The 56,487-nt window shown below is 71.2% G+C and carries 50 protein-coding genes and 2 pseudogenes (1 of these 52 cut by a window edge); 32 read left to right on the forward strand and 20 right to left on the reverse strand.

Features of this window, described 5'->3' with window-relative positions; genetic code table 11:
- Nucleotides 1-639: 639 nt before the first annotated feature.
- The 3 genes from ACZ6S4_RS18005 to ACZ6S4_RS18015 form a co-directional block, all read right to left on the reverse strand.
- Nucleotides 640-1,077, reverse strand: coding sequence for a hypothetical protein (locus ACZ6S4_RS18005; protein WP_465476019.1), 438 nt, complete (start codon nucleotides 1,075-1,077; stop codon nucleotides 640-642).
- Between the two features lie 106 nt (nucleotides 1,078-1,183).
- Nucleotides 1,184-2,128 (reverse strand): pirin family protein, encoded by a 945-nt coding sequence (locus tag ACZ6S4_RS18010; RefSeq protein WP_465476020.1) that lies wholly within the window; start codon nucleotides 2,126-2,128, stop codon nucleotides 1,184-1,186.
- Nucleotides 2,115-3,479 (reverse strand): acyltransferase family protein, encoded by a 1,365-nt coding sequence (locus ACZ6S4_RS18015; RefSeq protein WP_465476021.1) that lies wholly within the window; start codon nucleotides 3,477-3,479, stop codon nucleotides 2,115-2,117. The genes ACZ6S4_RS18010 and ACZ6S4_RS18015 overlap by 14 nt, the downstream gene beginning before the upstream one ends.
- A gap of 130 nt (nucleotides 3,480-3,609) precedes the next feature.
- Between ACZ6S4_RS18015 and ACZ6S4_RS18020 the strand changes: the two genes are divergently transcribed.
- On the forward strand, nucleotides 3,610-4,527 hold the full coding sequence (locus tag ACZ6S4_RS18020; protein WP_465476022.1) for a hypothetical protein: 918 nt from the start codon (nucleotides 3,610-3,612) through the stop codon (nucleotides 4,525-4,527).
- On the opposite strand, the gene ACZ6S4_RS18025 is transcribed toward ACZ6S4_RS18020, so the two are convergent.
- Nucleotides 4,493-4,927, reverse strand: a complete 435-nt coding sequence (locus tag ACZ6S4_RS18025; protein WP_465476023.1) for a pyridoxamine 5'-phosphate oxidase family protein — start codon at nucleotides 4,925-4,927, stop codon at nucleotides 4,493-4,495. The genes ACZ6S4_RS18020 and ACZ6S4_RS18025 overlap by 35 nt on opposite strands.
- Nucleotides 4,924-6,354 carry a DUF2252 domain-containing protein gene (locus ACZ6S4_RS18030; RefSeq protein WP_465476024.1) on the reverse strand — a complete coding sequence of 477 codons (1,431 nt, stop codon included), beginning with the start codon at nucleotides 6,352-6,354 and terminating at the stop codon, nucleotides 4,924-4,926. Before ACZ6S4_RS18030 ends, ACZ6S4_RS18025 begins: the two co-directional genes overlap by 4 nt.
- Nucleotides 6,355-6,485: 131 nt before the next feature.
- Between ACZ6S4_RS18030 and ACZ6S4_RS18035 the strand changes: the two genes are divergently transcribed.
- The 9 genes and pseudogenes from ACZ6S4_RS18035 to ACZ6S4_RS18075 all read left to right on the forward strand — a co-directional run bounded on the left by ACZ6S4_RS18035 (nucleotide 6,486) and on the right by ACZ6S4_RS18075 (nucleotide 17,262).
- Nucleotides 6,486-7,499, forward strand: coding sequence for a LacI family DNA-binding transcriptional regulator (locus tag ACZ6S4_RS18035; RefSeq protein WP_360824521.1), 1,014 nt, complete (start codon nucleotides 6,486-6,488; stop codon nucleotides 7,497-7,499).
- 146 nt (nucleotides 7,500-7,645) lie between these two features.
- The gene (araB, locus tag ACZ6S4_RS18040; RefSeq protein ID WP_465476025.1) at nucleotides 7,646-9,280 is read left to right on the forward strand and encodes a ribulokinase; all 1,635 of its coding nucleotides are present in this window, start codon (nucleotides 7,646-7,648) and stop codon (nucleotides 9,278-9,280) included.
- 46 nt (nucleotides 9,281-9,326) lie between these two features.
- Nucleotides 9,327-10,817 (forward strand): L-arabinose isomerase, encoded by a 1,491-nt coding sequence (gene araA, locus ACZ6S4_RS18045; RefSeq protein WP_465476026.1) that lies wholly within the window; start codon nucleotides 9,327-9,329, stop codon nucleotides 10,815-10,817.
- Nucleotides 10,818-10,920: 103 nt separating this feature from the next.
- Nucleotides 10,921-12,054 (forward strand): multiple monosaccharide ABC transporter substrate-binding protein, encoded by a 1,134-nt coding sequence (gene chvE, locus ACZ6S4_RS18050; protein WP_465476027.1) that lies wholly within the window; start codon nucleotides 10,921-10,923, stop codon nucleotides 12,052-12,054.
- 75 nt (nucleotides 12,055-12,129) lie between these two features.
- On the forward strand, nucleotides 12,130-13,659 hold the full coding sequence (gene mmsA, locus ACZ6S4_RS18055) for a multiple monosaccharide ABC transporter ATP-binding protein (RefSeq protein WP_465476028.1): 1,530 nt from the start codon (nucleotides 12,130-12,132) through the stop codon (nucleotides 13,657-13,659).
- Nucleotides 13,660-13,664: 5 nt separating this feature from the next.
- On the forward strand, nucleotides 13,665-14,921 hold the full coding sequence (gene mmsB, locus ACZ6S4_RS18060; RefSeq protein ID WP_360822256.1) for a multiple monosaccharide ABC transporter permease: 1,257 nt from the start codon (nucleotides 13,665-13,667) through the stop codon (nucleotides 14,919-14,921).
- A gap of 79 nt (nucleotides 14,922-15,000) precedes the next feature.
- Nucleotides 15,001-16,175, forward strand: a pseudogene (locus ACZ6S4_RS18065) (endo-1,4-beta-xylanase).
- An 89-nt stretch (nucleotides 16,176-16,264) separates the two neighbouring features.
- The gene (locus ACZ6S4_RS18070; RefSeq protein WP_465476029.1) at nucleotides 16,265-16,525 is read left to right on the forward strand and encodes a hypothetical protein; all 261 of its coding nucleotides are present in this window, start codon (nucleotides 16,265-16,267) and stop codon (nucleotides 16,523-16,525) included.
- Nucleotides 16,526-16,677: 152 nt separating this feature from the next.
- Complete coding sequence (locus ACZ6S4_RS18075; protein ID WP_465476096.1) at nucleotides 16,678-17,262, forward strand: DUF6082 family protein; 585 nt, start codon at nucleotides 16,678-16,680, stop codon at nucleotides 17,260-17,262.
- A 34-nt stretch (nucleotides 17,263-17,296) separates the two neighbouring features.
- Here ACZ6S4_RS18075 and ACZ6S4_RS18080 read toward each other — a convergent pair whose 3' ends face one another.
- The 3 genes from ACZ6S4_RS18080 to ACZ6S4_RS18090 all read right to left on the reverse strand — a co-directional run bounded on the left by ACZ6S4_RS18080 (nucleotide 17,297) and on the right by ACZ6S4_RS18090 (nucleotide 20,398).
- Complete coding sequence (locus tag ACZ6S4_RS18080) at nucleotides 17,297-17,452, reverse strand: DUF397 domain-containing protein (protein ID WP_465476030.1); 156 nt, start codon at nucleotides 17,450-17,452, stop codon at nucleotides 17,297-17,299.
- 145 nt (nucleotides 17,453-17,597) lie between these two features.
- Nucleotides 17,598-18,854, reverse strand: a complete 1,257-nt coding sequence (locus tag ACZ6S4_RS18085; RefSeq protein WP_465476031.1) for a DUF1501 domain-containing protein — start codon at nucleotides 18,852-18,854, stop codon at nucleotides 17,598-17,600.
- Between the two features lie 5 nt (nucleotides 18,855-18,859).
- Nucleotides 18,860-20,398 carry a DUF1800 domain-containing protein gene (locus ACZ6S4_RS18090; protein WP_465476032.1) on the reverse strand — a complete coding sequence of 513 codons (1,539 nt, stop codon included), beginning with the start codon at nucleotides 20,396-20,398 and terminating at the stop codon, nucleotides 18,860-18,862.
- 115 nt (nucleotides 20,399-20,513) lie between these two features.
- Here ACZ6S4_RS18090 and ACZ6S4_RS18095 point away from each other — a divergent pair, with 115 nt between their 5' ends.
- Nucleotides 20,514-21,560, forward strand: a complete 1,047-nt coding sequence (locus ACZ6S4_RS18095) for an ROK family protein (RefSeq protein ID WP_465476033.1) — start codon at nucleotides 20,514-20,516, stop codon at nucleotides 21,558-21,560.
- A 177-nt stretch (nucleotides 21,561-21,737) separates the two neighbouring features.
- A complete protein-coding gene (locus ACZ6S4_RS18100) occupies nucleotides 21,738-23,696 on the forward strand; it encodes a PPC domain-containing protein (protein ID WP_465476034.1) in 1,959 nt (652 codons plus the stop codon).
- A gap of 58 nt (nucleotides 23,697-23,754) precedes the next feature.
- On the opposite strand, the gene ACZ6S4_RS18105 is transcribed toward ACZ6S4_RS18100, so the two are convergent.
- Entirely contained in the window at nucleotides 23,755-24,087 is a 333-nt protein-coding gene (locus tag ACZ6S4_RS18105) for an STAS domain-containing protein (RefSeq protein WP_465476035.1), read from the reverse strand.
- A gap of 137 nt (nucleotides 24,088-24,224) precedes the next feature.
- Between ACZ6S4_RS18105 and ACZ6S4_RS18110 the strand changes: the two genes are divergently transcribed.
- On the forward strand, nucleotides 24,225-24,695 hold the full coding sequence (locus ACZ6S4_RS18110; RefSeq protein WP_465476036.1) for a peroxiredoxin: 471 nt from the start codon (nucleotides 24,225-24,227) through the stop codon (nucleotides 24,693-24,695).
- A 14-nt stretch (nucleotides 24,696-24,709) separates the two neighbouring features.
- Here the strand turns inward: ACZ6S4_RS18110 and zwf are convergent, their stop codons facing one another.
- Entirely contained in the window at nucleotides 24,710-26,206 is a 1,497-nt protein-coding gene (zwf, locus tag ACZ6S4_RS18115) for a glucose-6-phosphate dehydrogenase (protein WP_360828015.1), read from the reverse strand.
- A 159-nt stretch (nucleotides 26,207-26,365) separates the two neighbouring features.
- Between zwf and ACZ6S4_RS18120 the strand changes: the two genes are divergently transcribed.
- Nucleotides 26,366-27,304, forward strand: a complete 939-nt coding sequence (locus tag ACZ6S4_RS18120) for an exopolyphosphatase (protein ID WP_465476037.1) — start codon at nucleotides 26,366-26,368, stop codon at nucleotides 27,302-27,304.
- Nucleotides 27,305-27,498: 194 nt separating this feature from the next.
- Here ACZ6S4_RS18120 and ACZ6S4_RS18125 read toward each other — a convergent pair whose 3' ends face one another.
- Entirely contained in the window at nucleotides 27,499-28,356 is an 858-nt protein-coding gene (locus ACZ6S4_RS18125; RefSeq protein ID WP_465476038.1) for a DUF1775 domain-containing protein, read from the reverse strand.
- A 38-nt stretch (nucleotides 28,357-28,394) separates the two neighbouring features.
- Here ACZ6S4_RS18125 and ACZ6S4_RS18130 point away from each other — a divergent pair, with 38 nt between their 5' ends.
- From ACZ6S4_RS18130 to ACZ6S4_RS18150, 5 genes are all read left to right on the forward strand, one after another.
- A complete protein-coding gene (locus ACZ6S4_RS18130) occupies nucleotides 28,395-28,643 on the forward strand; it encodes an RNA-binding S4 domain-containing protein (RefSeq protein WP_433718324.1) in 249 nt (82 codons plus the stop codon).
- Between the two features lie 143 nt (nucleotides 28,644-28,786).
- Entirely contained in the window at nucleotides 28,787-30,160 is a 1,374-nt protein-coding gene (locus tag ACZ6S4_RS18135; protein WP_465476039.1) for an ABC transporter substrate-binding protein, read from the forward strand.
- 14 nt (nucleotides 30,161-30,174) lie between these two features.
- Nucleotides 30,175-31,137: a carbohydrate ABC transporter permease gene (locus ACZ6S4_RS18140; RefSeq protein WP_465476040.1), complete on the forward strand. Its 963-nt coding sequence runs from the start codon at nucleotides 30,175-30,177 to the stop codon at nucleotides 31,135-31,137.
- The gene (locus ACZ6S4_RS18145) at nucleotides 31,134-32,003 is read left to right on the forward strand and encodes a carbohydrate ABC transporter permease (protein ID WP_360543556.1); all 870 of its coding nucleotides are present in this window, start codon (nucleotides 31,134-31,136) and stop codon (nucleotides 32,001-32,003) included. The genes ACZ6S4_RS18140 and ACZ6S4_RS18145 overlap by 4 nt, the downstream gene beginning before the upstream one ends.
- 153 nt (nucleotides 32,004-32,156) lie before the next feature.
- Entirely contained in the window at nucleotides 32,157-33,035 is an 879-nt protein-coding gene (locus ACZ6S4_RS18150; protein ID WP_465476041.1) for a hypothetical protein, read from the forward strand.
- A gap of 120 nt (nucleotides 33,036-33,155) precedes the next feature.
- On the opposite strand, the gene ACZ6S4_RS18155 is transcribed toward ACZ6S4_RS18150, so the two are convergent.
- A complete protein-coding gene (locus ACZ6S4_RS18155) occupies nucleotides 33,156-33,524 on the reverse strand; it encodes an FKBP-type peptidyl-prolyl cis-trans isomerase (RefSeq protein ID WP_465476042.1) in 369 nt (122 codons plus the stop codon).
- Nucleotides 33,525-33,681: 157 nt separating this feature from the next.
- Here ACZ6S4_RS18155 and ACZ6S4_RS18160 point away from each other — a divergent pair, with 157 nt between their 5' ends.
- Both ACZ6S4_RS18160 and ACZ6S4_RS18165 read left to right on the forward strand, forming a co-directional pair.
- A complete protein-coding gene (locus ACZ6S4_RS18160; protein WP_465476043.1) occupies nucleotides 33,682-34,599 on the forward strand; it encodes a lytic polysaccharide monooxygenase in 918 nt (305 codons plus the stop codon).
- A 51-nt stretch (nucleotides 34,600-34,650) separates the two neighbouring features.
- Entirely contained in the window at nucleotides 34,651-35,883 is a 1,233-nt protein-coding gene (locus ACZ6S4_RS18165) for a glycoside hydrolase family 3 N-terminal domain-containing protein (protein WP_465476044.1), read from the forward strand.
- Between the two features lie 4 nt (nucleotides 35,884-35,887).
- On the opposite strand, the gene ACZ6S4_RS18170 is transcribed toward ACZ6S4_RS18165, so the two are convergent.
- Together ACZ6S4_RS18170 and ACZ6S4_RS18175 are read right to left on the reverse strand one after the other, a co-directional pair.
- Entirely contained in the window at nucleotides 35,888-36,031 is a 144-nt protein-coding gene (locus tag ACZ6S4_RS18170; protein WP_465476045.1) for a hypothetical protein, read from the reverse strand.
- Entirely contained in the window at nucleotides 36,031-36,270 is a 240-nt protein-coding gene (locus ACZ6S4_RS18175) for a Clp protease N-terminal domain-containing protein (RefSeq protein ID WP_465476046.1), read from the reverse strand. The genes ACZ6S4_RS18170 and ACZ6S4_RS18175 overlap by 1 nt, the downstream gene beginning before the upstream one ends.
- 72 nt (nucleotides 36,271-36,342) lie before the next feature.
- On the opposite strand from ACZ6S4_RS18175, the gene ACZ6S4_RS18180 reads away from it, so the two are divergent.
- The gene (locus ACZ6S4_RS18180; RefSeq protein ID WP_465476047.1) at nucleotides 36,343-37,353 is read left to right on the forward strand and encodes an aldo/keto reductase; all 1,011 of its coding nucleotides are present in this window, start codon (nucleotides 36,343-36,345) and stop codon (nucleotides 37,351-37,353) included.
- An 11-nt stretch (nucleotides 37,354-37,364) separates the two neighbouring features.
- On the opposite strand, the gene ACZ6S4_RS18185 is transcribed toward ACZ6S4_RS18180, so the two are convergent.
- The gene (locus tag ACZ6S4_RS18185) at nucleotides 37,365-39,599 is read right to left on the reverse strand and encodes a serine/threonine-protein kinase (protein WP_465476048.1); all 2,235 of its coding nucleotides are present in this window, start codon (nucleotides 39,597-39,599) and stop codon (nucleotides 37,365-37,367) included.
- Between the two features lie 60 nt (nucleotides 39,600-39,659).
- Between ACZ6S4_RS18185 and ACZ6S4_RS18190 the strand changes: the two genes are divergently transcribed.
- The 5 genes and pseudogenes from ACZ6S4_RS18190 to ACZ6S4_RS18210 all read left to right on the forward strand — a co-directional run.
- Entirely contained in the window at nucleotides 39,660-40,541 is an 882-nt protein-coding gene (locus ACZ6S4_RS18190) for a helix-turn-helix domain-containing protein (protein WP_465476049.1), read from the forward strand.
- A 75-nt stretch (nucleotides 40,542-40,616) separates the two neighbouring features.
- Nucleotides 40,617-42,506 (forward strand): maleylacetate reductase and hydroxyquinol 1,2-dioxygenase domain-containing protein, encoded by a 1,890-nt coding sequence (locus ACZ6S4_RS18195; protein WP_465476050.1) that lies wholly within the window; start codon nucleotides 40,617-40,619, stop codon nucleotides 42,504-42,506.
- A complete protein-coding gene (locus ACZ6S4_RS18200; protein ID WP_465476051.1) occupies nucleotides 42,503-44,272 on the forward strand; it encodes an FAD-dependent oxidoreductase in 1,770 nt (589 codons plus the stop codon). Before ACZ6S4_RS18195 ends, ACZ6S4_RS18200 begins: the two co-directional genes overlap by 4 nt.
- 117 nt (nucleotides 44,273-44,389) lie before the next feature.
- Nucleotides 44,390-44,785: a CBS domain-containing protein gene (locus ACZ6S4_RS18205; RefSeq protein ID WP_465476052.1), complete on the forward strand. Its 396-nt coding sequence runs from the start codon at nucleotides 44,390-44,392 to the stop codon at nucleotides 44,783-44,785.
- Nucleotides 44,786-44,838: 53 nt separating this feature from the next.
- A pseudogene (locus tag ACZ6S4_RS18210) lies at nucleotides 44,839-45,168 on the forward strand (nitrilase-related carbon-nitrogen hydrolase); the annotation flags it as partial.
- A gap of 198 nt (nucleotides 45,169-45,366) precedes the next feature.
- Here the strand turns inward: ACZ6S4_RS18210 and ACZ6S4_RS18215 are convergent.
- Genes ACZ6S4_RS18215 through ACZ6S4_RS18235 form a run of 5 tightly spaced genes read right to left on the reverse strand, consistent with a single transcriptional unit; the run spans nucleotide 45,367 to nucleotide 50,168 of the window.
- Nucleotides 45,367-45,951, reverse strand: a complete 585-nt coding sequence (locus ACZ6S4_RS18215; protein WP_465476053.1) for a hypothetical protein — start codon at nucleotides 45,949-45,951, stop codon at nucleotides 45,367-45,369.
- Nucleotides 45,948-46,778, reverse strand: a complete 831-nt coding sequence (locus tag ACZ6S4_RS18220; RefSeq protein ID WP_465476054.1) for a carbohydrate ABC transporter permease — start codon at nucleotides 46,776-46,778, stop codon at nucleotides 45,948-45,950. Before ACZ6S4_RS18220 ends, ACZ6S4_RS18215 begins: the two co-directional genes overlap by 4 nt.
- Entirely contained in the window at nucleotides 46,778-47,734 is a 957-nt protein-coding gene (locus ACZ6S4_RS18225; protein ID WP_465476097.1) for a carbohydrate ABC transporter permease, read from the reverse strand. The genes ACZ6S4_RS18220 and ACZ6S4_RS18225 overlap by 1 nt, the downstream gene beginning before the upstream one ends.
- Before the next feature lie 38 nt (nucleotides 47,735-47,772).
- Complete coding sequence (locus tag ACZ6S4_RS18230) at nucleotides 47,773-49,110, reverse strand: ABC transporter substrate-binding protein (protein ID WP_465476055.1); 1,338 nt, start codon at nucleotides 49,108-49,110, stop codon at nucleotides 47,773-47,775.
- A 5-nt stretch (nucleotides 49,111-49,115) separates the two neighbouring features.
- Nucleotides 49,116-50,168 (reverse strand): LacI family DNA-binding transcriptional regulator, encoded by a 1,053-nt coding sequence (locus ACZ6S4_RS18235; RefSeq protein ID WP_465476056.1) that lies wholly within the window; start codon nucleotides 50,166-50,168, stop codon nucleotides 49,116-49,118.
- 239 nt (nucleotides 50,169-50,407) lie between these two features.
- Between ACZ6S4_RS18235 and ACZ6S4_RS18240 the strand changes: the two genes are divergently transcribed.
- The 5 genes from ACZ6S4_RS18240 to ACZ6S4_RS18260 all read left to right on the forward strand — a co-directional run.
- The gene (locus ACZ6S4_RS18240) at nucleotides 50,408-51,727 is read left to right on the forward strand and encodes a Gfo/Idh/MocA family protein (protein ID WP_465476057.1); all 1,320 of its coding nucleotides are present in this window, start codon (nucleotides 50,408-50,410) and stop codon (nucleotides 51,725-51,727) included.
- A gap of 69 nt (nucleotides 51,728-51,796) precedes the next feature.
- Nucleotides 51,797-53,200, forward strand: coding sequence for a glucuronate isomerase (gene uxaC / locus ACZ6S4_RS18245; protein WP_465476058.1), 1,404 nt, complete (start codon nucleotides 51,797-51,799; stop codon nucleotides 53,198-53,200).
- Nucleotides 53,197-54,498 carry an enolase C-terminal domain-like protein gene (locus ACZ6S4_RS18250; RefSeq protein WP_465476059.1) on the forward strand — a complete coding sequence of 434 codons (1,302 nt, stop codon included), beginning with the start codon at nucleotides 53,197-53,199 and terminating at the stop codon, nucleotides 54,496-54,498. Before uxaC ends, ACZ6S4_RS18250 begins: the two co-directional genes overlap by 4 nt.
- Nucleotides 54,489-55,979: a mannitol dehydrogenase family protein gene (locus ACZ6S4_RS18255; protein WP_465476060.1), complete on the forward strand. Its 1,491-nt coding sequence runs from the start codon at nucleotides 54,489-54,491 to the stop codon at nucleotides 55,977-55,979. The genes ACZ6S4_RS18250 and ACZ6S4_RS18255 overlap by 10 nt, the downstream gene beginning before the upstream one ends.
- A 43-nt stretch (nucleotides 55,980-56,022) precedes the next feature.
- A protein-coding gene (locus tag ACZ6S4_RS18260; RefSeq protein ID WP_465476061.1) for a Gfo/Idh/MocA family protein crosses the window boundary here: on the forward strand, nucleotides 56,023-56,487 show its beginning. 690 nt of this gene lie beyond the right edge of the window; only the first 465 of its 1,155 coding nucleotides appear in the window; its start codon is at nucleotides 56,023-56,025; its stop codon lies beyond the right edge, outside the window.

Raw genomic sequence — 56,487 nt, forward strand, 5'->3', positions numbered from 1 at the left:
TCTCATTGTTTCGGCGACGTGGCCGGCCACGGAATTTAAGCCATTCTTAATGGCCGGCTGAGGAAAGCGACGAAGAATGGCGCGACGCCGGTCGATCTTGCCCTCACTTGTTGTGACCGTGGCGAGGGACACGTCGCGTATCCACGGATCATGGCCACCCCGGATGTCACGGTGGGAAGCACGGCCGGCCCGGCGCTGTGCCGGCCCGCGATCACGCCGTCCATCCCCGATGGCGCGAGCGCGATGTGACAGAAACACGACACCGAACGGAAGGGAGCGGATCATGCCGCGCCTCGACCTCGGCGCCGTACGCGCCACCTACCGGGCGGCGCTGCGCCGCCTGGACTCCTGGACCCTGTCCACGATGAACTCCCCGGCCGGCGGCCGACGCCCCCGTTAAGCCGCCACCTGCCGGGGCCCAGAAACGGCGGCGGGTGCACCCGCCGCCGTTTCGATCCCCAAGCCGGCCCGCCGCGAGCCGGCTGCCGAAGCTGGCCCGCCACGAGCCGGCTGCCGAAGCTGGCCCGCCACGAGCCGGATGCCGAAGCTGGCCCGCCACGAGCCGGATGCCGAAGCTGGCCCGCCACGAGCCGGCTGCCGAAGCTGGCCCGCCACGAGCCGGCTGCCGAAGCCGGCCGCTCAGAAGCGGCCGTCCTTGTTGAACGGTGCCGTGAGTGCCGGCAGCGCCAACCCCGCCCGGCACAGATCGTGCAGCAGCCGCGAAAGCTCAGCCCGAGTCAGAATTTCCAACTGCTCCGGCTCCCGATGCGGCACGTCCAGAGCCCGCGCCGCCTCCACAGCCCGCGCCCCGATCGCCGCCTCCACCGCCCACAACCGCTGGGCCAGCATCGCGATGTGCGCGGACCGGGTCAGTTCCTCGTGCAGCCGCAGCAACCGGCGCAGGTCGGCGGCCAGCTGTTCGATCGGCGGCCCGAGCGGCCGCGGCGGCTCCGCCCGGCGGCCGGCCCAGGATTGCGACACGGCAGCCCACCAGCGCGGCGAGTAGAGGACGACCGCGCCGATCAGAGTGGGCGTTACGGTGATGAGGGCGAGTTTCCCCACGTCGAGCAGGCTCACGGTGCGCTCCTTCAGCCCGCGTGCATGGATACCTCTCTGACGATCCGCCCGCCCGCAACCACCGTCAAGCTGGATTTGTGCGACGCCCGAAGTGGATCTCCGCAGGTCAGCGGGTGCGGCCGCGGCTCACCAGGCGGGTGATCGGCATCGGCGGCGCCGGAATGTCGGGACCGTCGTAGCCGCGGACCACGCCGAACGGTCCTCCTGTGGCGCGGTCCTCCCAGGCCTGGCGGGCCGTCACGATCTCGTCGTGGTCGCGGCCCACGAAGTTCCACCACATCACGAGCCGTTCGGTGAACGGTTCGCCGCCCAGCAGCATCAGCCTGGTCGCCGGTCCCGCGGTCAGGCGCAGCTCGGTGCGTCCCTCGCCGAGGTACAGCAGCGGCCCGGGCTCGACCGGCACGTCCGCCACGGTCGCCGCGCCGTCGATGACCAGCACCGCGTACTCGAAATCGGGTCTCAGGGGCAGTGCGGCCGTGCTCCCGGCAGTCAGGGTGATCTCCGCTCCCAGCAGGGGAGTGTCGCAGCGGGCGGGAGAAACCGCCCCGGCCAGGTCGCCCATCAGCACGGTCGCGGAGAGGCCGCCGTCGGTGAGCACCGGCAGCTCCGCGTGCTGGGTGAAGGCCGGCGGTCCGCCGCGGGTCGCGTCCGGCAGGGCCACCCAGAGCTGAACCCCCTGGAGTACGCCGCTGTTGTCGGCCGGGGTCTCCTCCGAGTGGGAGATGCCGCGCCCGGCGGTCATCAGGTTGAGCTGGCCCGGTTTGATCTCCTGCAGGCTGCCGAGGCTGTCGCGGTGCACGATCTCCCCGGCGACCAGCCAGCTCACCGTCTGCAGGCCGATGTGCGGGTGCGGGCCGACGCGCATCCCGGCCGAACCCGCGAGCCGGTGCGGCCCGTACGCGTCCAGGAAACACCACGCCCCGACCATCCGCCGGTGCTTGCTGGGCAGCGTCCGGGTCACCTCCAGCCCGCGCGGCCCGCCGAGGGCGACCGGGGTGCCTTCGAGGATCTCCACCCCGGCCGGGTACGTCGTCGCGTCAGGAATGCTCACCGTTGAAAGCTACCGCCGTTCCCGCGCTCAGCGGAGCGGCTCGCAGCAGGCTTGCGCCCAGCGCCACCAGTGCCAGGGCGAGCGGCGCGGTGACCGGCACGACCAGCAGCGTCGCCGTGCGGCCCTCCAGCAGCCCGCCGAAGCCGACGATCGAGACGCCGAGGACGCCCAGCGTGCACATCGTCGCTCCGATCGCGGCCCGCGCGGCCGACTCCGTGGTGATCACCGTGGGCCGGGGTGTGTCGAAGCGGCGGAAGATCAGCACCAGGACGGCGGTGACCAGCGCGGCAGCGGCCAGCCAGAGCGGCCGGGTCGCCCACCAGCCGGCCGACCCGGGTGCTCCGGTGGTCAGGCCGCGGGCCGCGACCAGGACGACGAACGCGGCGGTCAGGTGCCAGAGGAACGCCGTCATGGCCAGCCCGTTCGCCGCCACCACGGCCTGCCACACCCGGGCCCGGTTCAGCAGCCGGGTGGCGGGCACGCGTACCAGCAGGACGAGACCGATCAGCCAGACCGCGTGCGCGGCCAGTGCCACCGTCGGCGGCGACATGTTGGACACCGTCCCGCCCGGCACGCCGACCATCGACACCGGGTACGGGCCCACCGTCGTCAGCAGCAGCACCGCGCCGAGCCCGCCACCGGCCAGCAGCAGGGCGAGCCGACGGCCCCCGCGTTGCAGTGTCCCGTCGGCGTAGAAGAAGCCGAGCTGGTGCACACCGGCCCAGACCACCAGCAGGTTCAGGACGGCGATCCGCGGGTGCCCGGCGAAGCGCAGCACGTCCACGCCGACCGCCACGGCCAGCAGCAGCACCGGCACCTTGGCGCCGAAGCGCTCGTGCAGCCGCCACATCACCGGCGCCAGCGCGACGAGTCCCAGGTAGACGGCGAGGAACCACAGTGGCTGCACGGCCGTCCGCAGCGCCACCCGGACCAGGCCCTGGTCCTGGCCGGCCAGTGCCACGCCGAGGGCCAGGGTCAGCCAGACGGCGAGGAAGACCGCGGTCGGGCGCAGCAGCCGGGCCGTACGGGACCGGGTGAAGTCCGCGTAGCCGCCGCCGCGGCGCCGGATGGAGGCCAGGGCAGTCGCGTGCGCGAAGCCGCCGACCAGGAAGAACACCGGCATGACCTGCAGCAGCCAGGTGATCGGCTGCAACCGGGGAACCAGGGCCAGCACGTTGGTCACGCGGGTGCCGCCGTCGGCGCCGGTCACCGGTACGGCCATCAGCCAGTGCCCGGCGATCACCACGCCGAGCGAGGCGACGCGGAGCAGGTCGACGTAGCGGTCACGGCCGGGCGGGGTCGCGGCCGCCAGGGACGCGGCGGAGGCGCCGGGCACGGTGGTGGAGGTCATGCCGGATACCCTGCCGGGCCGGTGACCTGGGCGGATGGGTGCGCGTACTCAACTCGGCCCGGGTACCGGCGCTGACATCGCGCGCTGCCGGCAGTACGGTGGCCGCTGCTTGGAGGACCAGGAGGTCGACGTGCGTCCCGTACTCGCTGCCCTGCTCGTCGCGGCTCTCGCCGGTTGCAGCGCCGACCAGCCGAAGCCCGTGAATAGCCCGCCCAGCGCCGCCGCACCGAGTGCCGTACCGACACCCTCGGCCCGGCCCGTGGCGCCCGCGCAGCTGCCGCAGGGCGGTACCAAGATCTTCCCGGCGTACCGGGTCGTCGCCTACTACGGCACCGCGGGCAACAGCGCTCTCGGGGTGCTGGGCGAGGGCAGCCCGGACAAGATGCTGCCGAAGCTGCGGGCCGCCGCGAAACCGTTCGCCGGTGGCCGCAAGGTGCAGCCCGCGTACGAGTTGATCGCCAGCGTCGCCCAGGCCGGCCCGGGCGCCGACGGCAACTACAGCCGGATGATCCCGCTGAGCCGCATCCAGCAGTACGTCGACCACGCCCGCCGGCACAAAATCCTGCTCATCCTGGACCTGCAACCGGGCCGCGGCGACTTCCTGCCGCAGGCCCGCCGGCTGGAACGCTTCCTGGTGCAGCCGCACGTCGGGCTGGCCCTGGACCCGGAATGGCGGATGCCCGAGGGCAAGGTGCCCGGCAAGACCATCGGCCGGGTCGGTGCCGCCGAGGTCAACCGCGTCTCCGCCTACCTGTCCGGCCTGGTCCGGGCGCACCGGCTGCCGGAGAAGCTGTTCGTGCTGCACCAGTTCCGGGCGTCGATGCTGCCGGACATCACCCGGATCTCCAAGCAGCCCGGGCTGGCCCTGGTGCAGCACGTCGACGGCTTCGGCACCCGCTCGGAGAAGGACGCCACCTGGAACAGGCTGCGCCGCCCGAAGCAGTTCCACCTCGGCTACAAGCTGTTCTACGACGAGGACGTCAAGCGCTACCGGGCGGCCGACGTGCTCAAGTTCAAGCCCGTTCCCGAACTGGTGAGCTTCCAGTAGCGCCCAGGCTGGCCGAGCCCAGCACCCGGGTGATGGTCACCTCGATGACCACCCGCTGCGGGTTGGGCCGGGGCTGGCGGTAGCGCTCGGCGTAGCGGCGCTCAGCCTCGGCCACCGACTCCGGGTCGTCGCGGACCACGGCCCGGCCCTCGATCGTGCTCCAGCGTGGACCGTCGACCTGGCAGATCGCCACCCGGTCGCCACCCGCACGCACCTGCCGGACCTTGGCCGAGCCGCCGGAGGCGATCACCCGCAGCAGGCCCGCCGCCGGGTCGACGGTGGCACCGACCGGCACCACGTGCGGCGAGCCGTCGGCGCGCAGCGTGGTCAGGGTGCAGAGGTGCCGTTCGGTCCAGAACTCCAGGACTGCCGGGGCTGACAGGGACAGACGACCACTCATGCTGGCTCCGCCGGTAGGTGACCCTGGCGCACCGCGGCGACCAGGCGTTGGTGGTCGCTCTCGACCTGGTCCGCGTACGCGCGGGCGAACTTGCACAGCATGTCGTCGAGCTTGTCGCTGCTGCCGATGTAGCCCGCGATCATGGACGCGCCGCTGGTCCGGGCGTGGCTCTTGGCGAGCAGGTAGCCGCAGATGCCGGCGTAGTCGGCCAGCGCGCCCGCGTTGATGTCCTCGACCAGGATCGCGCCCTTCATGTCGCGGAACTGCCGCACGTAGAACTGCAGCTCACCGACGGTGGCCCAGCCCAGCAGCGGGTCGCTGACGGTCTGCAGAGCCTGCTGGTACTCCACCACGCGCTGGCCCTGGTGCCGGTGCCAGGCCACCGAGCCGTGCTGGTGTTTCGCGATCACCGACCGGCGGGCCTGCTTGAGCTGGAGGAACACCACGTCGTCGGGGCTGCTGCCCTCGCACAGCGCGACGTACGCCCGCAGCCCCACCGACCCGACGCCGACCACCTTGTGCGCGATGTCGACGATCCGGTAGCCGGCCAGAATGCGCGCCCAGTGCGGTGGCAACGTGTTCAGATAGCCGTCCAGCGCCGCGGCGAGGTGGTCGAGCTCCTTGTCACTGGGCCGGGTGATCAGCGGCGGCTCCTGGACCAGCCGTACGGTGCCGTCGCGGTGCTCGGTGAAGCGCGGCAGCGCCCGGTCGCTGGTGCGCCGGCGGGCCCGGCGGGCGGCCCGTTCGATCTCGTCGCGGAAGCCGGGCTTGGTGGCCGCCTTGCGCAGGTCGTCCACGTCCAGGGCGGCGAACGAGCGGGCGAGCAGCGGCAGCTCGGCCAGGTGGCCGATCTGCTCGCGGTACTCCTCGACGCAGTGCTTCACCGCGTCGGCGCAGGCGTGCTCGCGGAAGCCGTTCTGCCGGCCGGCCACCCAGACGCTGGTGACCAGCCGGCGCAGGTCCCATTCCCAGGCGCCGGGGTGGGCCTCGTCGAAGTCGTTGAGGTCGAAGACCAGCTCGCGTTCGGGCGAGGCGTAGAAGCCGAAGTTGCCCAGGTGGGCGTCGCCGCAGATGACCGGGGTGATGCCGGTGTGCGGCAGGGGAGCGAAGTCGTCGGCCATGATGTTGGCCGAGCCGCGCAGGAACGCGTACGGCGAGGCGATCATCCGGCCCACCCGGACCGGGACCAGCCAGGGCAGCCGCCCCTCGTGCGCGTCGACGATCTGCTGGACCGGGTCGACACGGTCCGGCGCCGGGGTCCAGTGGGCGAGGTCGGAGCGCGGCGAACGCTCGCGCAGGGAACGGCCGAGTTCGTACCGCTCGGTGCGCGACGGGGCGGACTTGCGCAGCGACGCGAAGCCGTGGTCACGACGGGTGTCGAGCACGACGTGGCCGGCCGGCGGCGGGGAAACCGGTGCTGCGTCCATCACCGCCGAGCGTACGGGTCCGCACCGGTCCGGCTGTTGACGAGGGTCTTGTTATCGCTAACAATGACCGTCGGGTCCACCCTCCGGGACACCCACGCCCATGGTGGTGCGCGACGGGACGAGGTGCGGCGATGGATGTGCACGCGGCGCGCAGCCCCGCCATGACCGATGTCGCCCGGCTGGCCGGAGTCTCGCACCAGACCGTCTCCCGGGTCCTCAACGACCATCCGAATGTGCGCGAACAGACCCGCCTGCGGGTACGCGCGGCCATCGCCGAGCTGGGTTACCGGCCCAACCGGGCGGCCCGGGCGCTGGTCACCGGCCGCTCCCAGCTGATCGGCATCGTCGCGCAGAACAGCACCCTCTACGGCCCGGCCTCGCTGCTGGCGGCCTTCGAGCAGGCCGCGGCCGAGGCGGGTTTCGCGGTCAGCGTGGGCAGCGTCGGACGCCTCGACCGGGAGTCGATCGCGGGGGCCGTCGAGCGGCACCTGGACCAGCGGGTCGCCGGCCTGGTCGTGATCGCGCCGGTGAAGTCCGCGGACGACGCCCTCGAGGGCATGCCCGCCGGGGTGCCGCTGGTGACCATCGACGGTGATCCGCAACGGTCGCACACTCTGGTGACCGTGGATCAGGCCGCCGGGGCGCGCGCCGCCACCCGGCACCTGCTCGCCGCCGGCCACCGTACGGTCTGGCACATCTCCGGCCCGCCGGAGTGGTACGACGCGGCCTGGCGCATCGAAGGCTGGCGGGCGGCCCTGCACGAGGCCGGCGCCGAGGTGCCGCCGCTGGTGAACGCCGACTGGTCGGCGGCCTCCGGCTACGACGCGGGCCGGATGCTGGCGCGGATGCCCGAGGTGACCGCGGTCTTCGCGGCCAACGACCACCAGGCGCTCGGTCTGCTGCGGGCGTTCAGTGAGCACGGCCGCCGGGTGCCGCACGACGTGAGCGTGGTCGGCTTCGACGACGTGCCGGAGGCGGCCTTCTTCATCCCGCCGCTGACGACCGTGCGGCCGTCCTTCGACGCGGTCGCCCAGGCCGGCCTGGACCTGCTGCTGGCCCAGATCACCGACCCCGCCACGCCGCCGAACCGCGTGGTCATCGCCCCGTCGCTGGTGGAGCGGGCCAGTGTGGCCCCACCTGCCTGAACGGTTTCATCAAGGTTGCCGCGTTGTAACCACAGAGCCGTTGACATCGGAAATGTTAGCGCTCACACTCGATCCCACGCCGCCTGTCGTGTGGTCTGTGACACGCCGGCGCAACGCCGGATTCCCCTTCCCGGAGGTACTCAGTCATGCCCGTCGCTCCGTCCGAGACCTATGTGATCGGCGTCGACTTCGGCACCCTCTCCGGGCGGGCCGTCGTCGTCCGGGTGTCCGACGGCACCGAGCTCGGCTCGGCCGTCCACGAATATCCGCACGCCGTGCTCACCGAGGCCCTGCCCGACGGCACCCCGCTCGGCCACGACTGGGCACTGCAGGTGCCCGGCGACTACGTCGAGGTGCTCCAGCAGGCGGTGCCCGCCGCGGTGCGCGCTGCCGGCATCGACCCGGCGCAGGTCGTGGGCATCGGCACCGACTTCACCGCGTGCACCATGGTGCCGACGCTGGCCGACGGCACGCCGCTGAGCGAGCTCGAGGGCCTGGCGAGCCGGCCGCACGCGTACGTCAAGCTCTGGAAGCACCACGCCGCGCAGTCGCACGCCGACCGGATCAACCAGCTCGCCGCCAAGCGCGGCGAGGCCTGGCTGCCGCGCTACGGCGGCCTGATCTCCTCGGAGTGGGAGTTCGCCAAGGCGCTGCAGCTGCTCGAGGAGGACCCCGAGCTGTACGCGCGGATGGACCGCTGGGTCGAGGCCGCCGACTGGATCATCTGGCAGCTCACCGGCTCCTACGTCCGCAACGCCTGTACGGCCGGTTACAAGGGCATCCGCCAGGACGAGCACTACCCGTCGCCGGAGTTCCTGAGCGAGCTCAACCCGGACTTCGCGAGTTTCGTCGCCGACAAGCTGGACCAGCCGATCGGCCAGCTCGGTGCCGCCGCCGGCACGCTGAGCGCCGAGGCCGCCGGCTGGACCGGCCTGCCCGAAGGCATCGCGGTGGCGGTCGGCAACGTCGACGCGCACGTCACCTCGGCCGCCGCCCAGGCCCTCGAGCCCGGCCAGATGGTCGCCATCATGGGCACCTCGACCTGTCACGTGATGAACGGCGCCGAGGTCGCCGAGGTGCCCGGCATGTGCGGCGTGGTGCACGGCGGCATCGTCGAGGGCCTGTACGGCTACGAGGCCGGGCAGAGCGGCGTCGGCGACATCTTCGCCCACTACCTGCGCTACCTCGCCCCCGAGTTCACCCATGAGCACCTGACCGAGCTGGCCTCGCGGCAGAAGCCGGGCGAGCACGGCCTGATCGCGCTGGACTGGCACAGCGGCAACCGCTCGGTGCTGGTCGACCACGAGCTGTCCGGCCTGCTGGTCGGCGAGACGCTGGCCACGCGGCCCGAGGACGTCTACCGGGCGCTCATCGAGGCGACCGCGTTCGGCACCCGGACCATCGTCGAGACGTTCAACGCCGCCGGCGTGCCGGTGCGCGAGTTCGTCGCGGCCGGCGGGCTCGTCAAGAACCCGCTGCTCATGCAGATCTACGCCGACGTGCTGCGGATGCCGCTGTCGGTGATCGGCTCCGACCAGGGTCCGGCGCTGGGCTCGGCGATCCACGCGGCGGCCGCCGCGGGCGCGTACCCGGACGTCCGTGCGGCCGCGGCGGCGATGGGCCGCAAGCAGACCGCGGTGTACCAGCCCGACCCGGCCGCGGCCGAGGTCTACGACGAGCTGTTCGCCGAGTACACCAAGCTGCACGACTACTTCGGCCGCGGCGCCAACAAGGTCATGCGCAACCTGCGGGCCGTTCAGCGCCGGGTGGCCGCCCGGTGAACCCTCTCGACCGCCATCAGCACGCCTACGGACAGGAGTCCACCCGATGAAGCCGCAGATCTGGTTCCTCACCGGCAGCCAGCACCTCTACGGGCCCGAGACCCTGGACCAGGTCGCCTCCCAGTCGCAGCAGATCCAGCAGCTCCTGACGACCTCCGGGGGCATCTCGGCGGAGATCGTCAGCAAGCCGGTGCTCACCGACAGCGCGGCGATCCGGACGGTCATGCTGGAGGCCAACGCCGACCCGGCCTGCCTCGGCGTGATCGCCTGGATGCACACGTTCTCCCCGGCCAAGATGTGGATCACCGGGCTGGACGCGCTGCGCAAGCCGCTGCTGCACCTGCACACCCAGCTCAACCAGGCGCTGCCGTGGGCGTCCATCGACATGGACTTCATGAACCTCAACCAGGCCGCGCACGGCGACCGGGAGTTCGGCTACATCCAGACCCGGATCGGCGTGGCCCGCAAGACCGTCGCCGGGCACGCGGCCGACCCGTCCGTGGTGACCCGGATCGACGGCTGGGTGCGGGCCGCGGCGGGCGTGCAGCGCCTGCGCAGCCTGCGGCTGGCCCGCTTCGGCGACAACATGCGCGACGTGGCCGTCACCGAGGGCGACAAGGTCGAGGCCGAGCTGCGCTTCGGCGTCTCGGTCAACACGTACGGCGTGAACGACCTGGTCGCGGTGGTCGACGCGGTCCCGGACAGCGAGGTCGACGCGCTGGCGGCGGAGTACGCGGACGCGTACACGCTGGACCCGCAGCTGGTCCGCGGCGGTGACCGGCACGAGTCCCTGCGCTACGCGGCGCGGATCGAGGCCGGCCTGCGGCAGTTCCTCACCGAGGGCGGCTTCGGCGCCTTCACCACCAACTTCGAGGACCTGGGCGGGCTGCGCCAGCTGCCCGGCCTGGCCGTGCAGCGGCTGATGGCCGACGGCTACGGCTTCGGCGGCGAGGGCGACTGGAAGACCTCGGCGCTGCTCGCGGCGGTCAAGGCGATGGGTACGGGCACCGGCCGCGGCACCTCGTTCATGGAGGACTACACCTACCACTTCGGCCCGGGCGAGCAGAAGATCCTCGGCGCGCACATGCTCGAGGTCTGCCCGAGCATCGCCGCCGACCGGCCGTCCTGCGAGATCCACCCGCTGGGCATCGGCGGCCGGGAGGACCCGGTGCGGCTGGTCTTCGACGCCGCGCCCGGCCCCGGCGTGGTGATCGGCATGGCCGACCTCGGCGACCGGTTCCGGCTGGTGGCCAACACCATCGAGGTCACCGCGCCGGACGAGCCGCTGCCCAAGCTGCCGGTGGCCCGCGCGGTCTGGAAGCCGGCCCCGTCGCTGGCCACGTCGGCCGAGTCCTGGCTGACCGCCGGCGGGCCGCACCACACCGTGCTCACCCAGGCCGTCGGGGCAGAGCCGCTGCGCGACTTCGCCACGATGCTCAACACTGAACTTCTGCTGATCGACGAGAACACGACCACGCACGACTTCGCCGATCGGGTGCGTTGGAACCAGGCGTACTACCGGCAATACGCGCGGTAAGTACGTATCGCCTGCGTAACAACAGTGTCGAGAAATGTTTACTTATGATCGCACGTGCGGGAAAGTTGCCCGGTCGTGCGCCCACCATCGCAAGGAGAGAACGATGAAGTTGACCCGGCTCGCGTCAGTGGCCACGGCCATGACGCTTTCGGTGGCCCTGGCCGCCTGTGGCTCGAGTGAGAAGACGGCCGACTCGCAGGCCTCCGGTGCTGCCGACAACAGCGGCGCGCTGATCGGCGTGACCATGCCGACGCGTTCCTCCGAGCGGTGGATCGGTGACGGTGACAACCTCAAGAAGCAGCTCGAGTCCAAGGGCTACAAGGTCGACCTGCAGTACGCCGAGGACGACATCCCGACCCAGGTGAACCAGCTCGACAACCAGATCACCCGGGGCGCCAAGCTGCTCATCATCGCCTCGATCGACGGCACGGCGATCACCACGCAGCTGCAGAGCGCCAAGGAGAACAACATCCCGGTCATCGCCTACGACCGGCTGATCCGCAACAGCCCGAACGTGGACTACTACGCCACCTTCGACAACTTCAAGGTCGGCGTCCAGCAGGCGACCTCGCTGCTGGTCGGCCTGAAGCTGCTCAAGGAGGACGGCACCACCAAGGGCGACGCGAAGGGCCCGTTCAACATCGAGCTGTTCGCCGGCTCCCCGGACGACAACAACGCGACCTTCTTCTTCAACGGCGCGATGTCGGTCCTGAAGCCGTACATCGACAACAAGACGCTGGTGGTCAAGAGCGGCCAGACCGACTTCAAGACCGTCGCCATCCTGCGCTGGAAGCCGGCCGTCGCCCAGGACCGCATGGAGAACCTGCTGACCTCGACGTACAAGGGCGGCACCAAGGTCGACGGCGTGCTGTCGCCGTACGACGGCCTGAGCATCGGCATCCTCTCCGCGCTCAAGAGCAACGGCTACGGCACCGCCGGCCAGCCGTACCCGGTCGTCACCGGCCAGGACGCCGAGCAGGCGTCGGTCAAGTCGATCATCGCCGGTGAGCAGTTCGCCACCATCTACAAGGACACCCGCAAGCTGGCCGACACCACCGTGCAGATGGCCGACGCTGTTCTCAAGGGCCAGAAGCCCACGACGAACAACGACAAGGACTACGACAACGGTGTCAAGGTCGTCCCGGCCCAGCTGCTGGACTCGGTGATCATCTACAAGAGCAACTACAAGAAGGAGCTCGTCGACTCGGGCTACTACAAGGAGTCGGACCTCAAGTAATCCGTACCGGTGCCCGCCGCCCCACCCGGCGGCGGGCACCGCCTCCTTCGCGCGCGTGCGACCCTGGGGAGTTCCATGAGCGACACCATCCTGCGGATGCAGGACATCACCAAGACGTTTCCCGGGGTCAAAGCGCTCCAGGACGTCAATCTGACCGTACGTCGCGGCGAGATCCACGCGATCTGCGGCGAGAACGGCGCCGGCAAGTCCACCCTGATGAAGGTGCTGTCCGGGGTCTATCCGCACGGCTCCTACGACGGTGAGATCACCTTCGAGGGCGAGGAGTGCCGGTTCTCCGGCATCCGCGACAGCGAGCACCGCGGCATCGTCATCATCCACCAGGAGCTGGCGCTGGCCCCGCAGCTGTCCATCGCCGAGAACATCTTCCTCGGCAACGAGCAGGCCACCCGCGGCCTGATCGACTGGAACCGCACCAACCACGCCGCCGACCAGCTGCTGCGGCGGGTGGGCCTGCACGAGAGCCCGGTGACCCCGATCCTGGAGCTGGGCGTCGGCAAGCAGCAGCTCGTCGAGATCGCCAAGGCCCTGTCGAAGGAGGTCCGGCTGCTCATCCTCGACGAGCCGACCGCGGCGCTCAACGACGAGGACTCGGCGCACCTGCTCGGCCTGCTGCGCGGGCTGCGCGACGAGGGCATCACCTGCGTGATCATCTCGCACAAGCTCAACGAGGTCATGGCCATCGCCGACCGGGTGACCATCCTGCGCGACGGCCGCACGATCTCCACCCTGGACCTGGCGACCGACGAGGTCACCGAGGACAAGATCATCTCCGGCATGGTGGGCCGCGACCTCGACCACCGCTACCCGCCGCACGAGTCGCACGTGGGCGAGGAGGTGCTGCGGATCGAGGACTGGACCGTGCACAGCCCCACCCAGCACGGCCGGGTGGTGGTCAGCAACGCCAACCTGAGCCTGCGCCGCGGCGAGATCGTCGGGCTGGCCGGGCTGATGGGCGCCGGGCGCACCGAGCTGGCGATGAGCGTCTTCGGCCGCTCCTACGGCATCGGGATCTCCGGGCGGATCATCAAGGACGGCAAGGAGATCCACCTGCGCTCGGTGCGCGACGCGATCAACCACGGCATCGCGTACGCGACCGAGGACCGCAAGCGGTACGGCCTGAACCTCATCGAGGACATCAAGCGCAACATCTCCGCGGCCGCCCTGGGCAAGCTGGCCAAGCGCGGCTGGGTGGACGAGAACGAGGAGTTCAAGACCGCCGGCGCCTTCCGCAAGAGCATGAACATCAAGGCGCCGAGCGTGCTGAGCATCACCGGCAAGCTGTCCGGGGGCAACCAGCAGAAGGTCGTGCTGTCCAAGTGGATCTTCACGAACCCGGACGTGCTGATCCTCGACGAGCCCACCCGCGGCATCGACGTCGGCGCCAAGTACGAGATCTACACGATCATCAACCGGCTCGCCGACGAGGGCAAGGCGGTGCTGGTCATCTCCTCCGAGCTGCCCGAGCTGCTCGGCATCTGCGACCGGATCTACACGCTGTCGGCCGGCCGGATCACCGGTGAGGTGCCGCGGGCCGAGGCCACCCAGGAGAACCTGATGACGCTGATGACCAAGGGAACGGAGTAACCGCGATGTCTGTCGCACCCACCAACGCCGACTACGCGGTGGCCGAGTCACCGGCGGCGCCGGCCGGCCCGACGGGGGACTCACCCCGCCGGTACAACCTGAACCTGCGCCAGAGCGGCATCTACATCGCGTTCGCGCTGATCGTCGTGCTGTTCACCGTGCTCACCGGCGGCGACCTGCTGGCGCCGCAGAACATCAGCAACATCATCGTGCAGAACTCGTACATCCTGATCCTGGCGATCGGGATGATCCTGATCATCATCGCCGGGCACATCGACCTGTCCGCCGGCTCGGTGGTCGCGGTCTGCGGCGCGGTCGCGGCCGTCCTGATGGTCGAGCAGAACGTGCCCTGGCCGCTGGCGCTGCTCATCACGCTGGTCGTCGGTGGCCTCATCGGCGCCTGGCAGGGCTACTGGATCGCCTACTTCGGCATCCCGGCCTTCATCGTCACGCTGGCCGGCATGCTGCTGTTCCGCGCGCTGACCCTGACCATCCTGGGCAACCGCGGCATCGGCCCGTTCCCGGACGAGGTCCGCACGCTGTCGAACGGCTTCACCGAGGGCTACCTGGGCAACGTCGGTCTCGGCGCGCTCGGCGGCGCCGACCTGTTCAGCCTGCTGGTCGGCGTGATCGCGGTCGGCGGCATCGTCTTCACCCAGTGGCGCACCCGCTCGGCCCGCCAGCAGTACGGCCAGGTCGTCGACCCGCTGCCGCTGTTCATCGGCCGCATCGCGGTGGCCTCGTTCCTGGTCATCGCCGTCATCGTGCAGCTGGCCCGGTTCAAGAACCTGCCCTGGGTGCTGGTGCTGCTGGCGTTCCTGGTGCTGGCGTACTCGCTGCTGACCAACCGGGCGGTCTTCGGCCGGCAGATCTACGCGGTCGGCGGCAACCTGCAGGCCGCGACGCTGTCCGGCGTCAAGGTCAAGTCGGTCATCTTCTGGATCTTCGTCAACATGGGCGTGCTGGCCGCGCTGGCCGGCGTCATCTTCGCCGGCCGGCTCAACCAGGCGAACCCCACGGCGGGCGCCAACTTCGAACTCGACGCGATCGCGGCGGCCTTCATCGGCGGCGCGGCGGTCCAGGGCGGCGTCGGCAAGGTGGTCGGAGCCATCACCGGTGGCCTGATCATGGGTGTGATCAACAACGGCATGTCGCTGATCGGTGCCCAGAGCGAAACGGTACTGCTGGTCAAGGGCGCAGTCCTGCTCGCAGCAGTGGCCTTCGACGTCTGGAGCAAGCGCCGCGCCGGCGCTTCCCGTTAGGGAGGTTCCGGGCGACGGGTGATAGGGGAGAAACGGCGGCGGCCCTTGGGGGGACCGCCGCCGTTTCGCATGTCCGACGATGGCATTGAAACGCATCGTTCTCCGGAGGCCATCGTGGCAACCAGCCCTCCTGTCCACCCCGCCGGCGCACCCCGCCGCGGCAGCCACCCTCGGCGCGGCGGCGGCGCAGTCGGGCCGGTACTTCGGTACGGCGATCGCGGCCAACCGGCTCGGTGACTCGACGTACGCCACGATCGCCGGCCGCGAGTTCAACATGATCACCGCCGAGAACGAGATGAAGCCGGACGCGACGGAACCCCAGCGCGGCCAGTTCACCTTCAGCGCCGGCGACCAGATCTACAACTGGGCGACCCAGCGCGGCCTGAAGGTTCGCGGGCACACCCTGGCCTGGCATGCCCAGCAGCCGGGCTTCTGGGGCAGCCTCAGCGGCAGGGCGTCTACAACCTGATCCGCGACTTCAAGTCCCGCGGCGTGCCGATCGACTGCGTCGGCCTGCAGACCCACTTCATCGGCGGCAGCTCCCTGCCGGGCAACTTCCAGACGACGCTGTCGAGCTTCGCCGCGCTGGGCGTGGACGTGGCCCTGACCGAGGTCGATGTCACCAACTCGTCCACCTCGCAGTACGCCGGACTGACCCAGGCCTGCCTGAACGTGCCCCGCTGCGTCGGCATCACCGTCTGGGGCGTACGGGACAGCGACTCCTGACGCTCCAACGAGAACCCGCTGCTGTTCGACGGCGGCGGCAACAGGAAGGCCGCGTACACCTCGGTCCTCAACGCCCTGAACGCCGCCGGCCCGGTCACGCCGTCCTCGCCGACGTCAGGCCCCGGCTCCCCGACGCCCTCGACCCCGCCGGGTCCGGGAAACCGGATCCTCGGCACCCAGTCGGGCCGGTGCCTGGACGTATCGAACGCGACCCAGACCAACGGCACGCGGGTCCAGCTCTACGACTGCAACGGCGGCACCAACCAGGCATGGACCCTGACCTCGAGCAAGCAACTGACCGTGTACGGCAGCAGGTGCCTGGACGCGGCGGGCTCGGGCAACGGCTCGGCCGTACAGATCTACAGCTGCAACGGGCAGACCAACCAGCAGTGGAACGTCAACAGCAACGGCACCATCACGGGCGTGCAATCGGGCCGCTGCCTGGACGTCCGGGGCACCGGCAACGGCCAGCAGGTGCAGATCTACGACTGCAACAGCCAGGCGAACCCGCGGTTCAGCCTGAGCTGACCTGGCGAAGACGATCGCGGTGTGGCGGCAGCAACTTGCCGCCACACCGTTTCGCCGTCCGGCGTCCGGAAGTTTGGGACAGTGAACGCATGGTGCCCACGCTGATGCTGGTGGGCCTGGTGCTCGGCCGCTGGTGGCGTACGACCCTGGTGGCCGCCACGCTGGGCTGGCCCGTCCTGCTGCTCGCCGACGGCCTGATCGAACCGGGCTGGAACATCGCGGCGGCGGCGGGCCTGTCCGCGGCCAACACAGCCGCCGGCATCGTGGTCCACCAGGCGATCCGCTGGGCCGTACGACGCGCGACCACCCGGGACCAGCGCAACCACCCCGAGCGCGCGGCCCCCGAGTAGCTGTGGACGGGGCCTGCCATTCTGGTGACAAAAGTAAATGGACGGCTACGCCGCGTCTTGCTGGGGGTTGTGGTGACAGTGCTTGAACGTCGTCCCCGTGGGTTTCGCGGTTCCACCAAAATGCGGGCCGTCCCGGACTGCCGTGGGATCGCCTGGCCGACGTCGGGGATGCCTACGGCGGCGCTTCCGCTCTGTTGTCCGCGGTGGCCTTGTGCGGCGTCGGTGCGTCGCTGGTCTACCAGCAACGACAGCTCCGGCAGGAGATGGTGATGATCCGGCGCCAGCAGCACTTCGAGCTCGTGCGGCTGGGGATCGACGATGTCGAGCTGCTGCATGCGGTCGATGAGGAACTTGCCGAGTCCCCGGACGGCCGGCAACAGGCCTACCTCAATCTCATGACGAACTACTGGCATTCCATGTGGGAGCTCGGCGAAATCGACGATGAGGAGCTCCGGCAGTTGGCGTCGTCGCTCTTCCGCGGAGAACTGGGTCGTCGCTGGTGGGGCCGATACGGCGAGAGCTGGATCGGAACGCGGCGGCGGCCGGGCCGCCGCCGCTTCATCGACATGATGTCCGAGGTCTGTGCCGCGGAGGGTGTGGCCGCCGAGACTCGGACCGCCGCCGCTCCGCCGCGAACCGTGGATCGACACCAGGCCCTGGTCATGATGGCCACGGCCGTGATCGTCGCCGTGATCGTCGGTGTCAGATCTCTGCGGCTCCGGGCTACCGCTGACTGAGGTGGTCGGATTTCACGGCCGCGATGAAGTCGGTTCACGCCGATGATTTGAGGGTGAGCATCCCGCCGTGCGGGTTCTTGGAGTCGCGAACGTAGACGTCCCCGTCGAGCCCGAATGCCGTCTCGAGGCAATGGCTGGCGGCGGCCGATCGTGTGCTCTTGAACCAGTTCTTGCGCAGGGCGAGCGACATTGAGTCTCCATTCGGTAAAGGCAGAGGTCGGCCCCAACGGGTCAACGACCGAGATGGGGCGAGCGGCTCACCGTTCGGGACTTAATCACCCGAAAGGTCCGGTTCAGCCGGAACGCCATATTAGGACGGCACACCAGTCGACCAGTCAGCGGGCCGCAGCCAGGCCGAATCCGGCGGGGGTGACCTCCGGGAAGACTTCGGCCAGGGACCCGAAACCGCACCGCTTCTGCAGGATCTCGCCGATCACCGCGCGATAGTCCGTCGTCGCCGCCAGGTCGCCGGCGACCAGTGCGCCCGCCGACAGCCCCGGCCACGTGCCGTAGACCGTGCCGCCCCGGACCCCGCCGCCCATCAGCAGCATCGCGTTGCCGTGGCCGTGGTCGACCCCGCGGGACGCGTTCTCCGTCACGCGCCGGCCGAACTCGCTCACCGTCACCACGGTCACCGAGGCCATGCCGGCCGGGCCCAGGTCGGCTGCGAACGCCGCCAGCGCCGTGGAGGTTTCGAGCAGGTTGTCGTGCATGCGCTGGCCCTTGACCGCCGTGCCCAGGCCTTCGTGCATGTCCCAGTCGCCGGAGTCGACCGCCGCCGCGGCCAGGCCCACCTTCGCCTTGATCAGCCGGGCCACGTCCTTGAGGGCGTTGCCCAGGGGCGTGGCGGGGTAGGCCGCGCCGTTGGCCGGTGCGTACGCGGTGGCGCGTACCCCGGTGGTTGCCGCCAGGGCCGCGTCCGCCGCCAGGGCGGGACCGGCCAGCAGGCCGGGCGCGGTCGCGTACATCTTGCGCAGCGACGCCGCCATCGGGCGGTTCGCGCTCTCGCCGGCCAGCGTGAAGCCGTCGACCGAGGCCATCGACACGTCGGAGAAGGCGCCGCCGAACAGCCGGGCCGGCATCGCGTTGCCCATCGCCACCGCGGCGAGCGGGCCGGTAGCACCCGTCATCCCCAGCATCCGGTCCAGCCAGCCGCTGCGCAGGGACGTGCCCGCGGCCGCCCGTTCCATCTCTTCCATGGCCGCGAAGTGCGAGCGGGTCGGGTTCGGCTGGCCGACCGCGTGCACGGCGGCCAGGCTGCCGTTCTTCCACATCGGCAGCAGCGGGGCCAGGCCCGGGTGCAGGCCGAACATGCTGTTGCCGCCGATCGCCTGGCTCTTGGGCAGGGCGATCGTCGGGCGGGCCTTGTAGTAGTCCGGGTCGCCGATCGGGGCGATCGCCGACAGGCCGTCGAAGCCACCGCGCAGCGACAGCACCACGAGGGTGTCGCCGGTGTAGCCCTCGGCGGCGTACGCCAGCCGGGTGGACAGCCCCTCGCCGACCAGGCCGGCCAGCGCCCCGGCGGCGCCGGCGGCGAGGACGCCCCGGCGGGTGAGCAGCTTGTTCTCGTCGCAGCAGGCCTGTGCGGTCATGGCGGTCACCTCAGCTGGAAGGAGGGCGAGTCGAGGACGAGAGCGATCAGGTACGGCAGACTCCCGGCGACCGACTCCTTGCTGGTCAGAGAACTCGTCGGCAGCTTGCCCGCGACGCTTAGCACGGCGGCCACGTGATCGGCGGGCAGCGGGGTGCCGACCAGCCGCCGGGCCAGCGCGTCCACCAGCGCCCCGTACGTCTTGGGCAGCACCGGCACCAGGGACGTGAGCAGGTCGGCGGGACGGGTGAGCTGCCTGGGGTACCAGCCGGCCGCGAGGTTCAAGTGGCTGTTGCAGCGCATGAGGAACGCCGACGGCGACGCCCACGCGGCGGCCACGTCCGGGAAGCCGTTCGGCGGGCTCCAGCGGAACGGGGCGTTCCCGGCGTTGACCAGGTTGTTGTAGAGCGCGTCGAGCGCTTTCACGCCGGAGGTCTCCGGGCCCAGGCCGAGGGCGCGGACCGTGGCGGTCAGGTCCTCGAACGGCGTGCGCACCTTCTGTCCGATCGACGCGGCGAATTCCGGCGAGGTGAACAGGGCCCGCAGCACCGGCCCGATCGACGTGTCGTTGTCGAGGTACACCTTGGCCAGCTTCGCGACCAGGGTGGCCGGGGCCTCGTCGGCGACGAAGCGCAGGCAGAGCTTGGTGGCCAGCCGCTCGGCGGTGGCCGGGTGCTTGGCCAGGTAGTCGAGGAACGCCAGCGCGGCCGCCTCGCCGCCCTCGGCTGTCGCGTTCGCGTGGCTGAAGCCCAGGATCCGCACGGCGCCGGTCGCGTGCTTGGCCGCGGTGTAGGTGTAGGTCCCCGCGGTCGTCACGGTCAGGCCGGTGAGCAGCTTGGCGGCGGCCTGCACGTCGGCCTCGGTGTAGATCATGCCGACGGTGTGCAGCTCCATCAGCTCGCGCGCGTAGTTCTCGTTCGGCAGCGCCTTGGTCGACGACCGGTTGTCCAGGTACGTCAGCATCGCCGGGTGTCGGGCCGAGGCCTTGAGCATGTCCGCGAAGCGCCCGAAGGTGTACTTGCGGGTGACCGTCCGGTCGTAGTCGCCGCGGCTGTCCCAGACCCCGCTGGACGGCGCCGAGATGTGCAGGTGGTTGGCCCAGAAGGCGGCGGTGGTCTCGAACAGCTGCCGGTTGCTCCAGATCGCCCGGGCCACCGTGGCCCGGCCCAGCTGGCCGAACGCCTCGTACGAGTGCTTGGGCAGCTTGGCGCGTACCGTCGCGATGTCGGCACCGGCCAACGGCAGCCGGGTGAGCAGCGCGTCCAGCGCCGAGTCGTCGATCTTCGCCGGGTCGAGCTGGCGGTCCAGCCAGGCCGGCACGCCCAGCTTGGCCAGCTCGGCCAGGGCCGCCGGGGTCGGGCCGAAGGTGGCCCGGCGCAGCAGGTGCGCGAGCGGGTCGGCCGAGACGAGGTCGGTCGGCACGGTCGCCGCGGCGGCGGGCGCGGCCAGCGCCACGTCGAGGGCGAGGCCCCCGGCCGCGGTCACGGCGACGGCGGCGGCGCCACCGAGAACGGCGCGGCGGGTCGGCTCAGGCTTCGTCTGCATGCCAGGCCCTTCGGCGCGATCCGGCACCCGCCGCGCCGCCGCAACCGGACTCTCACCGCTCGCAATGCGCTTGCACCCGTCGCGTCCCGGCGTCCCGGCACGTACGCTCAGGGCTGTGGATCAGATCGATGCGGTACGGACCCCGGCGTCCTGGGTCGTGGTGGGTCTCGACAACGGCGGCACCTGCAACAACGCGACCGTCCTGGACGCGACGGGCCAGTTCCTGGTCGATCATCTGGTGGAGAATCCGAGCCTGGTCACCGAGGGCCCGGAGTCCGCGGTCGAGCAGCTCGCCGAGGCCTTCACCGGCATCCTCGCGCTGACCAGCACCCCGCGGACGCTGGTGCGCGCGGTCGGGCTGGACACCCCGGGCCCGGCCAGCGCCGACGGCGTCATCTCGTCGAAGGGCTCGACGAACTTCTCCCAGGTCTCCTGGCACGGCTTCGACATCCGCGGCGCCCTGCAGGCACGGATCGGCCTGCCGGTGGTCTACAACAACGACGCGAACGCGGCCGCGCTCTACGCCCACCACCGGCACTTCGGCGCCTCGGCCATGGAGAAGTCGTCCGTGGCGGCGATCGTCGGCACCGGCCTGGGCGGGGGAGTGGTCGAGCTCGGCAAGGTGGTCAGCGGTGCGGCCGGCATGGCGGGCGAGCTGGGCCACGTGCAGATTCCGCTGCACGGCGTGCTGGAGGAGGACCAGCCGGTGCCGGAGTGCAACTGCGGCTTCGCCGGCGACGTGGAGAGCATCGCGTCGCTGACCGGCATCGCGAAGAACCTGCTGCCGTACTGGCTGCGGCGGTTCCCGGACCACCCGCTGGCCGGGGAGCCGATCAGCCGGGCGGCCAAGCTGCTGCGCGGGTACGGCGAGAAGGAGGACCCGCTGGCCCTGGCGGTCTTCGAGCAGCAGGCCAAGGCGATCGGCAAGCTGTTCACCATCGCGGCCAACTTCACCGACCCGGCCGCGTACTTCCTGGGTGGCGGCGTGGTCGAGGCGGCGCCGCACTTCCGCCAGTGGTTCCTCAACACGGTTCGCGAGCACACCCAGCTGCGGGCCGAGCAGCAGGCCGCGGCGACCTTCGCCCTGGTGCCCGACCTCGACATGGCCGGGGCCCGGGGAGCGGCCGTCGCCGCGCTGGAGACCGTACGCCCGGTCGGCTGACCGCCCGTTGTCCACTGTGGTTGGGCAGGCATGACCGCGCGTCCCCCGAGTAATTCCCGGGCACTCCTAACACCTGTGACGATGCATCGACACCACTAGATATTGATCGACTCGCTCGGTAGCGTCCTGTGTGCCGTCCGTGGCGGGGGCCCCGGAGGCACCGAAGGGGGATCACTGATGCGACGTAGCATCGCGACCGTCGGAGCACTCGTGCTCGGAATCGTCGCGCTCACTCCGGGCGCGACACCGGCCGCTCCACACCAATCCGACCCAGGGCTGAGCCCGGCCGACAAGGCTGCTGTCGACGCCGGTCTGCCGGTGGCCGCCAAGCCCAAACCCGGCGCCAAGCCCGCCGGGGTCAACCCGTTCCTGGCCATCCTGCCCGACCCGGCGAAGGCCGACTACAGCGGCTGGGCCGCCTACATGAAGAAGCAGGCGGCGGCCAAGGCCGCCGCCCGCCTCAAGGCCCTCGCCGCGGCACCGTCGTCGGCGGCGGCCAACGCTGCCGCGGCCGCGGTGGTTGTCGACGAGGACGAGCCCGCGGGCACCCGCGGCTCCAACGAGGATCCCGCCTCGGCCCAACTGATCAAGAACTTCGGCACCGGCAGCGGCCAGAACCCGGCCATCCGCATCCTGGGCGCGCTCACTCCCGAGAGCGTCACCCCCGCCGCCCGGGCCGCCACCCCGGAGGACGACGGGTCGATCCCGCTGGCCGGGGCCACCGGCATCGGCGCCGCCCGCCGGGCGATCGTCACCACCGCCGCCATCGGTGACGGCCCGCACGGCTCCGCCGGTACGGGCACCAACGACTTCGACTTCTACTCGCTGCAGGCGACCGCCGGGCAGGTGGTGACCGTGCAGACGGCCACCCCGACGGGCGCGCTGGACACGCTGGTCGCGCTCTACACGCCGGACGGCACGATCGTGGCCAGCAACGACGACGCGGCCGGCTCCTTCGACAGCCTGCTGCAGTACAAGGTCCCGGCCACGGGCACCTACTACGCGGTCGTCGCGGCGTACAGCGGGCTGCCGGCCGATCCGTTCGATCCGGCCAGCGGGGACGGCGGGGCCAGCGAGGGCCCGTACACCGTCACCATCTCGGCGGCCTCGGACGACCAGGACTTCTTCGCGATCAAGCTCAGGGCCGGTGACGTGCTCGGCGCCTCGGCCAAGGGCGCGCCGTCGTACCTGACGGTCTACGACACCAACCCGCGCGAGGTGCACGGGTCGGACCAGGACGCCACCTACATCTACCCGCCGGCCTCGCCGCTGCCCGGCGGCGGTAACGCGGCCACCGACTACGTGGCGACCAAGGCCGGCTGGCACTACGTGGGCGTGGCCCGGGGCTCCGGCAGCTACGACATCACCGTCGAGGCCTACCGGCCGGTGCTGCAGGGTGCCAAGCCCGTGCAGACGCTGTTCCTGGACTTCGACGGGGCTCGGGTCAACACCGGTGTCTTCGGTGGCACCGGCAACGTGACGCTCAGCCCGTTCGCCGCGTTCCTCGCCAAGTGGGGCATCCCGCGCGTGCAGGAGGACGAGGTGATCGACGCGGTGGTCGCGAGCGTCACCGAGAACATCAAGCAGGATCTGATCGCCAGCGGTCTCAACAGCAAGTTCCGGCTGAAGATCCTCAACAGCAAGGACCACGCGGACCCGTGGGGCCAGGCCAACGTGAGCCGGATCGTGGTCGGCGGCACGATCGACGAGTCCGGGGTCGAGACCATCGGCATCGCGCAGAGCATCGACCCGGGCAACTTCGAGACCGAGGAGACCGCCCTGGTGCTGCAGGACGTGCTCAGTGACCCGGCCGGTGGGCCGGCCTCGCTGAACACGTACCTGACCCCGGCCAGCGACCGGGTGGCCTTCGTCGGCCAGGCGGTGGGCAACGTGACCGCGCACGAGGCGGGTCACTTCTTCGGTGACTGGCACACCGACAACGCCGACGAGACGGCCAACCTGATGGACTCCGGTGGCGCCAACTTCGACGTGCTCTTCGGCGTCGGCCCGGACGGCGTCGGCGGTACGGCTGACGACGCGGACGTCGACTTCGGCGAGAGCCAGTTCAGCCCGGCGGAAGGCTTCGTCGGCACGGAGGACACGCTGGGCCGGATCGTCTTCGGTCTGACCAGCTGACCCCTCGGACACGGCAGGGGCGTCCCGGACATCCGGGGCGCCCCTTTCGCTGCCCCGGTCAGTCCTTCATGGCGGTCTCGATGTCGGCGTGCAGCGACAGATAGTCGATCAGGCCGAGGGTGTCGAGCAGGCGCCGCAGGAAACCGGAGGGGGCCGCGAGCCGGACCCAGCCACCGCGTTCCATCGCGCGGCCGTGTGCCGTCACCAGGACGCCGACGCCCATGGAATCGCAGAAGTCGAGTCCCGACAGGTCGACGATGATGCGAGGGCTGGGACGTTCCACGAGGCGGCTGAGGTTGGCCTTCAGCGACGGCGCGGTGTCGATGTCCAGGGAGCCGCGCAATGTCAGAACGGCCGTGTTGGGCGGGTGGTGCGCGACCGAGACCTGCATGGCGGTGTCGCTTTCGTCGGGGGCGGGCAGGGGTCAGTCAGGTCAGTCAGGGGTCGTGGCGGACAGGACAGGTGGGTGTCTCCACCCTAGGCGAGGACGCGCTCGGCGGCAGACTCAGCCCGGAGTACGTTGATCACGTGAGCATCGACAAGGGTGACGTCGCCCCGGACTTCGAACTACCCGACCAGCACGGCACCGCGCGACGGCTGAGCACGCTGCTCGCCGACGGCCCGGTCGTGCTGTTCTTCTACCCGGCCGCGATGACCAGCGGCTGCACGGCCGAGGCCTGCAACTTCCGGGACCTGGGCGCGGAGTATGCCGCGGCCGGCGCGCAGCGGGTCGGCATCAGCCGGGACAAAGTGGACAAGCAGCGCCAGTTCGCCGAGCTGCACGGCTTCGACTACCCGCTGCTGTCCGACCCGGAGAACACCGCGGCCGAGGCGTACGGGATCAAGCGGCGGATCCCGCTCGGCCCGCTGAGCGTCAAGCGGGTGACCTTCGTGATCGACACCGACCGCACCGTGCTCGACGTCATCCACAGCGAGCGCGACATGAACGAGCACGCCGACCGGGCCCTCGATGTGGTCAAGGCCCGATCGGCGCGGTAGTTCGTCAGACCTCGTCAGACCGCGTTGCGCCACTTGCGGCCGCTGCGGCCGATCAGGCGGTCGGCGTCCGTCGGGCCCCACGAGGCGGCCTCGTAGGTCGGGATCGGCGACATGTCGTTCTTCCAGTGCTCGATGATCGGGTCGACGATCCGCCAGCACTGCTCGACCTCGTCGGTGCGGATGAACAGCGTGGGGTCGCCGAGCAGGGCGTCGAGCAGCAACCGCTCGTAGGCCTCCGGCGACTCCTCGCGGAACGTCTGCTCGTACGAGAAGTCCATGCTGGCCGTGCGCACCCGGAACGAGTGGCCGGGGACCTTGGCGCCGAAGCGCAGCGAGATGCCCTCGTTGGGCTGGATCCGCAGGATCAGCGCGTCCGCGTCCAGCTCGGTGAGCTGGTTGGTCGGGATCGGCAGGTGCGGCGGCCGTTGGAACTGCAGGGCGACCTCGGTCACCCGGGCGGGCAGCCGCTTACCGGTACGCACATAGAACGGCACCCCGGCCCACCGCCAGTTGTCGACGTTGAGCCGCATGGCCGCGTACGTCTCCGTCCGCGACAGCGGGTCGACGCCGACCTCGTCGCGGTAGCCGGCCATCAGGTCGTCGCGGGTGCCGCCGCGGGTGTACTGGCCGCGGACCGCCAGGTCGGCGATGTCGCGATCGGTGGGCAGCCGGATCGCCTGCAGCAGCTTGACCTTCTCGTTGCGCAGCCCCTCGGCGTCGAACGAGGCGGGCGGCTCCATGAGCGCCAGGGCCAGGACCTGGAGCACGTGGTTCTGCACGATGTCGCGCATCGCGCCGGCGTGCTCGTAGAAGCCGCCGCGGGTGCCGACGCCGAGGGTCTCAGCCACGGTGATCTGCACGTGGTCGACCCACGAGCGGTTCCAGATGGGCTGGAAGATCGCGTTGGCGAAGCGCAGGGCGAGCACGTTCTGGACGGTGTCCTTGCCCAGGTAGTGGTCGATGCGGAAGACCTGCGGCTCGTCGAACGCGGCGTGCACGATGCCGTCGAGCTCGTGCGCGGTGCGCAGGTCGTTGCCGTACGGCTTCTCGATGACGAGCCGGGCGAACGAGCCCTCGCGGGCGTGGTTGAGCCCCGCGCCGGCCAGCCCGTTGATCACCGGCTGGAAGGCCTCGGCGGGCGTCGAGAGGTAGAAGATCCGGTTGCCCGCGGTGCCGCGGGTGGCGTCGAGCTCGTCGAGCACCTCGGCCAGCCGCTTGTAGGTCTCCGGGTTGTCGTAGCCGCCGGAGACGTAGCGGATGCCGCCGCCCTGCAGCTGCGGCTTGTCGGCGAGGCTGCGGCCACCGAGCGCGCTCTCGGCGAACTGGTGGTCCTCCATCGCCGTGCGGGCCACGCCGACCAGGGCGAACTCGCCGGGCAGCCGGTTGTGCCGGGCCAGGCTCTCCACCGCCGGCAGCAGCTTGCGCCGGGTGAGGTCGCCGGACGCGCCGAAGATCACCAGAGTGGCGGGCGGGGCGTTGCGGTCCTGTGCGAGCTGGGGAACGGTGTCCATCGTCAGGTCTTCCTCCGACCGCGTACGTGAGCTTCCGTGAGAACTTTACGCAGCGCGGGCTCCCACCGGATCAAACCGGTACGCCGATGCGACCAGGCCCATAGCCGCAAAAGTGGCAAACTGGGGAGTAAGGTGCCAATCGGCAGAGGGAGATTGCTCGTGAAGTACCGGCTCGTGACCCGCAGCGACTTCGACGGGTTGGTCTGCGCCGTCCTGCTGCGTGTGCTCGACATGATCGACGAGATCACCTTCGTACACCCGAAGGACGTGCAGGACGGCGTGGTCGACATCACTGAGCGTGACATCTTGACCAACCTGCCGTTCGCTCCGGGCGCTTACATGGTGTTCGACCACCACCATTCGGAGACGCTGCGTAACAAGGGCGACCGGTCGAATCACGTCATCGACCCGGACGCGCCGTCGGCTGCCCGGGTCATCTACGACTACTTCGGCGGCGCGGAACGCTTCCCGGAGATCTCCGACGAGCTGATGCGCGCCGTCGACCAGGCGGACTCGGCCGACTACGCGCTGCACGACATCCTCGACCCGCAGGGCTGGACGCTGCTCAACTTCCTGATGGACAGCCGCACCGGGCTGGGCCGCTTCCGGGAGTTCCGGATCTCGAACTACCAGCTGATGATGCTGCTGATCGACGCCTGCCTGCAGCTGCAGACGGTCGACGAGATCCTCGAGCTGCCGGACGTCCGCGAGCGCGCCGAGCTGTACCGCGACTGCTCGGCGATGTTCGTGGAGCAGCTGCGCCGGGTCAGCCACGTCGACGGCGACGTGGTCGTGGTCGACCTGCGCGAGGAGGAGACGATCCACGCGGGCAACCGCTTCATGGTCTACGCCCTCTACCCGGAGGCCCGCGTCTCGATCCACATCATCTGGGGCCGCCAGAAACTCAACACAGTCTTCGCCTGCGGCAAGTCAATCCTCGACCGCACCTCCCCGGTAGACATCGGCGAAGTGATGCTCCGCTACGGCGGCGGCGGCCACCAAGCAGCAGGAACCTGCCAAATCCCTCACGAAGACTCCGCACGAGTACTAACAGAAATCATCCAAGCCCTGAAAACCCCACGCCCGGTCAAGGTCTGACGGGGTAACCGCACCCGAAGTCCCGCCGAGCGACAGTCAAAGTCAAAAGAAATACAGCGGGGCGGGAAGCCGAACCTTCCCGCCCCGCCAAGTTGCAGGTCGTGGGTCTTGCCCTGGACCCCACCCGCCGGTCGTGTTCCGCGCCCCACGCGCATCAGCACGACACACCCGCGCCCACCTGCGCGGGACGTCTGTCACTCGGTCGGGCCGTCCTTGTAGCTCCAGGACGTGACCCGTGGTGTCTTGGCCGCGCCGACGAGTTCCTTGTCGTCCGGCTCGGCATCGGGCGCTTCGGTCGCGGCGGCTTCGGTCGCGGCGGCTTCGGTCGCGGCGGCTTCGGCCGGGCGGCGGCGTGCGCGCAGCACCGCGACGGCTCCGGCGGCTGCGGCCAGTGCGGCGACGACCCAGCCGGCGATGGTCCAGAAGCCGGGGCCGTCGTTGGCGTCGATCAGGGCGGCGAAGGTGGCCGCGTCGGCGTCACCGGTGTCGCTGGTGCCCGTACCGTTGTGTCCCCCGGAGTGGGGTGCCGCTTGCTGGCCGGGCGCCGCCGGGGTGAGGGACAGCACGACCGGCGGCAGGGGAGCGCCCTTGGCCGGGTCGGCGTAGGTCGCCTGCAGGGTGAAGCTCATCTGGGCGGAGGCCGGCATCGGGCCCATCGCGACCGGCAGGTCCGCCGACTTGCCGGGGGCGAGCGCCTTGCCGGGCATCGCGGTCCAGGTGATGTCCGCGGCGGTCTCGGCGATCGCCTCGCCGTGGATGCCGTCCATCGCGGTGGCCAGCGACTTGGTCGTGATCAGCGGTGCCCAGTCGTCCACCGACAGCGGGTAGGCCTCGGCGACCGGCAGTTCGGCCGGCAGCATCAGCTTGACCTTGGTGATCGGGCTGCGGGCGGTGTTCGTCACCTTGAACGTCACGTTGGTGCCGCTGCCCTGCGGTGCGCTGGGCGGGCTGACTGTGACGTCCGCGGCGGCGGGGGATGCCGCGCAGAGCACACCTGCGGCGACGGCGGCGGCCAGTACGCCCGCCCGGCGGTGCTTCTCGAGGTTCCTCACGAGGGGTAGTTCGGCTGGGACGCGTCAATGGTTCAACCGTGCCGGACTTTCTTTTCGGCGAGTTCGGCATGATGGTCGGCATGCGTGACGTGGCCATCAACAGCGACATGATCAGACTCGGACAGTTCCTCAAACTGGCCGACCTCATCGACACCGGCGGAGAGGCGAAGATCCTGATCGCGTCGGGGGACGTGACGGTCAACGGCGAGGTCGACACCCGGCGCGGGCGGCAGTTGCGGCCGGGGGACGTGGTGGTCGTCCAGGGACGGTCCGCGCGGGTCGCCTGAGGACAACCGGGCAACTTCGATACTCATATATGCAGCACTGTGTGACCAGTGGTTGACATCCTGTCGATCACAGGCATCTACTGAGTCCGGTGTTACCGGCGTCACAGATGCCGGAGTCCGATCCGCCTCGCCGGGGAGGCTCCATGTCTCGTGCACATGTCCGCGCGGTTCTCTCGGGGACTGCCGCAGCCCTGCTGGCCGTGTCGCTCGCGGGATGTGCCGGCTGGGGTGGTGACAGCGCCGGCTCGGGCGGGGCGAACAGCATCGACGTGCTGATGGTGAACAACCCGCAGATGATCGACCTGCAGCGGCTCACCGAGGCCAACTTCACCCGGCAGACCGGCATCAGCGTCAACTTCACGGTGTTGCCGGAGAACGACGTCCGGGACAAGATCAGTCAGGAGTTCTCCAGCCAGGCCGGGCAGTACGACGTGGCCTCGCTGAGCAACTTCGAGATCCCGATCTACGCCAAGAGCAAGTGGATCGCCCCGCTGGACGACTACGTCGCGGGGGACAGCGCGTTCAACCAGGCCGACATCCTGCCGCCGATGACCAAGTCGCTGACCGCCGACGACGACAAGCTCTACGGCGAGCCGTTCTACGGTGAGTCCTCGTTCCTGATGTACCGCAAGGACGTGCTGGACGCGCAGGGCATCCAGATGCCCGCAAAGCCGACGTGGCAGCAGGTGGCGGACATCGCCGCGCAGGTCGACGGCAAGCAGCCCGGGATGGCCGGCATCTGCCTGCGCGGCCAGCCGGGCTGGGGCCAGGTCTTCGCGCCGCTGACGACGGTGGTGAACACGTTCGGCGGCACCTGGTTCGACGCGGACTGGAACGCCCGGGTCGACGCGCCGGAGTTCAAGCAGGCGACGCAGTTCTACGTGGACCTGGTGCGCGCGCACGGCGAGGTCGGCGCCCCGCAGGCCGGCTTCACCGAGTGCCTGAACAACCTGGTGCAGGGCAACGCCGCGATGTGGTACGACGCGACCAGCGCCGCGGGCACGCTGGAGGCGGCGGACTCCCCGGTCAAGGGCAAGATCGGGTACGTCGCCGCGCCTGTCGTCAAGACCCCGAGCTCGGGCTGGCTGTACGCGTGGTCGTGGAGCATCCAGCAGGCGAGCGAGAAGAAGGACAACGCCTGGAAGTTCATCTCCTGGGCCTCCAGCAAGCAGTACGAGGAGCTCGTCGGCGGTCAGCTGGGCTGGTCCAAGGTGCCGGCCGGCAAGCGCGCCTCCACGTACGCCAACCCGGACTACCTCAAGGAGGCGTCGGCGTTCGCCGAGCCGACCGAGCAGGCCATCTCCAGCGCGGACCCGCGCAATCCCGGCGTGCAGCCGCGCCCGGCGCTCGGCATCCAGTTCGTCGACATCCCGGAGTTCACCGACCTCGGCACCCAGGTCTCGCAGTACGTCAGCTCCGCGATCGCCGGGCAGATGACCGTCGACGAGGCGCTGAAACGGGGTCAGCGGCTCGCCGACGACGTCGCGGAACGGTACCGATCGCGCGAGAACGGCTGAAGGGGGCGACAGCGATGACATCCGTGGCCGAGAAGACGGGATCCGGCACCACCGGTCTGACCCCTACGCCGCCCGGTGCGGCGCGCCGGGCCGCCGGCTGGGCCCGGCGGGCGCCGCTGATGCCCGCGCTCATCTTCATGATCGTCGTGACCCAGCTGCCGTTCGTGGCGACGCTGGTCATCTCGTTCATGGACTGGAACGCCTACTACCCCGACGAGCGGGGCTTCGCCGGCTTCGACAACTTCCGGCGGGTCTTCACCGACGTCAACATGCGTGACGCGGTCTGGACGACGATCCTGCTGACCGTCGGGGTGGTGCTGATCAGCCTGCTCCTCGGGCTCGGCATCGCGTTGCTGCTGGACCGCAAGTTCCGGGGCCGGGGCGCGGTCCGGACGATGATGATCGCCCCGTTCCTCGTGGTGCCCGTCGCCGCCGCCCTGCTCTGGAAGCACGCGCTCTACAACCCCGAGTACGGCCTCTTCAACGGCGCGCTGACCTGGGTGTGGGGGCTGTTCGGCTCCGACAACCCGCCGCAGCCCGACTGGATCAGCAACATGCCGCTGTGGTCCGTGATCTTCGCCCTGGTCTGGCAGTGGACCCCGTTCATGATGCTGATCCTGCTGGCCGGTCTCCAGGGACGCCCGCTCGACGTCGTCGAGGCCGCCCGCATCGACGGTGCCAGCAGCTGGCAGATCTTCCGCAGCATGACGCTGCCGCACCTGCGCCAGTACCTCGAACTCGGCGCGCTGCTCGGCTCCATCTACATCGTGCAGAACTTCGACGCGGTCTTCACCATCACGTCCGGCGGCCTCGGTACGGCGAACCTGCCGTACACGATCTACCAGATCTTCTACCAGGCCCACGACTACGGCCGGGCGTCCGCCGCCGCCGTCGTGGTCGTGATCGGCACGATCATCATCGCGACGTTCGCCCTGCGGACGGTCTCGTCGCTGTTCAAGGAGGACCCGGGCCGATGACCACCACCTTGACCCGCACCGCGCCCAGCCACCAGGCCGTACCGAAGAAGAAGGACCGCGGCGGGCCGTGGCTGTCGCTGCTCGCCTGGGTGGTCGGCCTGCTGTTCGTGCTGCCCGTCGTCTGGATGGTGCTGACCTCCTTCCACAGCGAGGCCGACGCCGCCACCAATCCGCCCGCCGTGGCCGCCCCGCTCACCCTGGAGGGCTACCGCGAGTTCTTCTCCGGCGGCGCGAGCCCGTGGCCGCCGCTGCTCAACTCGCTGACCGCCAGCGTCATCTCGACCCTGCTGGTGCTGCTGCTGTCGTTCCCGGCGGCGTACGCGTTGTCGATCAAGCCGGTGAAGAAGTGGACCGACGTCCTGTTCTTCTTCCTGTCGACCAAGATGCTGCCCGTGGTCGCCGGTCTGCTGCCGTTGTACCTGTTCGCGCAGAACACCGGCCTGCTGGACAACATCTGGCTGCTGATCGTCTTCTACACCTCGATGAACCTGCCCATCGCGGTCTGGATGATGCGCTCGTTCCTGTCCGAGGTGCCGGTGGAGATGCTCGAGGCCGCCTCGATGGACGGCGCCGGCCTGGCCAAGACCCTGCGCTCGGTCATCGCGCCGGTGGTCATGCCCGGCATCGCCGCGACCGCGCTGATCTGCTTCATCTTCAGCTGGAACGAGCTGCTCTTCGCCCGGGTGCTGACGGCCACCGTGGCGGAGACCTCCCCGGTGTTCCTGACCAGTTTCGTCACCAGCCAGGGCCTGTTCCTGGCCCAGCTCTGCGCGGCAGCCTTCGTGGTCTCGCTGCCCGTGCTCGTGGCCGGCTTCGCGGCTCAGGACAAGCTCGTGCAGGGCCTGTCCCTCGGCTCGGTCAAGTAGCCGCCCCTGATCCACACTCCGCCCCGATAGAGGTGACCGGCCCCGCCCCCCGGGGCCGGTCACTGCGTCGCACGACCGAATTTTTTCCCCGAAAGGGGTAGGAACCGGTGCGCCCCGGGGTACGTCTGACCGCCTATGACCAGACTCCGCGGCTTGTGGACGGCCGCTGCCGCCGTGACCTTGTTCCTGCTCAGCGCCTGTGCCCAGCCGACCGCCGCCGGCGCCCCGAGCACCGGCCCGTCGCCGGACAGCTCTTCGGCCCCCGCCACCGGCGGCGACGGCGACGCGCTGGTGCTGCGGGTCTCCTCCGCCGGGGGCTTCGTCCCCCCGAGCGCGATCGTCGGCCGGCTCCCCGAGACCAGCGTGTACGCCGACGGCCGGGTGATCTTCAACGGCCCGGTCACCCTGAGCTATCCCGGCCCCGCCCTGCCCAACCTGCAGTGGGGCACGATCTCCCCGGCCACCCTGCAACAGCTGCTCGACAAGGCCGTCGCGGCCGGCGTCAGGCCCGGCACCGACTTCGGCCAGCCCGGGGTCGCCGACGCGCCGACCACCGAGGTCACCGTCGTGACCGCCGCGGGGAAGCGGACCGTCGGCGCGGTGGCACTGCGTGAGGCCCGGCCGGACGACCCGCAGCTCACCAAGGCCCAGCAGCAGGCCCGGACGAAGCTGCGCACGTTCGTCGACCAGCTCGGCGACCTGACGACCCAGCTGATGACCGGTGAGCCCCAGCAGTACCAGCCGGAGATCATCGCCGGGATCGTGCAGCCGTACGTGGAGCCCGCGGACCAGCCCGGACGCCCCCGGACGGCGGAATGGCCCGGCCCGGCGCTGCCCGGTGAGCCGCTGAACCCCGATCTGAAGCTCAGCTGCGTGACCGCCACCGGCGAGCAGCGCGACGCCGTCCTGGCCGCGGCCAAGGACGCCACCGCGAACACCCCGTGGGTCTGGGCCAACAACGGCTGGTCGGTGCTGCTGCGCCCGCTGCTGCCGGACGAGACGGGCTGCGCCGACCTGAAGGCGGGCCGATGACCCCGATCGGCGAGCCCTTCGACCCGTCGCCGGTCCGGCGGCCGGCCCCGCGCGAAGCGGACAGCAGCGGGCCGGGACAGGCGACGCCCGTCCCGGCCCGCGCGGCCTGCCGGCCCTCGCTTACTTCACCCCGAGCAGATCCACCACGAAGATGAGGGTCTCGTTCGGCTTGATCACGCCACCGGCGCCGCGGGCGCCGTAGCCGAGGTGCGGGGGGATGGTCAGCTTGCGGCGGCCGCCGACACGCATGCCGACCACCCCCTGGTCCCATCCGCCGATGACCTGACCGGCGCCCAGGCCGAAGTCGAACGCCTCGCCCCGGTTGTACGAGGCGTCGAACTCCTTGCCCGAGGAGAACGCGACCCCCACGTAGTGGACGGTGACCTGGTGGCCCGGCTTGGCCTCGTCGCCGTCACCGACGACCAGATCCTCCACGACCAGCTCGGCCGGCGGCTCACCCGCGATGGGGCCGACGTCGGGCTTCTCCATGTGTCCTCCTGATTTGTGTGACTGCATGGCCATGCAACCACAGCGGGATGTTTTTCCGGGCAGCGCCACCCACGGTGGTGAACGACTGAGCGCTGATCTCCGTACTGTTCGCCGGGAGGCCGGCCGCCGCCGCACCCCGCGAGCACGAGGAGAAGGCATGACCGTCGTACGCCGTACCGCTGCGCTGATCCTGGCCGGTGGGATCGCCGCGGCCACGACACTGCTCCCGGCAGCGCCCGCGCTCGCGCACGGCGCGCCGACCGAGCCGCTCAGCCGTACCGCGGCGTGTGCCACCGGCGGCGAGCAGGCGGGCTCGGCGGCGTGCAAGGCGGCCCTCGCGGCGAACGGGCGGGCCTTCGGCACCTTCGACAACGTGCGGGTGCCCAACGTGAACGGCAAGGACAAGCAGTTCATCCCGGACGGCAACCTGTGCAGCGGTGACCTGCCGGAATTCCAGGGCCTGGACCTGCCCCGCACGGACTGGCCGACGACGAAACTGGCCGCGGGCAGCACGCTGACCATCAAGTACCGGGCCACCATCCCGCACCAGGGCACTTTCCGGGTCTACCTGACCAAGCAGGGCTACGACCCGAAGCAGCCGCTGCGCTGGGACGACCTGGGCAGCAAGCCGATCCTGACGGTGCAGGACCCGCCGCTGCGCTCCGGTGCCTACCGGATGAGCGCCGAGCTGCCCGCCGACCGTACGGGGCGGCACGTGCTCTACACGGTCTGGCAGACCTCCAGCACCCCGGACACCTACTACTCGTGCTCGGATCTGCAGCTCAAGGCCCCGACGGTGGTCGCCGCGACCAAGCCCAGCAAGGCCGCCGCGGCGCCGAGGCCGAAGGCGTCCCGTTCGGCCGAGCCCGGCGTGGTGGCCTCACCCCAGGAGGCCGCCGGCCCGGCCGCCGCGGGCGTGCCGCAGCAGAGTGACGACACCTGGCTGCGCCCGGCGGCGCAGTCGCAGGACACGCTGGACCGGGTGGCCCTGGGGCACCAGATCATCATCGCGGCCCTGATCGTGATCGCGGGCGTGCTGGCGGCCGCCGGCTTCCAGCGGTTCCGCCGGCGGTAGCACTCGCACGGCCCGCGGGCGCCTACCCGGCGTTCGATAGCGTGGGCGGCGATGACGAGCAGAGTGCGGTGGCTGAGTGCCGGAGTGGTCCTGCTGATCGTGATCGCGGGGCTGGTGATCCGGCGAGCCGTCGCCGACACTCCGGCGCCGCGTGCCCTGTCCTCCGCTCCACCGCCACCCAGTACTTCCTCAACGCCCAGTGCTTCGGCCACGCCCAGTGCTTCTGCGGTGACGCCCAGTGCGTCGCCGAGCCCGCAGGGCTGTGTCGACACGATCCTGGCCGGGCTGTCGCCGGCCGAGCGGGCCGGCCAGGTGCTCATGATCGGCACCCCGGTCGGCGACCCGCGCGAGCTCGGTGACGTGGTCGCCCGGCACGACCTCGGCGGGGTCTTCCTGGCCGGACGCAGCTCCCGGTCCGCGGCCGGCCTGCGCGCCGACATCACCGCCCTGCAACGCCGGGCCGGGACACCGCTGCTGGTCGCGCTGGACCAGGAGGGCGGCAGCGTGCAGACCCTCAAGGGCCGCGACTTCCCGCTGATCCCGTCGGCCCAGCGGCTCGGCGCCGGCCCTGCGGCGAAGCTGCGTGGCACCGTGCGCGACACGGCCCAGCGCCTCGCGGGGATCGGTGTGACGGTCAACCTGGCGCCGGTCGCGGACACGGTCCCGGCGAAACTGGGGGAGGGCAACCCGCCCATCGGCGGCTTCCACCGCCAGTACGGCTCCGACCCTGACGCGGTCGCGGCCGACATCGAGACGGTGGTGGCGGCCTCGCAGGGTGCCGAGGTGCTGACCATCCTCAAGCACTTCCCCGGGCTGGGCCGGGTCCGCGCCAACACCGACACCGCCGTCCGGGTCGTCGACAACACGACCACGGCCGACGACCCGTACCTGAAGCCGTTCGTGGCCGGGATCAAGGCCGGGTCGGCCGGGGTGATGATCTCCTCCGCCACGTACCCGAAGATCGACGGCTCGTCCATCGCGGCGTTCTCCAAGCCCATCGTCACCGGCCTGCTGCGCGAGCGGCTCGGCTACACCGGGCTGGTGATGTCGGACGACCTGGGCGCGGCCGACTCGGCGTCGTCGCTGCCCGCCGGCGAGCGCGCGGTGCGGTTCGTGGCGGCGGGCGGCGACCTGGCGCTGACGATCCGGCCGCAGGACGCGGCACCGATGTCGGCGTCGCTGATCGCGGAGGCCCGTACGTCACCGGCCTTCGCCACCCGGCTCACCGACGCGGCCCGGCACGTCCTGCGGGCCAAGGACCGCGCCGGCCTGCTGACCTGCTGACCGGTCAGCCGGTGGCGCGCAGGCGGGCGATCCCCGTGCGCCGCGAGTCGTAGTCGACGCCGAGCGCGGCCAGCGCGGGCGTGGCGTCGCTGGTGGTGCCGAACAGGCCGAGCAGCAGGTGCTCGGTGCCGATCCGGTCGTCGCCCATCAGCTTCGCCTCGCGGGCCGCGCTGGTGACGGCGTGCTCAGTCGTGGGGGCTCGGTCCCCGGGCCGGCCAAGGCCGACACGGGCCGGGCCGCGATGCCGCGGCGCACGCTCAGCAGGGCCAGGAGCAGGTGGTACGCACCCACCTCGCGCCCGCCGACCCGCTCGGCCCGTTCCCGGGCGCGGACCACGACGCGCTTGGCCCGGTCGTCGAAGGCCCCGAAGGGCGACTGCTCGTTCATGGCGGACCTCTCCGCTCCACTATGCACCGTGGTGTTGACCTGGAGCGCGCTCCAGGTCCTAGCGTCTCCGGTATGCAGACGATCGAACTGGGCACCACCGGGCAGCAGGTCAGCCGGATCGCGCTCGGCGCCATGCAGATGGGCAACGCCACGAACGAGCAGGACTCGGTGCACATCCTGGACCGCTACCTCGAGATCGGCGGGTCGTTCATCGACACCGCGGACTGCTACGAGTGGTGGGCGAGGCGGGACAGCCGGGGCGGGGAGAGCGAGGAGCTGCTCGGCCGCTGGCTGCGCCGAGGTGGGCGGCGCGACCAGGTGTTCCTCGCGACCAAGGGCAGTGCGCTGCCGGAGTATTCGCCGCAGCTGTGGGACGCCGACGGCACAGCGAACTGGGACCTGGCCCGGCGCACCTTCGCCGGCGCGGGCGGTGACACGCTGCGGCACGCCCTCGACGGCAGCCTGCGGCGGCTCGGCACCGACCACGTCGACCTCTACTACGTGCACGTCGACGACCGGGCCACCCCGCTGGAGGAGACCCTGGAGGCGCTGGCCGGGTTGGTGCAGGCCGGGAAGATCCGGTACCTGGGCTGGTCCAACGTGCGGACCTGGCGGCTGGAGCGGATCCGGCAGCTGTGCGACCGGTACGGCTGGCCGGCCCCGGTGGCGCTGCAACAGCAGCACTCGTACCTGCGGCCCCGTCCCGGCAACGACAGCGTGTCCATCGTCGGGGCCGAGCAGCTGGACTACCTCGACACGCACGAGGACCTGACGCTGGTGGCGTACTCGCCGATCCTCAAGGGGATCTACGACGACCCGGCCAAGCGGGCCGGGCACTGGGCCATGGAGGCGTACGCCGGGCCGGACACCGACGCGCGGCTCGCCGTGCTGGCCGAGATGGCCGCCGAGGTGGGCGTCACGCCGAACCAGCTCGTCCTGGCGTGGCTGATGCAGCAGCCCTCGCCGCGGACGGTTCCGCTGGTCGGGCCGCGGACGCCGGAGCAGTTCGAGGCGGCGCTGCCGGCCCTGGACGTGAAGCTCGGCGAGGACCAGCTGCGCCGGCTGAACGCCGCGGGGGTTTAGGCGTTCGGCGTTCAGGTCTTCGGGCGGAAGCTGTCGAAGACCAGTTGCAGGTCGTCGCGGTCGGCCTTCCAGCGGGCGTCGCTGGTCTCCCACCAGATGCCGTACGCCTGCTTCTTCGAGGTGATGAAGCCGCGGTTGTTGACATGGCGGCGGTTGCTGCCGTTGAAGGTGAACTCCCAGTCGGCGGCCTTCTGCCAGTACTTCACCGGGACGATCTTGATCTCCTTGTAGCCCGGGAAGTCACCGGCCGCGACCCGGTACTCGGCCTTGCCCTCCCAGTCGGCCTCCGGATCGGGCTGCGGCTTGTTGGTCTGGTCGATGCCCAGCACGTGGCCCTTGCCGTCGCGGAAATAGACGATCGAGCCCCGCTTGGACTTCGACCAGCCCTCGGGGACGTAGACCCGGAAACCGGTGGGGTCCCGGTAGTCACGCCAGCCGTCGGGCAGCGGCGGGCGGGCCACCGGGTTCCCGGCCCGGCCGGTGGGCGCGGTGCTGGCCGGGGTCCCGCTCGGGGCGGGGGCAGATCCGGCCGGTACGCCGGCAGGGTCCGTCGATGATGTGCCCTGGCCGGTCGTCCCTGGACCGGTGGTGGCCTGGGCGGATGCCGTCGGCGCGGCGGTCGGGGCTGTTCGGGGAGTCCCGTCGCCGTCGTCGCGCAGGGCCCACCAGGTGGTGCCCGCGCCGGCCAGGACCACGGCGGCGACTCCCGCGGCCAGCAGGGACTGTCGCCGCCGGGGGTCGGCCGTTCTTGGACCGGGGACCGGCGCGGTGCCGCGCGGGGGAGCGGCCTTCGGCTCGGCCTCGGTGACGGGCTCGGGTTCAGTGATCGGCCCGGACTTGGTGACGGTCTCGGCTTCGGTGATCGGCCCGGACTTGGTGACGGTCTCGGCTTCGGTGATGGGCGCGGCCGCGGCCGCGTTCTCGACTTCGGTGATGGTCTCGGGCCCGGTGATGGCCGCGGCCTCGTTATCGGTGATGGTCTCGGCCTCGGGCACCCGTTGCCGGGGCACGACCGGTGCCGGTGCCGCGGCCGGGGCCGGTGTGGTTTGCGCCGGTGCCGCCGCGGGTCCGCGTTCCGCGACGCGTGCCTGTGCCGGCTCCGAGTTCCGTGTCGCGGTGGGTGCGGGGTCGGCGTCGCGTGGCGTGGTGGGTGCGGGGTCGGCGTCGCGTGGCGTGGTGGGTGCGGGGTCGGCGTCGCGTGGCGTGGTGGGTGCGGGGTCGGTGTCGCGTGGCGTGGTGGGTGCGGGGTCGGTGTCGCGTGTCGCGGCGGGTGCGGGGCCCGCGTCGGGTTCCACTGCCGGAGCGGGAGCGGGAGCGGGAGCGGGAGCCGGAGCCCTGGCTGCGGCCGCCCGGACCGGCCCGTCGCGGTCGCGGTCCCGGTCACGCCGGCTGCTCCAGGGCCACCGCGGGCGCGGAGGAGCCGCCGTTTCCCCGCTCGCGGCCTCTTCCAGCAGCGCCCGGGCCTCTTCCAGGTCGAGACGCGCGGCCGGGTCCTTGCGCAGCAGGCCTTCGAGGACCGGCGCCAGCACCCCGGCGTGCCCGGCCGGGGCCGGCTCGTCGGAGGCGACCGCGGTCAGCGTCTCGAACACCGACCCGCGCTCGTACGGCGAATGCCCCTCCACCGCCGTGTACAGCGTCGCCCCCAGCGACCACAGGTCGGAGGCAGGCAGCGTGGTGCCGTCGCGGACGCGCTCGGGCGACATGTACTGCGGGGAGCCCAGCACCATGTTCGAGCTGGTCACGACGCCGTCGCCCTCGATCGTGGCGATGCCGAAGTCGGTGAGGACCACCCGGCCGTCGTCGCCCAGCAGCACGTTGGCCGGCTTGACGTCGCGGTGCCGGACGCCGGCCCGGTGCGAGGCGTCGAGGGCGTTCAGCACGGCCAGGCCGATCTCGGCGACCCGGCGCGGCTCCAGCGGGCCCTCCTGGTCGATGACCTCTTTCAGCGAGCGTGACTTCACGTACTCCATCACGATCCAGGTGGCGCCGTCCGCCGCGATGACGTCGTACACCTGGGCCGCGTTGGGGTGGCTGATCCGGGCCGCCGCCCGGGCCTCGCGCAGCGTACGCTGCTGCACGGCGTCGCGGTCGGCCTCGTCGATGTCGTCCGGCGGCACGATCTCCTTGATCGCGACGTCCCGGTCGAGCACCTCGTCGCGGGCCAGGAAGACCCGGCCCATGCCGCCGACGCCGAGCGTCTCACCCAGCCGGTAGCGACTGGCGACGACGACCGGGCCCACTGTCATGACACCGCCATACCCGATGACAGCACCGGCCACTCCTGCCGCACGGGGTTAGGATGCGGCATGGACGAGCTGTCGCTGCTCGACACCAACGGGATCCTGCGCCAGCCGTGGATCACACCCGACCGGACCAGTGCGGGTCTGGGCTGGTCCGGGCTCTACGTGTCCACCCAGCGCGAGCAGCCGTACCGGGCCGCCTTCGACGCCGCCCGCAGCCACCTCGTCATCCTGCACCTCAACGGACCCGTGACCGTGCGCCGCGGGCACCTCGGGCTGACCAGCGCGCGCACGGTCGCCCCGGGTGGCTTCTTCGTGCACCCGGCCGGCAAGGACCTGACCGTGGAGCTGGGCGGACCGCTCGACACCGTGCACGTGTACCTCGACGACGACGCGTTGCAGCAGGGGCAGGACGGGCCACCGGTCACCCTGGCCGAGGAGCTGGGCGTGGCCGATCCGCTGCTGGAGCAGCTGGTGCTGGCGCTGGACTCGGTGTTGCGGCAGTGGGAGCCGTCCGCGCGTACCTATGTGGATCAGGTCGCCGGCCTGCTGGCCGCGCAGCTGGCCCGCCGGCACGGCACCCGGCGGCCGCCGGCCGGGCCGGACGAGCGGCGCCGGCCGGCCGGGCTCAGCGAGCGGCAGCTGGCCCGGGTGCGCGAGCTGCTCACCGAACGGCTCGGCGAGCCGGTGCCGCTGGCCGACATGGCCGCATCGGCCGGGCTGAGCGTCAGCCACTTCTCCCGGCAGTTCAAGGCCCGCGTCGGCCAGGCCCCGCACCAGTATCTGCTGCGCCTGCGGCTCGACACCGCGTGCCGGCTGCTGCGCACCGGCACCATGCCGATCGCCGCGGTCGCGGACCGCTGCGGCTTCACCCACCAGGAACATCTCACCCGGGTGATGCGCCGGCACCTGCAGACCACACCCGCAGCGGTACGGCGAGACGGTTGAGTGGGCCGTCGTTTCGTGCAGCGACGCGATGGTTTCGTGCAGGAAACGGCGGCGCAACCGTGGGAGGTTCGCACCATGACGTCCTTCGCGTACACGTCCGGCCCGGCCCGGGTCGTGTTCGGGCCCGGGGTGCTGGACCAGCTGCCGGAGGAGGTGCGCCGCCTCGGCCGCAGCCGGGTGCTGGTGGTCTCCGGCGCGGGCACGGCCGACGCCGCCGCGCGGGCTGCCGCGAGCCTCGGTCCGCTGCTGGCCGGGCACTTCGCCGGCGCCGCGATGCACACCCCGGTCGATGTCACCCGGGAGGCGCTGGAGCTGGTCCGGGGCCTCGACGCGGACTGCCTGGTCTCGGTCGGCGGCGGCTCGGCCACCGGGCTGGGCAAGGCGCTGTCGGTGCGCACCGGGCTGCCGCAGATCGCCGTGCCGAGCACGTACGCCGGTTCCGAGGTCACCCCGGTGCTCGGCGAGACGGACGAGACCGGCAAGACGACCCGCTCCGCGCCGGAGATCCTTCCCGAGACTGTTCTGTACGACGTGCGGCTGACTCTCGGCCTGCCGGTGCCGCTCTCGGTCACCAGCGGGGTCAACGCGATGGCGCACGCGGTGGAGGCCCTCTACTCGCCGGACGCGAACCCGGCGACCGGCGCGCTGGCGCAACGGGCGATCACCCTGCTGGCCCGCGCGCTGCCCGGCATCGTCGCCGATCCCGGTGATCTCGAGGCCCGTTCGGACGCCCTCACCGGGGCCTGGCTGGCCGGCATCTGCCTGGGCACCGTACGGATGGGGCTGCACCACAAGCTCTGCCACCTGCTGGGCGGCTCGTACGGGCTGCCGCACGCGCCCACCCACACGGTCATGTTGCCGCAGGTCATGGCCCACCAGTCGGCGGCCGCCCCGGAGGCGATGCGGGTGGTCGCCGAGGCGCTCAACGTCCGCGACGCCCCCTCCGGCCTGTACGACCTGATCACCTCGTGGGGCGGCCCGGCCTCACTGCGGGAGCTGGGCATGGCCGCCGGTGACCTGGACGAGGCGGCGCGACGGGTGGACGCCGACGGGGTCCGTGCACTGCTCGGGGCCGCGTACGAGGGCACCCGCCCGCCCGGACCCGCCGCCGTGCCGGACTTCAGCGCCCTGACCGGCCAGGTCCTGGCCAGTTTCGCCGCGGCGCCCGATCCGCGGGTCCGCACCCTGGTCACCGACCTGGTCCGGGTCCTGCACGACTACACCAACCGCAACGACCTCACCCAGCAGGAGTGGGAGTACGCCGTCGACTTCCTCACCCGCACCGGCCGGCTGTGCTCACCCACCCGTCAGGAGTTCGTGCTGCTCTCCGACACCCTCGGCGTGTCCAGCATGGTCGACCTGCTGAGCAACTCGCGCACCCCGCAGACCACCCCGTCGGCGGTGCTCGGGCCGTTCTATGTGCCCGGGCCGCCGCCGGAGCCGCTCGGCGCGGACATCGCCGGTGGCCTGCCCGGTACGCCGCTGTGGGCCGACGTGCTGATCGCCGACGTCGCGGGTGAGCCGGTGGCCGGTGCGGTGGTCGACGTGTGGCAGTCCAACGACGACGGCTTCTACGACGTGCAGCTCCCCGAGCAGGCCGGACCGGTGCTGCGGGCCCGGTTCACCAGCGACGACGACGGCCGGGTGCGCTTCTGGTCGATCCTGCCGTCGGAGTACCCGATCCCGGACGACGGCCCGGTCGGGCAGATGCTGGCGGCGACCGGCCGTCACCAGTACCGCGCGCCGCACCTGCACTTCATGATCAGCGCGCCGGGCTACCGCCGCCTGGTCACCCAGCTGTTCGTGGCCGGCGGTGCCTACCTGGACTCCGACACCGTGTTCGGGGTCAAGGAGGACCTGATCGTCGACTTCGCGCCCGGCTCCGGCACCCCGCCGGACGGCCGTGCGGTCGAGCAGTGGCACCAGGTGTCGTACACCTTCCGGATCGCCGAGGAGAAGCTGTGACAGACGTGGTCGAGACCGACGTGCTCATCGTCGGCAGCGGGCCGGCCGGCAGTGCGGCGGCGATGCTGCTCAGCACGTACGGCGTGCCGAACATCATGGTCACCAAGTACAGCCGGCTGGCCGACACGCCCCGCGCGCACATCACCAACCAGCGCACGATGGAGGTGCTGCGCGACGCCGGCCTCGAGGAGCAGGTGGTCGCCCTGGCCACGCCGCAGCACCTGATGGGCCAGACGCCGTTCGTGTCCGCGCTCAACGGCGAGGAGCTGGGCCGGCTGCACACCTGGTACACCCATCCGTCCCGGCAGGCCGACCATGACCTGGCCTCACCCACGGCGATGTGCGACATGCCGCAGCACCTGATGGAACCGGTGCTGGCCGGTGCCGCCACCGCCCGCGGCACCCACCTGCGCTACGACACCGAGTACCTGTCGCTGACCCAGGACGACGACAGCGTCACCGCGACCGTGCGCGACCGGCTGCGCGGCGACGAGTACCAGATCCGCGCGAAGTACCTGATCGGCGCCGACGGCGGGCGCAGCAAGGTCGCCGAGGACATCGGCCTGCCGATGGTCGGCCGGATGGGCGTCGCCGGCAGCATCAACATCGTCTTCGAGGCCGACCTGACCCGCTACGTCGCGCACCGGCCCAGCACCCTCTACTGGGTGCTGCAGACCGGCGCCGACGTCGGCGGCATCGGCATGGGCCTGGTGCGCTGCGTCCGGCCGTGGCACGAGTGGCTGATCGTCTGGGGCTACGACATCGACGGCGAGCCGCCGGACCTCACCGACTCCTACGCCCGGCAGATCGCCCACCAGCTCATCGGCGACGACACCGTGCCGGTCACCATCAAGTCGTCGTCGGCCTGGACGGTCAACCACCTGTACGCCGAGCGCTACCAGCAGGGCCGGGTGTTCTGCGCCGGCGACGCGGTGCACCGGCACCCGCCGTCGAACGGGCTGGGCTCCAACACCTCGATCCAGGACGCGTACAACCTGGCCTGGAAGCTGAAGCTGGTGCTGTCCGGGGCGGCCGGGCCGGGGTTGCTGGAGTCGTACAGCGCGGAGCGGGCGCCGGTCGGCGCGCAGATCGTGGAACGGGCCAACCGCAGCATCGGCGAGACCGGCCGCATCTTCCAGGCGCTGGGCCTGCTCTCGACCGAGGACCCGGACCAGATGCGGGTGAACATGGACGCCCGCAAGCTCCCCGGCGACGCCTCGGAGAAACAGCGCCGGCTGCTGCGCGAGGCGATCGCCTTCAAGGACTACGAGTTCAACACCCACGGCGTCGAGCTGGACCAGCGCTACCGCTCGGCGGCGGTCGTCGGCGACGGTACGCAGGCGCCGGCCAACCCCCGCGACGAGGAACTGTTCCACCACCCGACGACCTGGCCCGGTGCCAAGGTGCCGCACGCCTGGCTGGGCCACGGCACCGAGCGGATCTCCACCCTCGACGTGGGCGGCCACGGCCGGTTCACGCTGCTGACCGGGATCGGCGGCGAGCCGTGGGCCGCGGCGGCGGCGACGCTCGCCACCACGCTGGGGGTCCCGCTGACCGCGGCGACGATCGGCCCGGGGGCCGACTACGAGGACCTGTACGGCGACTGGGCCCGCCTGCGCGAGGTCGGCGACACCGGCTGCGTGCTGCTGCGCCCGGACAACTACGTGGCGTTCCGCAGCCCCGGCCTGCCCGGCGATCCGGCCGAGGTGCTCGCGGCGGCGCTGCGCCAGGTGCTGGCCCGCGACCGGGCCGTTCCGGCGCCGTGAATCGGACAGGCCGGATCACCCGGAAGTGGCCCCCGCTACCCCTAGGGTGGAGGGGACCAGGCCTGGGGAGGGAACATGCGGATCAGTGACGTTCTTCGTGTCAAGGGCGGGCAAGTCGTGACGGTGTCTCCGGAGACGCGCGTCGACGCTCTGCTGAAGGTGCTGGCCGAGCACCGGATCGGCGCCATCGTGGTGTCCGCCGACGGATCCAGGGTCGACGGCATCGTCAGTGAGCGCGACATCGTGCGGGCCCTGGCCGTACGCGGTGCCGCGGTGCTGGCCGAGCCGGTCACCGCCATCCACACCGCCGAGGTGCACACGGTCGAGCCCGACGCCCCGATCGAGGACGTGGAGCGCTTGATGACCGAGCGGCGGTTCCGGCACGTGCCGGTGGTCGTCGACGGCACCCTGCGCGGCATCGTGAGCATCGGCGACGTGGTCAAGGAACGGATCGGCGAACTGGAGACCGAGCGCTCCTCTCTCGCCGGCTACATCACCGGGGAACGCTTCTAGCGCGTCCCTCCAGGAAGGCGCACCGTGGCCCGATGCCGCGGTGACGCTGAAGCCTGCCACCCCCCCCCCCCCAGCCCGCCGGGACAGCCGACGCCCGCGAGAACGGCCGCATCGTCCGCGGCCTGATGCGTCAGGCTGCTGCGGCCGACGTCCGGCTGCTCCACTGTCCCGAAGGGCTCCTGTCCGGGTACGCCGAGGAGCAGATCGCGGACTGGGACGACGTCGACTGGGACGCCGTCCGTGACGAGCTCGGCTCGGTGGCTGAGCTGGCCGCCGAACTCGGGATGTGGGTCGTGCTGGGCTCGGCGCACCCGCTGACCCCGCCCCACCGCCCGCACAACAGCCGCTATGTGATCTCCGACCAGGGCCGCGTCGTCACCCGCTATGACAAGCGGTTCTGCTCGACCCGCGATCAACAACTACTGGCTCAGCCTGTCGGTGCCCGCGCAGAGCGCCGGGCTGATGCCCTCGGCGATCATCGGCCCCGACGGAAGCGAGCTGACCGCGGTCGCCGCGCCGGACCAGCCGGCCACCGCTGTCAGGGCGGCCCGGGGACGCGTACGCCCCCGAGCCGGCCTGTCTCACACTGCGCTGAGTGGCTCCGCGGGCGACATCCGCCGGGTCACGACGTGCACCGCGAAGAGCGCGTACCCCGTCAGCACCGGCACCAGCGCCGGGTGCACCAGCACGGCGAGCACCGCGGCCAGCACGACGACCCCGCCCGCCGCCGCGGCCGCCCGGCCGTGACCGGGCAGCGTGGCCAGGGCCGCCCGCCAGCTGTGCTCCGGGTCGGCGCCCACCGCCACGATCACCAGCGCGCCGTAGCCGGCACCCGCCGCGGCGAGAGCCACCGTGAGCGCCACCAGCGGTGCGCCGCCCGGGACGGTGCCGTTGCGTACGGCCAGCACGTCGATGACCACCAGCAGCGCGGCCGTCGCGGTGGCCAGGCCGGCGACCAGACCGGGCGCCAGCGCGCGCCGGAACGTCGCCCAGCTCGCGCGGGCGGTCGGCCAGCGGTCGTGCTCCAGGTGGTGGTGCACCGCAGCGCTGCCGGCCGCCAGCGCGGCGCCCGCCGTGACCAGCGGCAGCGCCGCGAGGATGACCAGGAAGCCCAGCAGGGCCAGGTCGGTGGCGATCCGGACGGTCTCGCGCCAGTCGCGTCTCATCCCTTGAGCCCGCTGGTGTTGATGCCCTCGACGAGCATGCGCTGGAACGCCACGAAGAACAGGAACACCGGGATCAGCGACAGCAGCGACATCGCGAACATCGGCCCCACCGAGCTCTCGCTCGTCGAGTCGATGAACAGCGTCAGCGCCACCGGTGCCGTGTAGTCCTGCAGCTCCGACAGGAACACGAGCTGCCGGAAGAAGTCGTTCCAGGTCCAGATGAACGAGAAGATCGCCGTGGTCACCAGGGCCGGCCGGCTCAGCGGCAGGATGACGTGCTTGAAGATCGAGTACGGCGACGCGCCGTCGATCTTCGCGGCCTCGTCCAGCTCGCGCGGGATGCCCCGCATGAACTGGACCATCAGGAACACGAAGAACGCCTCGGTGGCCAGGAACTGCGGCACCAGCAGCGGTAGGTACGGCCACTCGCCGCCGACCCAGCCGAGGTTCCGGAACAGGATGTACTGCGGGATGATCAGGACGTGCCCGGGCAGCAGCAGGGTCGCGATCATGATCGAGAACCAGAACTTGCGCATCCGGAACCGGAGCCGGCCGAAGGCGTACGCGGCCAGCAGGCACGACACCGTGTTGCCCAGCACGGTCAGCCCGGAGACCATCGCGCTGTTGAGGAAGAACCGGCCGAAGTTGACGTCGAACTTCTGCCAGCCGGAGCTGAAGTTGCCCGGCGTGAAGCTCTCCGGCAGCAGCCCGATGTTGCTGGCGATCTCCTCGGGTGACTTGAAGGACGTCCCCACCATCCAGATCAGCGGGTAGAGCACGACCAGCAGGATCAGGATCAGGACGAGCAGGCGCAGCCGGCCGCGCATCAGTGCTCCTCGGCGTCGGAGTAGTGGACCCAGAACCGGCCGGTGCGGAACAGCACCACCGTGATCAGGCCGATCGCGAGCAGGAACACCCAGGCCATCGCCGAGGCGTAACCCATGTCCAGCTCGACGAAGCCCTTGATGTAGAGGTTCAGCGTGTACATCAGGGTGGAGTCGACCGGCCCGCCGGTGCCGTTGCTGAGCACGAAGGCGGACGTGAAGCCCTGGAAGCCGTTGATCGTCTCCAGCACCAGGTTGAAGAAGATCACCGGGGACAGCATCGGCAGGGTGACGTTGCGGAACTGCCGCCACCGCCCGGCGCCGTCGACCGAGGCGGCCTCGTACAGCTCCGTCGGCACCTGCTTGAGCCCGGCCAGGAAGATCACCATGGGGGCGCCGAACTGCCAGATGGCCAGCAGCATCAGGGTCTCCAGGGCCCACCGCGGGTCGTTGACCCAGGGGGCGCCCTCGATGCCGAACAGGCTGAGGAACGAGTTGAAGGCGCCGTCACGGTTGAACATGCTGACCCACACGATGGCCAGCGCCACGCTGCCGCCCAGCAGCGACGGCAGGTAGAACAGGCCGCGGAACACGCCGATGCCGCGCATGGCCCGGTTCAGCAGCAGTGCCACGCCGAGCGCCGCCGCCAGCTTGAGCGGTACGGCGACCAGCGCGAACGTCAGGGTGACCTGGACCGCGTGCCAGTAGGTCGGGTCCGACGTGAACATCTGCCGGTAGTTGTCCCAGCCCACCCAGTTCGCCTCCGACAGCGGCGTGAGCACGTCGTAGTCGGTGAAGCTGAGGTAGAGCGAGAGCAGCATCGGGACAGCCGTGATCGCGAGCAGCCCGATCAGCCACGGGGACAGGAACAGGTACCCGGGCAGGTTCTCGGAGTGCCGCTTCCCGCGCCGGTGGCCCGGACCCTGCTGACCAGCAGGGTCCGGGCCGGCGGGGTCGATCCGGCTCTGAGCCGTTCGCACCGTAGTCACGACGATCGTCAGCCCTGACCGATCGCGGCCTTGGCAGCGGCGATGAACGCGGTGCCACCCTGGGCCGGGGTCTGGCGGCCGTACTGGACCTCCTCGGCGATCCGGATCAGCTCACTGCGCACCTTGCTGTGCCCCTTGAGCGGTACGGACGGCGCCGAGCTGAAGGTCTTGCCCAGCTCGGTCTGCACGGCGATGGTCTGCTTCATGCTCGGGTCGGTGACGCTGTCGGCCACCACCTGGCGCACCTCGAGGTTGGACGGCAGCCCCCGGTCGGTGCCCAGGATCTTGCCGGCCTCCGGGTCGTTGGCCAGGAAGTTGAGCACGTCCACGGCCTGCTCCTTGTGCGGGCTGCCACGGAACACCGAGAAGTACATCGACGCGCGCGCCCACTGGGCCTTCTGGTCGCCCGGGTACGCCACCACGCCGAGCTCGTCCTTGGTGTTCTTCTTCAGCTCGGGCATCTGGTTGGCCCAGACCCACGAGGTCGCGGCCTTGCCGGTGACCACCAGCTGCTTGCTGATGTCGGTGGCGTTGCCCTCGTGGATGACGTCCGGGGTGGGGGTGGCGCCGCGGTCCCGGGCCCCCTTCCAGAGATCGAACCAGGCGGTGACGTCCTGCTCGGTGAAGCCGAGCTCCTTGCCCTTGTACAGGTCCTTGCCCTGCTGCCGGAGCCAGACCCAGAACGCCTGGTAGACGGCGCTGGCGTCCTGGGTGCCGGGCACCTTGGCGACCTTGGAGACGTTCTCCGCCCAGGCGATGTGGTCCTCCCAGCTCATCCCCGTGGTGGGGGAGGGCAGCTTGAACTTGTCCAGCAGGGTCTTGTTGAAGACCAGGCCCTGGGTGTTCTCGCCGAAGGCCACGCCGGCGAGCTTGCCGTCGACGATGCCGTACTCCTTGAGGCCGGGCGGGAACTTCGACAGGTCGAGGCGCCCGTCGCCCGCGTACGGCGTCAGATCGAGGGTGACGTTGCGGCCGGCGTACTCGGCGATGAAGTTGTCGTCGATCTGGAACACGTCGGGGGCGTTGCCGCCGGCGGTGAGCGTGGCCAGCTTGTCGAAGTAGCCCTGGTTGGCCTGCCAGGTCTTCTTGAACGTCACGTTCGGGTGTTTCTGGGTGTAGAGGTTGAGCGCCTTCTCGGTCAGCGTGGCGCGGTTCTCCGCGCCCCACCAGAAGAAGGACAGCTCGACGGGCTTGTTGGGGTCGCTGGACTCCTCGTCGCCGCCACAGGCGGCGGCACCGAGAGCCAGGGGTATGACCAGGGCCGCGGCGAGAAGCCGCCGTCGGGTCGCGGTACCGTGGCGGCGCGTGGTTCGCACGTCCGTCGGCGGGGCTTTGTCCGGGTACATGGTGCTCACTCCTTGGCGTAGGAGGCGACAGCTTCGGGGGCGGCGGCAGCCGCGTTGCCCGGATCCGCATGGCTGTGCGGATCCGGGCCCGGTCCCGTCGAGTCGCGGATGACCAGTTCGGTCTGAAGGCTCGCATGGGCAGTGGTACGACGGTCGTCTCCGTGCGCGAGGAGCATGTCGACGGCCGCTCTTCCCGCGGCGGCGGCAGGTGTGGCCACCGTGGTCAGCTTGGGATGGATGAGGCGGCTCAGCGCGATGTCGTCGATGCCGACGACGCTGATGTCCGCCGGGACCCGCGCGCCCAGGGCGTGCAGGCCCTCGATGAGGCCGATGGCCATGAGGTCGTTGTAGGCGAGCACGGCGCTGACCCCGCTGCGCAGGACCTGCTCGGCGACGGCGGCGCCGCCGTGCTCGGTGGGTGGGTTGGGGCCGATGACGGTCAGCTCGGCACCGCCGGCGCGGGCGGCCAGCGCCGCCGAGCGCCGGATCTCCTTGCTGGTCCAGGAGCCCCGCGGCCCGGCGATCAGGCCGATCCGGCGGTGGCCCAGGCCGGCCAGGTGGTCGACGGCGAGCCCGGCGCCCTGGGCCACGTCCATCACGACGGTGGGCAGGCCGGTGATCTGCCGGTTGATCACGACCAGCGGCACCTCGCGGCTGAGCAGCTCGATCAGGCTGTTGCTCATCCGCGGGCTGCACAGCAGGATGCCGTCGACCTGCTTGGCCAGGGCGCGGACCAGGTCCTCCTCGACCGCGGCGTCCTCGTTGGAGTCCGCGACGAAGATGTGGTAGTCGCGCTGCCGGGCCTGGCTCTCGGCCGCCTTGATCAGCGGCGGGAAGAACGGGTTGGCGATGTCGGCCACGATCAGGCCGACGTTGTACGTGCGCCCGGTGATCAGGGCCCGGGCGGCGCGGTTGGGCCGGTAGCCGAGCTGCTCGGCACAGGCCAGCACGCGGGTACGGGTGTCCGGGTTGACCAGGTGCGGCGCCGAGAACGTGCGGGAGACCGTGGAGATGTGGACTCCGGACTCCCGTGCGACGTCGCGAATCGTGGCTGGCACGCCGGCCCTTCCTTCGATGGGGGTGCCCTGTGGTCGGGGTCACTCTGGGGGCCAATTAATGCAAACGGTTGTAGCTGTGTCAACGGCCTTTTGTTGCAGGTTCATGACGGCTGTCCGCATTGCAGGTCCAGTTCACGATTGGTGATTAGCATAAAAGCGGACGAAGCCGCCCTGAATTCTTGACGGCGAGCGATCGACGTGTTTAGTTCTGCTGCAAACGTTTGCAGTGAGGAGACGCGGTGGACGCACGACGGCGCTACGCACTCGTCGGTACCGGGGCCCGGGCCGAGATGTTCCTGCGGGCCCTGGCCGTCGACCACGCCGGCACGGCCGAACTGGTCGCCCTGGCCGACGTCAACCCGAGCCGGATGGCGGCGCACAACCGCTGGCTGACCGGGCTGGGCGGGCCGGCGGTGCCCACGTACCCGGCGGCGGAGTTCACCACCATGCTGGCCGCCGAACGGGTCGACGAGGTGCTGGTCACCAGCGTCGACCGGACCCACGCCGACTACGTGGTGGCCGCGCTGGAGGCGGGTTGCGACGTCATCACCGAGAAGCCGATGACGGTCGACGCCGAGGGCTGCCGGCGCATCCTGGACGCGGTCGAGCGCACCGGCAAGCGGGTCCAGGTGGCGTTCAACTACCGCTTCAACCCGCTGCACGAGGCCGTCCGCGAGGTCCTGGCCGCCGGTGAGATCGGCGAGATCGGATCCGTGCACTTCGAATGGCTGCTCGACGTGCGGCACGGCGCCGACTACTTCCGGCGCTGGCACCGCGACAAGGCCAACTCCGGCGGCCTGCTGGTGCACAAGTCCGGCCACCACTTCGACCTGGTCAACTGGTGGCTCGGCGCCGAGCCGGCCCAGGTGTACGCCGACGGCCGGCTCTTCTTCTACGGCGAGGCCGGGCAACGCCACGGCTACGCCCGCGACTACGAGCGCGCCCACGACGCCCCCGCCGCCGAGGGCGACCCGTTCGCCCTGCGCCTGCGGGACAACCCGCGGTTGCGCGAGCTGTACCTCGACGCCGAGGCCGACGACGGCTACCGGCGCGACCAGAACGTCTTCGCGCCCGGCGTGACGATCGAGGACGACATGGCGGTGCTGGTGCGCTACGACACCGGCGCCACGATGACGTACCACCTGACCGCGTACGCGCCCTGGGAGGGCTACCGGCTGATGGTCAACGGCAGCCGGGGCCGCCTGGAGCTGGAGGTGGTCGAGAGTAACCACGTCAGCGCGGCGGGCGCGGGCGAGGTCAAGGGGGCCGCGATCCACGGCGTGACCGAGGCCGAGGAACAGGGCCGGGCCACGCTGACGCTGCGGCCGTTCTGGGCGCCGCCGCGTGAGTTGCCGTTGCCGGCGGGGTACTCCCGGTCCGGGCACGGCGGCGCCGACTCGCGGATGACCGACGTGCTCTTCGGCGCGGCCAAGGACCCGCTCGAGCGTTCCGCCACCGCCCGCGACGGCGCGCTCGCCCTGCTCACCGGTCTCGCCGCCAACCGCTCGATCGAGACCGGGGCGCCGGTCCGCGTGGCCGACCTGCTCGACCTGCCCTGACCCGACCCGCCCTGACCCGACCTGCGTCACCCGACCTGCCCTGAGCCGTCCCTTCCCGACGAGGTGTCCATGTCAGACCTGCTGTTCGCGGCCGAACCCCGCCAGCGAGACATCGCCCGTGAGCTCTACGCGCTCGTGGCCGACCTGCCGCTGATCTCGCCGCACGGCCACGTCGATCCCGGCCTGCTCGCCGAGGACGAACCGTTCCCCGACCCGGCCCGGCTGATCATCGTCCCGGACCACTACATCACCCGGATGCTGCTCAGCCAGGGCATCCCGCTCGCGCGGCTCGGCGTGCCCAGCCGTACCGGTGACCCGGTCGAGACCGACCCCCGCGCGATCTGGCGGCTGCTCGCGGAGAACTGGCACCTGTTCCGCGGCACGCCGTCGCGGCTCTGGCTGGAACGCACGTTCGCCTCGGTCTTCGGGGTGACCACCCGGTTCGGCCCGGCGACCGGCGACGCGATCTACGACGAGATCGCCGCCAAGCTCGCCGAGCCCGCCTTCCGGCCCCGGGCGCTCTTCGAGAAGTTCGGCATCGAGGTGCTGGCCACCACCGAGTCGCCGCTGGACGAGCTGACCCGGCACGCCAAGCTCGAAGCCGACGGCTGGGGCGGTCCCGGCGGCCGGGTGATCACCACGTTCCGCCCCGACGACGTGGTGGACATGGAGTTCGAGGGCTGGGCCGAACGGATCGGCCGGCTGGGCGAGCTGACCGGCGAGGACACCACGACCTACCGCGGCTACCTGGCCGCGCTGTGGTCCCGGCGGCAGGCGTTCAAGGCCGCCGGCGCGACCTCCTCCGACCACGGGCACCCGACCGCCCGTACGGTGCAACTTCCCGCCGCCGAAGCCGCCCGCCTGTACGAACGCGGCCTGCGCGGGCGCGCCTCGGCGGCCGACGCCGAGGAGTTCCGCGCGCACATGCTGGTCGAGTTCGCCCGGATGTCGATCGAGGACGGGCTGGTCATGCAGCTGCACCCCGGTGCGGTCCGCAACCACAACAAGAGCCTGCACACCGGGCACGGCCGCGACGTGGGCGGCGACATCCCGCAGGCCACGGATTTCGTGCACGCCCTGACACCGCTGCTCGACGCGCACGGCAACGACCCGCGGCTGCGGGTGGTGCTCTTCACCCTGGACGAGGACACCTTCACCCGGGAGCTGGCCCCGCTCGCCGGTGGGTACGCCGCGCTCTACCTCGGCGCGCCCTGGTGGTTCCTCGACTCGCCGGACGGGCTGCGCCGGTTCCGGGACGCGGTCACCGAGACCGCCGGCTTCTACAACACCGCGGGCTTCACCGACGACACCCGGGCCTTCTGCTCGATCCCGGTCCGGCACGAGATCGCCCGGCGGGCCGACGCGGCGTACCTGGCCCGGCTGGTCGCCGAGGAGCGGCTGCCCCTCGACGAGGCCGCCGAGACCATCGCCGACCTGGCGTACCACCTGCCGAAGAAGGTGTTCCGGCTGTGACCAGGATCGTCGAGGTCGAGGTGCACGACGTCCGGTTCCCGACGTCCAGGACCGGCGACGGCTCGGACGCCATCAACCGCGGCGACTACTCGGCCACGTACGTGGAGCTGCGCACCGACGGGCCGCACGTGGGCGCCGGCTTCACCTTCACCAACGGCCGCGGCAACGAGCTGACCTGCGCGGCGGTCCGGGCGCTGAGCCACCACGTGGTCGGGCGGACGCTGAGCGACCTGGCCGCCGGGCCGGCCGCGTTCGTCCGGAGCCTGACCGCGGACCCGCAGCTGCGCTGGCTCGGCCCCGAGAAGGGCGTCATCCAGCTGGCCACCGGGGCGCTGGTCAACGCGGTGTGGGACCTGCGGGCCAAGTCCGCCGGGGCGCCGCTGTGGCAGCTGCTGGCCGAGATGTCCACCGAGGAACTCGTCGCCTGCGTCGACTTCCACCACATCAGCGACGCGCTGACCCCGGCCGAGGCGGCGGCGATCCTGGACAAGGGCCGGGTGGGCATGGCCGAGCGCCTCGCCGACGTGGCCCGCGACGGCTTCCCGTCGTACACGACCTCGGTGGGCTGGCTGGGCTACCCGGACGACAAGGTGCGAGCGCTGGCCCGGGCGGCGTACGACGAGGGCTGGCGGGCCATGAAGATGAAGGTCGGCGGTGACCTCGACGACGACGTGCGGCGCGCGGCCATCATCCGCGCGGAGATCGGCCCGGACGCGCTGCTGATGATGGACGCCAACCAGGTGTGGGACGTGGACGAGGCGATCGCCGCGATGACCCGGCTCGCCGCGTTCGGCCCGTACTGGATCGAGGAGCCGACGCACGCCGACGACGTGCTCGGCCACGCCCGGATCCGGCGCGCGGTCGACGAGCTCACCGGCGGCGCCTGCCGGGTGGCCACCGGTGAGGTCGCCGCCAACCGGGTGATCTTCAAGCAGCTGCTGCAGGCCCAGGCGATCGGCGTCATGCAGGTCGACGCGTGCCGGGTGGCCGGCGTCAACGAGGTGCTGGCCGAACTGCTGATGGCGGCCAAGTTCGGCGTACCGGTCTGCCCGCACGCGGGCGGGGTCGGGCTGTGCGAGCTGGTCCAGCACGTGGCGATCTTCGACTACCTGCGGGTCGGCACGGCCCTGGAGGGCCGCATGATCGAGTACGTGGACCACCTGCACGAGCACTTCGAGGATCCGGTACGCACCCGCGAGGGCCGCTACCTGCTGCCGGACCAGCCCGGTTACAGCGCCACCATGCGTCCCGCCTCGATCGCGGAGTTCTCCTTCCCCGGCGGACCGGCATGGCGGTGACCACCACGCCGCTGCTCGGGCTGGCCGGCCTGGCCCGGCTGCCGGAGCAGAGTCGCCCGCTGGTGCGCCCCGGTGACGTCCCGGCCGGGATCGTGCACCTCGGGCTCGGCGCTTTCCACCGGGCGCACCAGGCGGTCTACACCGAGGAGGCCATCGCCGCGGCCGGCGGTGACTGGGGCATCATCGGCGTGGCGCCACGCTCCGCGCAGATCGTCGCCGACCTCTGGGCCCAGGACCGGCTGTTCAGCGTGACCACGATGTCCGGCGCGGGCGCCGGCACCCGGGTGGTCGGCTCTCTGGCGGGGGTCCGGCATGCGGCGGCGGATCCCGGCGCGGTGGTCGCCCTGCTGGCCGATCCAGCGGTACGGGTGGTGACGCTGACCATCACCGAGAAGGGCTACCGGCTCGACCCGTCGACCGGCCGGCTCACCGCCGACGCGGAGCTGCGGGCCGACCTGGGCACCGACCGGGCGCCGGTGACGATCCCCGGACTGCTGTTGCGCGGCCTGCTCGCCCGCTGCCGCGCCGACGCCGGTCCGATCGCGGTGCTCAGCTGCGACAACCTGCCCTCGAACGGGCGCCGGGTGCGCAGCCTGGTGGAACAGGCCCGGGAGCTCGTGGCGGGGGACGCGACCGGCTTCGGTGAGTGGCTGGGCGCGAGCGTGACGTTCCCCGGGTCCATGGTGGACCGGATCGTGCCCGCGAGCACGCCGGTGACGCTGGAGCTGGCGGCGGCCGCGCTCGGTGCGCGGGACCTGGCGGCGGTGCACGGGGAGCCGTACCGGCAGTGGGTAATCGAGGACCGTTTCCCCGGTGGCCGGCCCGCCTGGGAGGTCGCCGGTGCGGTGCTGACCGATGATGCCGGACCGTGGGAGCGGCTGAAGCTGCGTACGCTCAACGGGGTGCACTCGGCTGTCGCGTACCTCGGGGCGCTGGCCGGGCGCGAGACCATCGCCGCTGCCCTGGAGATCCCCGGGATGCGCGCGGCGATGACCCGCTTCGTCGCGGAGGACGTGGCCGGCAGCCTCGAGCCGCCCCCCGGCGTCTCGGTCGTCGGTTACGGTGACTCGGTGCTGGACCGGTTCGCCGACCCGGCCATCGCGCACCGCACCCGGCAGGTGGCGATGGACGGCACGCAGAAGCTGCCGCAGCGCGTGCTGGACACGATCATCGACCGGCGCGCGGCCGGAGCATCACCCCGCTGGGCGGCCCTGGTCGTCGCGGCGTGGATGCGTTACGTGCAGGGGACCGCGGACGACGGGCAGGCGCTGCCGCTCGACGACCCGCTGGCCGACCGGATCCGCGAACGGCTGGCCGCCGCGCAGTCCACCCCGGCGGGCGTGGCCGAGGCGCTGTTCGGGCTGGACACGGTGTTCCCGGCCGAGCTGGCCACCGACGAGACGGTCCGGGAGCTGGTGGTCGGATGGCTGGCCGCACTGGACAAGCACGGCGTCGAGGCGACCCTGGCGGGTGCGGCGTGACGGCGACGGCCGGGCGCCGGGCCGAGGTTTCGGAGGGAACGGCATGACGGCGACAGTGGCGTTGATCGGTGCGAACGGGCACGGGCGGTCGCACCGGCGGCGGATCGCCGAGCTGGAGCGGACGGGGTCGGTGCGGTTGGTGGCGCTGGCCGACGTACAGGCGATAGACCCGGACCCGCCGGTCCCACCCGGCGTGGCAGTCTTCACCGACCACCGCGAGCTGCTCGCGGCCGCGACCCCCGACGTCGTGGTGATCTGCACGCCGCCGCACACCCACCTGCCGATCGCCCTGGACGCCCTGGCGGCGGGCTGCGACCTGCTGCTGGAGAAGCCGCCGGTGCCGACGGTCGAGGCGCACGCGACCCTGCAGGCGGCGGTGCTGTCCTCGGGCCGGTCGTGCCAGGTCGGCTTCCAGGCGCTCGGCTCGCTGGCCGCGCAGACCCTGTTCGACGCGGTGCACGCGGGCCGGCTCGGCGCGATCGAGAGCGTGGCCACGGTCGCGTCATGG

Source organism: Actinoplanes sp. NPDC051405 (assembly GCF_055586185.1).

Excerpts from the sequence above, each read along its gene's own strand:
- araA (WP_465476026.1), top strand. The coding sequence starts at position 9,327 with ATGAAGCCGCAGATCTGGTTCCTCACCGGCAGCCAGCACCTCTACGGG.
- zwf (WP_360828015.1), bottom strand. The coding sequence starts at position 26,206 with ATGGACACCGTTCCCCAGCTCGCACAGGACCGCAACGCCCCGCCCGCC.
- ACZ6S4_RS18190 (WP_465476049.1), top strand. The coding sequence starts at position 39,660 with ATGGACGAGCTGTCGCTGCTCGACACCAACGGGATCCTGCGCCAGCCG.
- ACZ6S4_RS18105 (WP_465476035.1), bottom strand. The coding sequence starts at position 24,087 with ATGCAGGTCTCGGTCGCGCACCACCCGCCCAACACGGCCGTTCTGACA.
- araB (WP_465476025.1), top strand. The coding sequence starts at position 7,646 with ATGCCCGTCGCTCCGTCCGAGACCTATGTGATCGGCGTCGACTTCGGC.
- ACZ6S4_RS18030 (WP_465476024.1), bottom strand. The coding sequence starts at position 6,354 with ATGGACGCAGCACCGGTTTCCCCGCCGCCGGCCGGCCACGTCGTGCTC.
- ACZ6S4_RS18230 (WP_465476055.1), bottom strand. The coding sequence starts at position 49,110 with ATGTACCCGGACAAAGCCCCGCCGACGGACGTGCGAACCACGCGCCGC.
- ACZ6S4_RS18100 (WP_465476034.1), top strand. The coding sequence starts at position 21,738 with ATGCGACGTAGCATCGCGACCGTCGGAGCACTCGTGCTCGGAATCGTC.
- uxaC (WP_465476058.1), top strand. The coding sequence starts at position 51,797 with ATGTCAGACCTGCTGTTCGCGGCCGAACCCCGCCAGCGAGACATCGCC.
- ACZ6S4_RS18035 (WP_360824521.1), top strand. The coding sequence starts at position 6,486 with ATGGATGTGCACGCGGCGCGCAGCCCCGCCATGACCGATGTCGCCCGG.
- ACZ6S4_RS18085 (WP_465476031.1), bottom strand. The coding sequence starts at position 18,854 with ATGACCGCACAGGCCTGCTGCGACGAGAACAAGCTGCTCACCCGCCGG.
- mmsB (WP_360822256.1), top strand. The coding sequence starts at position 13,665 with ATGTCTGTCGCACCCACCAACGCCGACTACGCGGTGGCCGAGTCACCG.
- ACZ6S4_RS18215 (WP_465476053.1), bottom strand. The coding sequence starts at position 45,951 with ATGAGACGCGACTGGCGCGAGACCGTCCGGATCGCCACCGACCTGGCC.
- ACZ6S4_RS18195 (WP_465476050.1), top strand. The coding sequence starts at position 40,617 with ATGACGTCCTTCGCGTACACGTCCGGCCCGGCCCGGGTCGTGTTCGGG.
- ACZ6S4_RS18140 (WP_465476040.1), top strand. The coding sequence starts at position 30,175 with ATGACATCCGTGGCCGAGAAGACGGGATCCGGCACCACCGGTCTGACC.
- ACZ6S4_RS18255 (WP_465476060.1), top strand. The coding sequence starts at position 54,489 with ATGGCGGTGACCACCACGCCGCTGCTCGGGCTGGCCGGCCTGGCCCGG.
- ACZ6S4_RS18070 (WP_465476029.1), top strand. The coding sequence starts at position 16,265 with ATGGTGCCCACGCTGATGCTGGTGGGCCTGGTGCTCGGCCGCTGGTGG.
- ACZ6S4_RS18165 (WP_465476044.1), top strand. The coding sequence starts at position 34,651 with ATGACGAGCAGAGTGCGGTGGCTGAGTGCCGGAGTGGTCCTGCTGATC.
- ACZ6S4_RS18025 (WP_465476023.1), bottom strand. The coding sequence starts at position 4,927 with ATGAGTGGTCGTCTGTCCCTGTCAGCCCCGGCAGTCCTGGAGTTCTGG.
- ACZ6S4_RS18160 (WP_465476043.1), top strand. The coding sequence starts at position 33,682 with ATGACCGTCGTACGCCGTACCGCTGCGCTGATCCTGGCCGGTGGGATC.
- ACZ6S4_RS18080 (WP_465476030.1), bottom strand. The coding sequence starts at position 17,452 with ATGTCGCTCGCCCTGCGCAAGAACTGGTTCAAGAGCACACGATCGGCC.
- mmsA (WP_465476028.1), top strand. The coding sequence starts at position 12,130 with ATGAGCGACACCATCCTGCGGATGCAGGACATCACCAAGACGTTTCCC.
- ACZ6S4_RS18180 (WP_465476047.1), top strand. The coding sequence starts at position 36,343 with ATGCAGACGATCGAACTGGGCACCACCGGGCAGCAGGTCAGCCGGATC.
- ACZ6S4_RS18145 (WP_360543556.1), top strand. The coding sequence starts at position 31,134 with ATGACCACCACCTTGACCCGCACCGCGCCCAGCCACCAGGCCGTACCG.
- ACZ6S4_RS18185 (WP_465476048.1), bottom strand. The coding sequence starts at position 39,599 with ATGACAGTGGGCCCGGTCGTCGTCGCCAGTCGCTACCGGCTGGGTGAG.
- ACZ6S4_RS18090 (WP_465476032.1), bottom strand. The coding sequence starts at position 20,398 with ATGCAGACGAAGCCTGAGCCGACCCGCCGCGCCGTTCTCGGTGGCGCC.
- ACZ6S4_RS18015 (WP_465476021.1), bottom strand. The coding sequence starts at position 3,479 with ATGACCTCCACCACCGTGCCCGGCGCCTCCGCCGCGTCCCTGGCGGCC.
- ACZ6S4_RS18170 (WP_465476045.1), bottom strand. The coding sequence starts at position 36,031 with ATGGGCGACGACCGGATCGGCACCGAGCACCTGCTGCTCGGCCTGTTC.
- ACZ6S4_RS18220 (WP_465476054.1), bottom strand. The coding sequence starts at position 46,778 with ATGCGCGGCCGGCTGCGCCTGCTCGTCCTGATCCTGATCCTGCTGGTC.
- ACZ6S4_RS18175 (WP_465476046.1), bottom strand. The coding sequence starts at position 36,270 with ATGAACGAGCAGTCGCCCTTCGGGGCCTTCGACGACCGGGCCAAGCGC.
- chvE (WP_465476027.1), top strand. The coding sequence starts at position 10,921 with ATGAAGTTGACCCGGCTCGCGTCAGTGGCCACGGCCATGACGCTTTCG.
- ACZ6S4_RS18135 (WP_465476039.1), top strand. The coding sequence starts at position 28,787 with ATGTCTCGTGCACATGTCCGCGCGGTTCTCTCGGGGACTGCCGCAGCC.
- ACZ6S4_RS18155 (WP_465476042.1), bottom strand. The coding sequence starts at position 33,524 with ATGGAGAAGCCCGACGTCGGCCCCATCGCGGGTGAGCCGCCGGCCGAG.